The sequence below is a fragment of the Sphingobacterium sp. ML3W genome, assembly GCF_000747525.1.
Lineage (GTDB): Bacteria > Bacteroidota > Bacteroidia > Sphingobacteriales > Sphingobacteriaceae > Sphingobacterium.
In genome coordinates, this window is record NZ_CP009278.1 from 4,034,029 (window position 1) to 4,091,699 (window position 57,671).

The window sequence follows — 57,671 nt, forward strand, 5'->3', positions numbered from 1 at the left end:
GCTTACACTTGTTTCTTGTTTCCTTTTGGAACCGACCACCAACTTTGCGGTTTATTTTGTCCAGAATTCTAGAAGACAATATCTATAATTTTAAATTCCTAGTTTGCCAGTTTGGAACTACCCTCTAGGAAGGTACTCTTCCTTCCTAACCACAAATCCTCCACTATTCTCCGACCCTAACTTTCTAATATTAGAAAGTACCCTTTTAAAGAAAAAGTCCAGGTTTTAATTATATGGGTATGCTTTGGTTTGATATCTACAAGTTTTCGTTTGATACCGGCTATAATCCAGCATAATCCATTAGCTATCTTTGTATTATAAATTTAAAACAATTAAAAAATGATAACATTATTAGTCAATCTAAAAGCTAAAAATCACGAGGATGCAGATTATCTAAGGGACATTTTAAAAGATCTAGCTATTTCAACACCTAAGGAAAAAGGTTGTATCGAGTATAGTATTTACCAAGAATCTGATAACGCACTATCCTTTCAGATACTGGAATCCTGGAATAGCCAAGAAGACATGGAGGGACATGAAAAGGTTTTGAATGATTCTGGACTTTTGAAAAAAGCCTCTGCACTTTTGGTTGGTGGGCTAAACCAAAAGAAAATAGAAAAAATATAAATTGAGACAATTATAAATGATCACTAATAATAAAAAGATGAAAACAATATTGATAACAGGAACGTCAAGCGGGATTGGAAAAGCAACGGCAAAGAAATTTTTAAACGCAGGCTGGAACGTAATTGCGACCATGCGATCTCCTGAAAAAGAAGAGGAACTTAAAAACTCCAATGCTATGTTAGTAATGAAGTTGGAAGTTACCGATATGAATAGCATCCAAAAAGCCATCGATGCCGGAATAGAGAAATTTGGAAAAATAGATGCCTTGATGAACAATGCAGGGTTTGGTACATTCGGTGCTTTCGAGACAGCAACACAGAAACAGGTTGAAGAATTGTTCAACGTCAATGTGTATGGATACCTGAACGTGACCAGAGCAATTTTGCCGCATTTTCGTGAAAACGGAAAAGGCACCTTACTCAATGTAAGCTCTCAAGGAGGTAGGATAACCTTTCCAACCTGTTCGCTATATCACGCTACAAAATTTGCAATAGAAGGTTTTACGGAGTCCCTATCCTATGAATTGATATCAGAGAATATCGAGGTCAAAATAATAGAGCCAGGAGCAACAGACACCAGCTTTGTAGGCTCTGCCAATATGGGGGAAAATGATTCCATTATCAACTATCAAAAGTTCGATAAGATCGCCCTTGAAACCTATGGTAAGCTTAATGAAAAATCCCAATCTACCTCTGATGAAATTGCTGAGGTCATCTTAGAAGCAGCCAATGACAAAAGTGGCCAATTGCGATATATAATTGGGGAAGACACCAAGCGCTTGTTGAACGCACGCAATACAATGACAGATCAAGAGTATGTGGACTATATGCGCGGAACTTATATTCCGGAGTTTTGGGATAAGAAAATCAATACTTCCATATAACCGAACAAAAGTTTACTGAGCAAGACTATACAGAAATAAGAACGAATTCATTTGAACTTCTTATAAAAAAGAGGTTCGAACGAGTTCACTAAAATAAAAAGAAATGAAAACTACAGGAAATACAATTCTAATTACTGGGGGAGGAACCGGCATGGGGCTCGAAGCCGCAAAACAATTAGATGCTATGGGCAACACTGTAATTTTGGTTGCACGAAATGGGGATCGATTGAAAGAGGAAGCAGCTAAATTGAAAAATGCTTCTATCATAGTATGTGATCTATCCATCGAGAACGACCTGGATAGACTGGTCAATACAGTTAAGGAAAAGCACCCTAATTTAAATATGGTGTTCTTGAATGCTGGCATCGCAACCAATTACAAATTATTTAGTCGTAATGATTCTTACAAGGTTAGTATTGCTGAAATGGTCACGAATTACCATTCAGTAGTAAGGCTCACCCAAGCTTTGGTGCCTATACTGGCCGATAGGGAAAATGCGGCCATTATAATTACCACTTCTGGAGTGGCTTTTGTTCCCGATTTGCAGCACCCCACCTACAGTGCTACCAAGGCCGCTTTGCATTCTTATACCCTCTCTCTGAGATTGGCTTTGGAACAACAAAAATCAAATGTCAAGATATTCGAGTTAATGGCTCCATTGGTGGACACCCCTTTTGCAAAGGGTATAGTTTCAGACCAAAAAATGCAGGCAGACAGAGTTATTGAAGAAATGATGGCGAAGCTTGAAGTCAACGAATATGAAATGCATGTTGGTTTGACGAAAGACATCTTTGAAAAGGTCAAAGTGTCCACTCAAGAGGCCTTACATTTTGTTAATGGGATTACTGGATAAGCTTTACTTTTAATTATTCATAAAATAGTTATTACATTGTAAATATTTAATGTAATAACTATTTTATGATAGTATTTCGCTCACCGTAAATTTCTTATTTTGGAAAAAACAGAAACATTCAAATCATTTTATGAAGATAAGTTTGGGGAGCGTTTAGATATACTCTCCAACGACAATGCAGATTTCTTAATGATTCCTCATGACGGGTGTATTGATGGGAAGCCCATTCTATACCGACGACGTAATTTTTATAAAATTTCCTTTTTAGACGGTCGTTTTGTAGTGCATTATGGTGATAAAAGTATGGAAACAAAAGGAACAGGACTTGTTTTTTTCGATCCTAAGACTCCTTATACCATAGAATCTTTGGAGGATAGTACAATGGGAGGACACTTAATCTTTAAGGAGTACTATCTAGACACCTACTTTAGGAATCACATAAATAAATTACCAATATTTTCAAGGGACCATAAACCCATTTTTAGTCTTGAGCAAGTGGAAATAGAAAAAATTATTACACTTTTTGATAAGATAAAGAGAGAACACAACTCGGATTATGAGTTCAAAAATGATTTGATTAGAAATTATATATCCGAGCTATTCCACTTTGCGGTAAAAAAGAAACCTTTAATTAAGACGCATACCCCAACAGATACAAAGACACGTCTGGCCAAAGTCTTTATCGAACTCTTGGATCGACAGTTCCCAATTGAAAATCCGGGTGATCCTTTTGTATTCCGGTCTCCCAGAAAATTTGCAGAAACCTTGGGCGTGCATGTAAACTCCTTGAATAGAGCAGTTCGCGGTTATACAGGAAAAACAACAAGTGACTACATATCAGACAGACTGATGGAGGAAGCGATAATACTACTAAAACATACTGATTGGAACATCGCAGATATTAGCTATGGATTAGGGTTTGAGGACCCTTCGCATTTTAACCACTTTTTTAAGGATAGGACGCAGCAGATTCCATCAAACTTGAGAATTTGAAAAGGAAACTATACTAATTTTTAGAATTCTACCTTATAGATAATCAAATCATAATTGAGGATAAATGCCTGACTTCTACTCAAAAATCATTGATTATGAAATACTCTTTACAAAACATCATTTTAGAGATTCACAACAAGGAGGAAAAGATTCTATCTCAGAGCAAGAGATTGATTGATGAGGCTTATGAAATGACTCTGTACCTCCAGGATTTGCTGTTTTCGGTCAAAAAACTCATAATCGAAGAAGGATTTAAGGACGATGTTGAAGAGATGCACTTCTTCCGTACCATAAAGCCCCAAATACTTGGCAAGTTGATTTATTACAACAAGATCTACCGGATTGAAACATCCTGTCCAGTCAGTAACGGTAAGATGTATTACAGTTATTTCTCAACCCAATTGGCAAATCTGAAACGAGATTATAGTGAACAAGTATTTAATTCAGATTTTTACCGTTATTATCGTTCTGGGCGTACTGATCGAGATGAAATCTATTTTAAGAGAGGGAATATCAATTATCATGATGGATTGAACAGCATTGTTTTTGAAATTGATTCTAGCTTCTCAACTTTCTATGACTACAAGGTGGCACGTATTATTTCTAATGAACTACTCTATACTTATCTACTGACAAAAATAAATCCCGATGAAAACCCCGATGTGATTTTACAAAATTCTGAATCTACAAAAGATATCTTTTGGACAGATAGTAAAAACGCACTTATCGAATTGGTGTATGCTCTTTATGCTTCGGGAGCTATTTCTCATGGTAAAATCGGTATCCGAAAAATCAGCCTGATATTTCAGATACTCTTCCGTATTCCTCTTGGAGATTTACATCACGCTTTCCACCGCATGAAAACCCGTACAGGCTCTAGAACTGCTTTTCTAGATCAACTCAAAATATCTCTAGAAGAATATATGGATAAAGATCTTTAATAAAGTGTTAATTCAAAGACATTCCATCCTAAGCAGTACAATCTATGTGCTGCTTTTTCTTTACCCATATCTACCAATTGGCAAAACCTCTCTTTTGAATTATAAAATCTCGTCCAAAACCTTCAAATCCATTATCACATAAGGGTTTAATAAAACTGAAAAAGTCTTCAAAAAACCACCAAACCAATTGGCAAGACTTGGCCAACAAACTCTACGATGCTCACCAATTTTGCATAGTGAACATTTAAAGACTTGTACTATGAATATTGACAGAACAGAATTTATTGCATGGATGGAGCGCATCATGGATCGATTTGATATTCTTGGTGAACATATAGACGATGTCCAGAAGCAACGGAACAGCATTGACGGTGAAGAATTGTTGGACAATCAGGATTTGCTGCAAATGCTAAAAATAAGCAATCGATCGCTACAGCGCTATCGTTCCATTGGCAAGTTGCCCTATTATACCATAAGCGGAAAATTGTATTACAAACTCTCCGATGTACATCAGTTCATTAGGGAAAGCTTTACTGCCCCTGTACCGAAAATAAAAGCCAACAAGTGACAAATACGACCAATGGAAGCCAACTAATACAAAAGAGTGGGCACTTCTTTTACATTCGGAGTTTAATTAAAGAAAGATTATGAGCGAGCAAATTATAGATAAACAAGAGTCTCCTGACCAATTGTCGGAGATATTATTGGTATTGGATAAAGAAAAAAAGAAAATCCAAGCTGTAAAAGGAATTGACGAAAACGGTAACCTGGAGACCGTGGATGCCAATAAAAAGAACCAGAATCAGTTCATGCGTGTGGACAAGAATGGTGATTTGTTTTCCAACTTCTTTTCCAATTTTTTCAGTCAGTTAAAGAATCCCACCAACTTCTCTTTTTTCAAAATTCCTGCACCATTGGTGATTGACACGGCAAAGGAAATGCAGAAACAGGTAAATCATCCAACACCTGAAGGAGAAAAACTGATGAAGCAACATCAAGTAAAAGCAGAACCGCAACAAGAGCAAAAACAAGAAAATAAAAATGAAATGGAAACAACACAAAAAACACCAGAGACAAGCGAATACCGCTACAAACCAGAACAGATTGATTGGGAAACTATGAACAATCTGGGTTTGAGCAAAGAGAAACTTGAAAAAATGAACCTACTCGACCCTTTATTGAGAGGCTACAAGACCAATGAATTGGTACCCGTCAGTCTGAATCTTGGCACTGCCGTTACCCGTATGGATGCGAGGTTATCTTTACAACAAAACAACGAGGGACAGGTAGTGGTAGCCATTCACGGCATCCGCAAAGAACCTAACCTGAACTTTGAGTTTTTCGGACATAAGTTTACAAAAGTAGACAAAGACAACCTTCTCCAATTAGGAAATATGGGACGTATGGTCGATTTGACCAATCCCAAAACGGGTGAAACCATTCCTTCCATTATCAGTGTGGACCGATTGACCAATGAGCTGGTTGCCCTTCGTACGGACAAAATAAAAATCCCCGATGAGATCAAAGGGATAAAGCTGAATGTTGAGCAGAAACAAACCTTAATGGACGGTAAACCACTTTATATCGAAGGTATGACTTCTAAAAAAGGAACTCCTTTTGATGCGAATGTTCAGTTCAATGCCGACAAACGTTTTGTAGAATTCCTATTTGATAGAGGTAATACGAATAAGCAATCCCAAAACAATCAACAGAATCAATCGCAGGAAGCTCCAAAAACCTTTCGAGGTAAAGAATTGGATAACGAACAACATCAAAAATTCAAAGACGGTCAAACGGTTTATGTAAGCGGATTGGTGGATAAAAAAGGTAAGGAATATAATGGCTATATCACCTTTAATAAGGAAACCAATAAAACAGACTTCACGTTCCAAAATCCGAATAAGATCAAAGAACAAGTGAAACCTACTGAAGCCCATAAAACGCAAACAGCAGTCAACTCCGACGGAAAAACCAATGAAGCAACCAAGAATATCAAAGAGCCTTTGAAATCGGGACAAAAAAATCCAGATAGCAAGAAACAGCAGGAAGAACAGGAAAAACCTAAAACACCCGCTAAATCCAAAGGCAGAAAAATGTAATTATTAAAAAAACACACATGAAAGCAATTATCGCAGAAAAACCAAGTGTAGCCCGTGAAATAGCCACCCTATTGGGAGCCTCCGAAAAAAAGGACGGTTACCTGACAGGTAATGGCTATTTTGTAACGTGGGCTTTTGGACATTTGGTAGGATTAGCTATGCCAGGAGATTATGGAATTTCAGGATTTGAAAAGGCAGCACTACCGATCCTTCCAAATCCCTTTTTATTAACCGTTCGCAAAGTTAAAAAAGACAAAGGCTATACCGCTGATTCAGGCGCATTAAAACAACTGAAAGTAATTGAACAGATCTTTAATCAGTGCAATAGCATTATCGTAGCTACTGATGCGGGACGTGAAGGTGAACTGATATTCCGTTACATCTATGCACACCTCAAATGCAATAAACCTTTTGAACGCCTTTGGATCAGTTCACTTACCGAAAAAGCTATTAAACAGGGTTTTGACAATTTAAAATCGGGTAGTGATTTTGATGGTTTATACCAAGCAGCACAAGGGAGAAGCCGGGCAGATTGGTTGGTAGGAATCAATGCATCACAGGCATTGAGCATTGCCGCAGGAAATGGTGTTTATTCACTTGGAAGAGTGCAGACACCTACACTGGCATTGATATGCAAACGCTATCTGGAAAACAAAAACTTTTCGGTACAGAAATACTGGCAAATACAGTTATCACATAGTAAGGAATTCATTGATTTTAAAAGCCTCTCCATAAAAAAATGGGAAGATAGAAAACAGGCAGAAGATACGTTGAAGTCTATTCAAAGGAATGGGAAAAGTGCTACGGTTACCTCTGTAGAAAGTAAAAACGTTACAGAACCAGCACCTTTGCTTTTTGACCTTACAGGTCTGCAAAAAGAAGCTAATAAAAAGCTGAACCTTTCAGCCGAGGAAACCCTGAACATAGCTCAAAGTTTATACGAAAAGAAGTTTATTACCTATCCTCGCACCGGGAGCAAATATATCCCCGAAGATGTATGGGCCGAAATCCCCAACCTCGTAAGAGCTTTGCAAGATAGGGAAACCTGCAAACAGGCCGTAACCAAGGTAAAATGGGGACGTTTCAACAAACGTATCGTGAATGACCTTCGAGTTACGGATCATCATGGACTACTGGTTACAGAGAAAATTCCTTCGGCATTATCCGCAAAGGAAAATGCTGTTTACGATATGATTGCGCTCCGTCTGCTGGAAGCCATTTCTGGAGCCTGTACTAAAGAGATAACCGATATCGCTTTAGAAGCACTGCATTATGATTTCGTATTAAAAGGTTGTAAAATATTGGAACCTGGCTGGCGCAGTATTAAGGGATATTTTTCAGAAGAGAATACCGAACCTGTACAGGATCTACCTGAACTTAAAAAAGGTGACGAAATTAAAATAAAAGAATCCACCGTTCTTGAAAAAACAACCAAAGCACCCGTACTTTATACGGAAGCAGGCCTATTGTCGGCAATGGAAAGTGCAGGGAAACAGATTGAAAATAACGAGGAACGAAAAGCATTGCAAAATATAGGCATCGGTACTCCTGCTACACGATCAGCTATTATTGAGACATTATTTAACCGTAATTACATTCAAAGAGAAAAAAAGTCACTGATTCCCACTGAAAAAGGTTTACAAGTGTATGAGCTAGTCAAAAATAAAAAGATTGCAGATGTCGCCATGACTGCCGAATGGGAATTGACCTTGCAGAAAATCGAAAACAATGAAAGTGATGTCACAGTTTTTCAAAAAGAAATGGAAACCTACGCGACAACCATTACCAATGAGTTATTGGAATCCGCTATTGCCAAAGAAAACTTGCCACAACTTACTTGTCCAAAATGTAAAAGCCAAAAACTGATTCTTAGAGATAAAATTGTTAAATGTCCAGATGAGGTTTGCAACTGGATACAGTTTCGCAATGTTTGCGGTGTACAGGTCAGCATAGCCGATGTTGAACGTTTAGTTAACAAAGGTAAAACGTCCCTCATCAAAGGAATGAAAAGCAAAGCTGGTAAGAAATTCAATGCTTATATCGTATTGAACGAGGACTACAGAACCTCTTTTGGGTTTGAAAAAAACAAAGGAGGAAAACATCCATAACAAAATTAACACTAGAGTAGAAATGCTCTAGTGTTAATTTTACAATCTCTAAATTTCTTTTAAACCTAATTCCCTTAAAAAAGAATTATGCTTATCAGTAGCAGTTTTAATCTTTTTATTTATCTCATCCAGATTTTCATTCACCTCTTTCAGATCTATTTGAATTTCGTCTTCGGCAGTACTTACGTATCTGGAAATATTAAGATTGAAATTATTTTTTTCAATCTCTTCTAAAGAAACTTTACGAGAATAACGATCTTCATCTTCACGGTATTTATAGGTTTCTACAATCTTCTCAATATGCTCTGGCAATAAGTTGTTTTGACGTTTTCCTTTCTCAAAATGCTCGCTTGCATTGATCACTAATACGTCATCGTACTTTTTACATTTTTTCAAAACTATGATAGATACCGGAATACCTGTAGAGTAAAACAAATTGCTAGGCAATCCTATAATAGCATCAATATTATTGTCTTTTAAAAGTTTGGTTCTAATACGTTCTTCTGCACCTCCTCTAAATAGAACGCCATGTGGCAAGATAATTGCCATTGCACCTTCTTTTCCTAAATAATGAAAACCGTGTAATAAGAAAGCAAAATCAGCAGCAGATTTAGGTGCTAGACCATAGTTCTTAAAACGAAAATCATCTGCCATCGTTTCTGATGCATCCCATCTTAAACTAAATGGAGGATTTGCAACAATCGCATCAAATTGCATTTTTTTGGCTGGGTTCATTTCATTTAAAATATCCCAATCATTTACTAAGGTATCACCGTGGTGAATTTCAAATTCGGTATCCTTTAGCCCATGCAAAAGCATATTCATTCGGGCAAGATTGTAGGTGGTGATGTTCTTTTCTTGCCCATAGATTTGTCCGATATGTCCACCTTCATCCTTTAGTTTCCGATGCACATTTAACAGTAATGAACCTGATCCACATGCAAAATCCAATACTTTATCTAATTTCTTCTTTTTGCCTAAAGTTGGATCTTGTGCATCCAAGGTTACAATTTCAGAAAGAATATCAGATAAACGCTGTGGGGTATAAAATTCCCCTGCTTTTTTACCAGAACCTGCGGCAAACTCTCCTATTAAATACTCATAAGCATCGCCTAAAACATCGGAATCTGTGGAGAACTGAGCAATTCCTTCGGCAATTTTAGTAATGATGGCTGCTAGCTTCTTATTACGATCTGTATAATTTTTACCAAGTTTTTCAGAATTCAGATTGATCTCTGAGAATAAACCTGAAAAATTCCCTTCAAAAGATTCATTTTCAATATAATCAAAACCATTATGTAAAGTTTCCAGAAGGTCTTTATCCTGCGTTCTTGCTAGTTCATAGATGCTTTCCCATAAAAATTTAGGTTCTATTACATAATGGACTTTGCGCCGCATTTGTTTTTCAAAAGCCTCAACATCCTCAGTATTTTCATTATACCATATCTCTAAAGAAGTAGAAGCTCCTATTTTCTTCAAAATGTCGCTTGGTGTTTCAGGATAGTCAGAACCTAATTCTTTCTTAGCTGCCTTTTCGTAATTATCTGACAAATAACGTAAAAACAGAAACGAGAGCATATAATCACGGAAATCATCTGCATTCATCGCTCCTCTTAAATCATCTGCTATATTCCAAAGGATCTTCCCTAATTGTTGTTGTTCTTTTTGTGTCATAACCTTTTCAGAAATTAAATATGTAAAACAAAATTATATTTTGTTTGTATGCCGTTAAAAATTCTAATTATATCTTGCTTATTGTCTTCCACAGGCTCCTTAAACTCGTACCTGAATACCGTTTTATGCGACATTATATTGATAATTTGAGCCAATTTATCAGGGTCGATAATTCCAATTTCTTTCAATACGTGAGAAAAATTTCGTACCCCCAAAAAAGATGCAATATTTTCTAATATTTGGCGTAAAATCGCAAAATGATATACCATAATATTATCTGAATCAATTGCTTCTTTTATCGTTTTTAAAAGTTCTAAGTGATATAAGAAAACTTCACGACGTGGACCTACCAATTCTATAATCCCTTTATTTTTCTTTAGTTTAAAGAAGTCTACTTGGCTATGGTATTTATTTGCCTTTTCCCCTCTAGTTAGCCAATCTGCAAAAATGGAAAAGAAACCTATGTGATGAGTAGTAATAATTATTTTTCTAGTTTTATAAAATTTATCCACTAAATCCATTAGACTAGAAATGGTCACAAAAATATTGTGATCGTCTAAACTAGAAACCGGATCATCTATAAAAAAATGACCTTCCTGCTTACCATCTCCCGTTAAGTCTTCAACATCAAAAAGTGCGAGGAAAAAACTCCAAATGAATGCTTGTTGTTCTCCTCTAGAAATTTTGATCGAATCCGCAAAGCCTAATTCTTTTTCTTCTTCCTTGTTATTATTTTCTTCTTCTTCAACAATCTCTTTCTCTTCAGCTTTGAGGTGAAATCGTATTATATTTATTCCTTCCTCTCGATTAGGGAAGTATTCAAATCTAAAATCGAATTGTGGTTTAAATAGGGCAAGCTTTTCATGTACTTTCAACTCATCAATTCCCGAATGAAACTCATTTAAGCTACACTTTTTTAAGATGAGTTTTATGTCAATCTCTCCATTCTCAATATCATTGTCCCAAACAAATAAATCTTCACTGTAAGCGTTATAATATACACCAGCATGATTATCATTATTACTAGCTTTTGTCACATTTTTGTGTGCAATAGATAGTCTCGTTTTTCCTGTACCGTTGAATGCGTAAACAAGATTTATATTTTTCGCATTATTAATAAGGGTATTAGCTATATTTTCCATGATACTATTATTCTATTTTAGGAAATAAGCCCTGCATTAATGCCTTTTTATGTAATTTCAGATGTGCTATTTTGTTTATTTGTTGAGTAATTAATTCATCAACTAACGATAAACATTCGGCAATTTTCTGCTGTTCTTCTCTTTTCTTTGGTAATAATAATGGTATTTTCTTCAAAACATCTAAACCTATTCTCTTCCTCGTAGAACCCGTAGATTTATTTTCTATTCTGGTTCTCACTATATCGGAATTAATTAAAGAGAAAATAAAATATTTCGAATATTTTTTCTCATTAATCGCTAATCGAATTCCATCCGATGCCATGACAAATCTCTGACTCTCTCCAGGCATTATACACGCTCTCCCCACAGGATCTCCCATTTTCGATAAGATAATATCACCTGAATAGATATTGCAACTTAGTAATTCATCTGCCTTTTCTACGGATGTATAAATTTTATACAAATCATTAAATTTTCCATCTCCAATATTTTGCAATTGAATAATTCTAATCCCCTCACTTGTATAATCACTAGCTTTTAAATTTGACCCAAAGGGACCTCCTGTAAAGCTCCATTTAATATTTTTGTCAGCAGTATCAATTAAAGAAATTTCCAACCAATCCCCATCATTTTCGAATTCAGGAAAACGATAGTTAGGTACAGTCTTGCCTTCTTGTGGGAAAAGGTTTTGCATCAAGCCTTTTTTATGGCTTTGGATTGCTTTTAGCTTTTCTTCATAACCTGTAATTACCTCATCTAAAGAAATCAAGCAATCTGCTACTTTTTGTTGTTCATCAGGTAATGGAGATAGAAACTCCACATCTTTCATCTGCTCCTTAGATAAATTATTATTTTGTCCGGTCCCAAGTTTATTTATTGTTGTATGTGTAAGAGGCTCTAATAACTTAACTAAAAATGAGTCTTCAGCTTTTTTAGCAGAAACTTTCATTGTTCTCTGATTGATATACGCATCATCAGAATTCCATAAAAAATAATTAAATCCTGCTGCACCTGTTAAACTGAGAACCAGCTCTCCTTTTTTTACTAAATAACTATTGAGATTACTTTTTTCTATATATTCTTTTGAAATAAAAATTTTATTGCCATTTTCATTTTTGTTATTAATATCAGTAATCCTAATAACTTGCATTGTATCTTCACCGTTTTCAGTAAAATCATAGGATGAAAATGGAAATCCATCTTGCAAATTGAATTTGGTACCAATAGTGTGTTTTTCCCATTCCCTATCTTTTTCAAACTCGGGGAAACGTATTTCAGGTATATTATTCATAATGTAATCCAGATATTTCACGCCCTTGGGCCAATTTGTTTAAATAAGGCACTAAATCTTCCATTAAGGCCAATTCCTTTTGGGCACGCACTTTCCAATTCAAGCCCAGTGGAGCAAGGAAATCAGTTAGTTTTTCTCCATCAAAAACCATTCGGTCCATAATTTCGGCTACAAACACTTGTAACGATTCAAAAGTTACCCCGTGTTTTTCCGCTATTATTGCCAAGTCCTTATTATTCTTTTCTTTTTTAAAATGTTCGTAGCCTTCCCGTATATTATTTTCTTCAAGAGGTTTATCCATATCCAAGCTATTGATATAGGCTATAATATCCTCCCGCTCATCCATCAGGTTGGCATTAGATATCAAAAGATTTATTAGTTGTTGTTTGGTTACTTTTTGCTTAGATGGTTTCTTTTGCGTCATCTCAGCAATTAATCCCATAATATAATCGTAATCAATAATCGTAGAAGCAAACAACACCAATTCAAAATCCAATTGCTCTACACTTGGATCAACATCTTCATCACCTTTTTTAGCTGCTTTATCTTGCTTAGTTTTTAATCGTTGAGCAGTTTCTATATACATGCTACGGAAAGAGCGCAAATCATCTTCAGGCAGCAATAGATTGATTTTACTAGCCTGTTCTTCCGTTAAATCGGTGTACTGGTCTAATTGTGTTTTTAGTCGTTGTATTTCTTTAAACTTAGTAATGAATTCCGCTCTTGCTGCATCGCCTTTGAGGTTATTTACTTCCTCTGGCGCACACTCCAAACCAAAAGAATGCATCATTTGATTTAGACTCTCTAATGCATCTTCATATTTCTCTATTACTTTTGGTGCAGGATCTACCAACCATATTTCTCTAGATCGCCCTGTGTCCTCACCAGAAAACAGGGCGATAGCTTCATTTACAGCATCTCTTTGTTGCCTGAAATCCAAAATACTTCCGTGTGGTTTGGTGTCATTCAATACTCTATTGGTTCTAGAAAATGCTTGTATTAGACCGTGGTGTTTCAGGTTTTTATCGACATATAAAGTATTCAGGTACTTAGAGTCAAACCCCGTTAAAAGCATATCTACCACAATCACAATGTCTATTTTATTTTTATGTGGATAATCTGTATTACTATATTTCTGATCTTTTATTCTCGATTGTATGTCTTGATAATATAAATCAAATTCGCCTATGCTATGGTTGGTTCCATATTGCTTATTAAAGTTGGAAATGATTTCAATTAAAGCTTTCTTTTTACCTTCAGGATCTACTTTGTTGTCTTCTCGCTCTTGTAGTAGATCATTTTGTAATTGCTTAATGTCGGCTACATTTTTAGTGTTATTACTTTCACCATCTTTAGCAACTGCTTGGGCAGGAGGTGAAAATACACAGGCAATATTTAGTGCTCTATAATCCTCGTCTGCTTCCAATCTCTGTTTTTGTACTTCATTAAACAAACGGTAATAAGCAATAGCGTTATTGATAGACCCAGTTGCAAAAATCGCATTGAAACGTTTCTGGTCGGTTACTGCATCGTGTTTTTTTAATATAGCTTCTACAACCGCCTTTTGTTTTTGACTTTCTGATAAATTAGCCGCATCTACACCATCTGTCTTAAAATAGTCCACATGAAATTTTAAAACATTTTTATCTTCGATGGCGTGAGTAATGGTGTAAGCGTGTAATTCTTTTTCAAAAATATCTTTAGTAGTCTTATAGCTGCCAGATTCGTTTTCTCTAATGGTATAGGATGCATTTTCATCAAAAATAGGTGTACCTGTAAAGCCAAAAAGTTGTGCATTTGGAAAAAAGTCTTTAATCGCTTGGTGGTTATCCCCGAATTGCGAACGGTGGCACTCGTCAAAAATAAATACCATCCGTTTATCTTTTAAAGGCAGCAGACGCTCCTTATAATTATTCTTACTTTCTGCATCTAATGCTAATCCTAATTTTTGAATGGTGGTTACAATAACTTTGTCCGAGTAATCGGTAGATAATAAACGTCTTACTAATGATTCGGTATTGGTATTCTCTTCCACACTACCTTCTTGAAACTTGTTAAATTCCTCACGGGTTTGTCTATCCAAATCTTTTCTATCCACTACAAAAAGACATTTTTCAATATTTGGATTGTCTTTTAATAAAGTAGAAGCTTTGAAAGAGGTTAGTGTTTTCCCAGAACCTGTTGTATGCCAAATATAACCATTACCTCGGTTTTGTTCTATGCAATCTACTATCGCTTGTACGGCATATATTTGATAAGGACGCATCACCAGCATTTTCTGCTCGCTTTCTACCAATACCATGTAACGACTGATCATTTCACCTAAAGTGCATTTAGAAAGGAATTTCTCTGAGAAATCAAAAAGGTTATCGATTTTTTTATTATCTATATCAGCTAGTTTGTATATAGGTAAAAATTGTTCATCAGCATTGAAACTAAAGTGCTGGTTTCTATTATTCGCAAAGTAATAGGTGTTGCTACGATTACTTACAATAAACAACTGCATGAAGCAAAGCAATGAATTATTGTAGCCGCTACCAGCCTCATTTTTATAATCCACAATTTGCTGCATAGCACGCCTTGGACTAATTTGTAATGACTTTAGTTCCAGCTGTACAACGGGAATTCCATTGATCAATATAATTACATCATAACGTTGATTGCTATTTTCAGTGTTAATCTTCAACTGATTAATTACCTCAAAATCATTTCTACACCAGTCTTTAATGTTTACCAGTGTATATTGCAAAGGCGTTCCATCTTCACGGATAAAAGTGTTTTTTTCTCTTAGTAATTTGGAAGCGGCAAACACGTCAGGTGTAATAATTTCCTCACGTAAACGATTAAATTCCGTTTCAGATAAATGCACCCTATTAAGTTCGTTAAATTTCTGTCTGAAATTTTGTTCCAAACTTTTACGGTCGATAATATCCGGACGGTAAGTATATTTTAAATCTTGAAGTTTCGCTATTAAGCTGTCTTCTATGTTGCTTTCTTTAGTCATTAGTTTCTCCGTTTATTAGATCCTAAGTCTTCAAAGGTACTGTTAATAGGCTTGATGACTTATATATTGCTCAATGAGTTTAGTGGATGTTTATTTTTTAATAGTACTCGTCACACTTCAAATTTCTTTAAGTGCCTCATCACTTCTCTTTCAACTTTTTCAAAATCAGGCAAATCATGTATTTGATCAGACATCGATTTTTGCCAACGACCTTTATATTGTGGTAAGCGTTGCTTTAATTTTGTATGGAAGTCAGCTGGGGTTACTTTTTTACATTCACATTTCTCTCGAAATTCATGAATGTAAAATTCCGCATCCATGCCATGTATTTCTAATAAATACCAGACATCATAAAAATCTCTAGGTTGCATACGTTGCATAACTGAACGAAGTTTTTCAACCAATACTTCTTCTAAAGGATAACACAATAATTGATGCGCTTCTTGGTCTGTATAAGATATAATTGCATCCACCATTATAGGTTCAAAAGTTAGCTTTTCGCTACGTGAAATATCTATCTTAACCTTTTTGTTATTTCCCTGCCCACCTAAAGGACCTATATAACTGATATAGAAATTAATCCCTCCATCTTCATGCTCATTATTATCAATTATTTCAAGAGGAATATTGGCTTCCTCTTCAATATGTTCAAAAGCTTCCGAAAACCATTCAAAAACTTGTTCGTTTGAGATTGTGTCGTCCAACAAGGTAAAATCCAAGTCTTCACTAAAACGATAATCTTCGAAATAAATCTTTTTAAGTACCGTTCCGCCTTTGAAAACAATAGCTTTAGATAGTGCGTCATGTTGTGAAATTCCTTGCAGAATCCATGAAAGCACATAGTCCTTTTCAATCTGTTGATCTCGAACACCAACTTCTCGGGCTGTATTTTGTATTTCTCCTGGCTTTATCATGTGTATATAGCAGATGTGATGGTTTCTATTTCTATATTTTGTTGAATACTCCAACGATTTAACAACTTGCCTTCTTTTGGTAATTCTGTATCTAAAATTACGTAAGAAGCCGTTTTGAGACCCTGAAGTTTCTCAATAATAGTTGTGTCAATACTTAATGTTTCTAACAAAAATCCAAGCCTTTTAATGACAGCCTGAGAATTAAACTTTTCGGCGTATTCTAAAAGCTTATTGAATTTTATTTTGTCTTTTGAAATATAGATTGCCCTTGCAATTTCAACGATTCCACCGGCATAATCAGGCTTAAAAAGACAGTCAATAATTGTTTTTTCTAAATCTGAGCAGACAACCTTATGAAAACTATCAATCCATATTTTTTTCATTCCAAAAAAATGTTCTTGGTTATGATAAATGAATTGGAAAGGGATTCCTTTTATTTCGATTTGAGAGGGACGCATTTGCTTTGCAACCACAATTTGCTCTTTTAATGAGGGTTGTATAATCAAATTATGCACTTGTAATGCTGAGTAATATCCAATATAATGATTATTTCCTCTCGTAAGAGGTTCGGCTAACAAGTGCCAATCAGGCATAAATGTTTTTGAATCTTGTTCATAAGGAATCAAATAATAAACACCTCTTTTTATTCTCATTAACAATCCACGTTTAACCATATCGCTAAGAAGCTCCTTTAATGCACTTTCACTTGAAAGAGGAAGTGCATATTTAGCTTCAGAATAGTCAAAGCACTGCTGACCTATTTTATTAAAATAGTTCAACAATTCGCCTGATTGTGTTGATATATTCTTGATTTGCATAGTTAATAAGTCAGCTAAAACCTGACTACAATGATACAAAAAATAATCAATCAAAACATTTAAAACAAAATAAACTATTAATCACAACGATACTGTCAGTTGAAAGCTGACTTGTAAACTACAAAAGATAGTTTATAAGATTAGGTGATATTTGAAGAGCTTGCGAAGAATTGTACCATAAACTACCTATTGCCTAACTCATTAGGCAAGTATTCTGCGTATTTAGACTTTAAATACTCAAGGTTTTTATCATTGTTCATAAGATTGAGATTGAGTTTTTCTTTAATAAACTCATATCTAGTCTTAGCTTCATTTAAAATATGCCCCCACGTCAGAACATATACATCATATAGATCGGTAGAAATAACGTGTCCATATTTTCTATCACTTTGCTCCAACTCGGACTCAATGTCGGATTTAATATCTTTGGTCACTAACAGAAATTTCCATTTGGTTTTTTCCTTCGGAAATCTTCTGTCTTGGCAAATTCGAGAGGCATATAGTTTAATTTGCATCAATTCTTCTACTCCAGCATCCACCGTAGGTTTCTTTAATTCAATAATTAGATTTGTTTTATGACCAGGTAGTCCCTGAGGAAACTGTCTCCATAAGCACACATCGGGTATAATCTGTAAATCAGAATTATCTTGGCTTTCAGTAATTTCTTCAAAATCAGATCTCCCTAAATGTTTTAAATACTCCTTCAAGACATTTTTTAAAGTGACATCATCTACACCATAAGTGAACTCATCCCCAAATAGCCAAGTTTCATTAACAAGAATTTTATGTAAATGCTTTCTTTCAAGTACGTTTTTGTTCAATTCTCTGTTATAAATTAACTCTTCAAGTCCGTTAATAAACTTTAATCTGTTTTTTATTTCCGTCATTGTATCAATGACTGTGGAAAGAGAAGATTCTTCCAAAATCTCCACTAACTCTTCTCTTTTATCTTTAGGTAAATCAATGACTTCTGCTAAGATTTTCTGCAAAGAATTTGAATCATTTTCTAAAGCTTCTTTGATTAAAGAAAGAGTAAGCTTTTTACTTTTAATATCTTGATTCTCAAAATCAGGTAAGAATTCATTAACCTGAAGTGCAACAATGTCAAATACTTGCCTCTTACTTTCTTCAACTAAATTATCTGGTTTTTCTTTATATGGATATATTCCTTTTTGCTTCAAGTCCGAAATAAACTCTGTCGAATAATAATGAAGTCGTTTCCTCGTATATGCCCTAGCAAACTTTTTGGATTCTTCAATTGCTAAAGTCATAAGGTCATCTAATTCCTGTAAATCAATTTTATTTTCTCTATGAAGACTTTCAATATAAATAGATTGGATAAAAATTGAAATTGGAATATTGGATCTAATCCCTAAGTTAAGCTCTCTAAACGGGATTCCTTTGGTATTACATAAATATGTTTTCTTTTTTATATCGAAGTTCCATTCAAGAATTTTAAATTTGAACCTATAGGTTATTCCTTCTTTTTCTGTTAAAAATTCTGTTTCATCAGAATTTTTAATCAACGAATCGAATTCTAAAATTTTTCCATTAATGGTAATTGAAAAATTCGGATAATTTATCCAATAAGATGCGAATTTTTGAGCCAAATCCTTTCTGTTCTTTTCATCAAAAGCTTGCTGTGCTATGTCAGGATTAATATTCTGAATAAAAACATTAAATCCAGATTCAGAAGTTTCATCTCCAAGAGGTCTTAATGAACTGAATTTAGAATGAGATAAATTATTTCGGTCAAAAGTGATTGTAAATTCCTTAAATGAACTGGAGTTTTTGTATCTACTTGTAAACACGACCATGTCTCCTAAAGCAAGTGCTTTATACCTTCCTTTTCCTTCTTTCCCATGGTATTGCCTACCACTTGGACTAGTGCTGTTAGTTTTCTTTTCCGAACCACCTAATCTACCAAACACTTCTTGTGCTTTAGTATATTCTATCCCTAATCCATTATCATTAATTTCAATCGATTCGAACCCTCCAATACTATTAGATATATATTCAATGCTTATATCTGTTGCATCAGCATCTAAGGAATTCCATATTAACTCTGATAATGCAGTTATTCCATTAGCTCTCGTCAAAGATTCTATATGATCTTTCTCTACTCCTAAATCAATGATTCTTTCCATAGCTTTTAAGATATAATTTGTTGTATTTAGCAAAACTCCTAAAACAATAAACACTTTTTGTTGAAAATTATCTAAGGCTAGCTCTTGACTACAATATTACAAAATAAAATCCTTTGAACGATTCCTCTTACGCCAAATCCTGCCTCTCAAAGCCAAACTCTACCACATCTGCAAGGCCTTTTAATACTTGCTCTAAATTTATCCATCAAGCAAAATCATAAATATTTTATGGATACACAACAAAAAGACCTGTCGTATTTCAGATTACGACTGCAAGAATTATTAAACACCAGTTTTCCTGAAAAGGCTCATGACGAAAAGTTTATCAATCAGCGTTTAAGCTGGGCTGCCAATGCTTATGAAGGTGCTTTTAGCTCGGGGAATCTCGTTGAACAATGTAATGAAATAGCCGATTACATACTTTTCGAAGGATTACATTTTTCGAAGTTTGATACCATTTTTCAAATAGTCTGCAACGAATTCGATACCAGAATGGCAGACGAAGAGTTACGGCCGTTCGCCCTGAAAATGTTCCCTGTTTGTGAGCCTATTTTCGCCAACTATGAACTAACTGATGACTTCGCATACGGTTACGAGTTTGATGAACTCTATACCGAATTAACGGGAACCATCGCAATATGGATTGAGGAGAATGGGCTTCAGTAAAAAGCAACATCTCCAAACGAACATTGATGCCCTACGAATTGTTTTTAAACTAGAAAAGGAGAACCGACATGCCACCGTAGGTGAAAGACTGTTAATGATGCAATACAGCGGATTTGGTGGTCTTAAATTCGTATTGAACCCCGTAGAGAACGAGATAGACATCAATCATTGGAGAAAAACGGAACACGATCTTTTCCCACTTACACAGAAACTCCACCAGCTTTTAAAAGAGAACGCTACCGACGAAAAACAATACCGTAGGTATGTGGACAGTATGCGGAGTTCTGTGCTCACTGCATTTTACACACCTCCACAAGTGATCGATGCCGTTTCGGCAACATTGAGAGAAAACGGTCTGGACCTGGGTAAATTCCTCGAACCTTCGGCTGGCATTGGCTCTTTTATACAATCCTTTTCAGAAAAAAGACAAGCAAGTGTCACTGCTTACGAAAAGGATTTGCTCACAGGAAAGATTTTAAAACAGCTTTATCCCGAAAGCACGATCCATATTAGCGGTTTTGAGGACATCTCCGAAAAGGAACAAAACAGCTATGATGTAGTAGCCAGTAATATTCCTTTTGGTGATACAGCTATATTCGACCTCTCTTATTCTCGAAGTAAAAACCCAGCAAAAGAACAGGCTACCCGAAGTGTCCATAATTATTTTTTTTTGAAAGGAACCGATATGCTCCGTGAAGGTGGTTTAATGGTTTTTATTACCTCGCAGGGTGTTTTGAATAGTCAGAAAAACGAGCCTATACGTCGAGCATTGATGCATGAAAATAACTTAGTTTCAGCCATCCGTTTACCTAACAATCTCTTTACTGATTATGCAGGAACGGAAGTCGGTAGCGATCTGATTATTCTGCAAAAACATACTGGAAAGCAAAACCTGAGCGAAACAGAAGAACTATTTTGTCAAAGCCAAATAACGCAATACAATACGCCAAGCAATGCCTTGTTTCAAGACAACATAAGAATTGTGCATACCGATGTAAAGCTGGATACCGATCCGTACGGAAAACCTGCATTAATCTACACGCATAAAGGTGCTGTGGAAGGAATTGCTAGAGATTTGAAACAAATGCTGCATGAAGATTTTAGAAAGCACCTGAATTTCGAGTTGTATAAAAGCGCACAAAATAAAGACCAAGTAGTACAAAACTCCATATCACAAAAGGTTAGCCCTCCTATTGCTGATCCTGTGATTCACAAATCGGAAACAAAGCCTTTATCGGCTTCAATAACAAATAAAAGTATTGCAAAAGAAAAAAGACAACTAAGCATTTTTGATCTGTTTGAAAATCCGGAAGAACAAATCGCAGTAGTCATTCCTAAAACTATCAAGACAAAAAAGCAAACCGTTCAAAGAAAAAGAGTCGTAAATAAACATCCACCCAATCTATTCAGCGGTTTGATGCAGCAACCTTATAGTCCTCCTGTTTCAAATACTCCTGCTAATGGGAATATCTCAACTCACAGTCGTAAACAAGAAGCTATCGGTGATTTGTTTTCAGTATTGAACGGAAACAACCAAGTCGAAAAGCCTGCTTTAATTAATACCATTCCCGGACCTGATCTTTACAGCAAAGAAATACAAACTTTTCACCGCAACGATTGCCTAGCAGCTGATAACGGATGGGTTGGTTATCTTAAAGATTTAGATAACGATAGACAGCAGGCAATGTTTCACCCTTTGCAATTAGCACCTTTACAAAAAGAAAGAGCGGAAGGTTATATTGGTATTCGCGATAGTTATCTCGATTTATATCAGAAAGAAGCCGAAAAACAAGCCGAACACAAAGAAGAACGGGAAAACCTTAATCATCTATACGAGGCCTTTGTTAAGAGGTACGGCAACCTCAACAGTTCTGATAACATCAAAATTATAAAAACAGATAGTGCAGGTAAGGAAGTTCCTTATCTGGAGCGCATGGTGGGCGGCGTGGTACACAAAGCGGATATATTCCATCGTCCTGTAACTTTCTCTATCGCAACATTAGTTACCGACAATCCTGATGAGGCTTTAGCATCCTCATTGAATAAGTACGGGAAAGTTGATCTGGACTATATGTCCGAAATCAGCGGACTGTCTTTCGATACCTTGAAGGAGTCTTTAAAAGAACGAATCTTTTTCAATCCACTTCAAAACGAATACGAGATAGTGGAGCGTTGGATCGCTGGTAATGTCGTTGAGAAAGGCATTGAGGTAAAAAACTATCTCGAAAGCAATCCAAACGATATCGAAGCGAAAGAAAGTCTTACGGCTTTGGAAGAAGCTAGACCAAGAAGCATCGAATTTGAGGAGCTGGACTTTAACCTCGGAGAACGCTGGATACCCACAGGGATCTATGCTCGATTTGCTTCACATCTTTTCGATACCGACGTGCGTATTCATTATGCTGAAAGCAGTGACGATTTCAACATAAAATGTGATCAGAAGAATGTCCATATTTGGGACAAATATGCTGTTAAAGCTGAAAGTCGAACCTTTGATGGAATTGCTCTGCTCAAACACGCACTGGTCAATACCACGCCTGATATTACCAAGAAAATATTCATTGAGGACAAGGAAGTCAAGGTACGGGATATGGAAGCCATACAAATGGCAAATACGAAAATTGACGAAATTCGTACTGCTTTTTCCGAATGGCTACACGCTCAAAACGATGAGTTTAAAAACCGACTAACCGATCAATACAATGATACCTTTAACTGTTTTGTACGTCCGCAATACGATGGAAGTCATCAAGAATTTCCTGGATTAGACCGTAAAGCACTAGGTATTGAAGACTTATATTCCAGTCAGAAAGATGCTGTTTGGATGATAAAGCTCAATGGAGGTGCCATCTGTGACCACGAAGTAGGTGCTGGAAAAACATTAATTATGTGTACCGCAGCACAGGAAATGAAACGTTTGGGAATGGTGCATAAACCCATGATTATGGGGTTAAAAGCTAATGTTCATGAAATTGCAGAAACCTATCGCAAAGCCTATCCATACGCTAAAATATTATATCCAGGTAAAGAAGACTTTACGCCACAAAAACGCCAACGAATTTTCGGAGATATAAAAAACAATGATTGGGATTGTGTCATATTGACCCATGACCAATTCGGAATGATTCCACAATCCCCTGAAATACAAAAGGAAATTTTGCAAGCGGAACTGAACAGTGTGGAAGATAATCTTGCCGCTCTGGAAGCACAGGGCAAGGAAATTTCAAGAGGAATGCTCAAGGGAGTAATTATCAGGAAACAAAACCTTGAAGTGAAGCTCAAAACATTAGAACATGATATTGAAAACCGTAAAGATGATGTGGTCGATTTTAAAATGATGGGGATTGATCACTTGCTTGTGGATGAAAGCCATCGTTTCAAAAATTTGATGTTCAATACCCGTCACGATCGAGTTGCCGGATTGGGCAATATGCAGGGAAGCCAAAAGGCAATGAACCTGCTTTTTGCCATCCGTACTATTCAAGAACGTACCGGAAAGGATTTGGGTGCCACCTTTCTTTCGGGTACAACCATCAGCAACTCGCTGACGGAACTGTATCTTTTATTCAAATACCTGCGTCCACAAGCATTGGAAAAACAGGGGATCAATTGTTTTGATGCCTGGTCTGCCATCTATGCAAGAAAAACCACCGATTATGAGTTTTCAGTAGCTAACAATATTGTACAAAAAGAACGTTTCCGCTACTTTATCAAAGTTCCTGAACTGGCACAGTTCTATTCAGAAATCACAGATTACCGAACAGCAAAGGATATCGGCATTGACCGTCCTGAAAAGAATGAGATATTATACAATATCCAACCGACACCACAGCAGGAAGTCTTTATCAAAAACTTAATGGATTTTGCTAAATCTGGTAATGCTACTTTACTCGGAAGGGCTCCGCTTTCTCCAAATGAAGAAAAAGCAAAGATGTTGATTGCAACAGATTATGCCCGTAAAATGTCACTGGATATGCGGATGATTAGTGCTAAATATGAAGACCATCCCGATAGCAAAGCTTCTCATTGTGCTGCAAAACTTGCGGAATATCACACACGTTTCAATGCGCAAAAAGGGACACAATTCGTTTTTTCCGATTTAGGTACTTACAAGCTTAACGAATGGAATGTCTATTCAGAAATCAAAAGGAAACTCGTTGAAGACCACGGAATCCCCGCAAACGAAATTCGTTTTATACAGGAAGCCAAGACTGATAAAATGCGAAAAGAATTCATCAACGCGATGAACGAGGGGAAGATCCGGGTATTGTTTGGCTCTACCGATATGTTGGGTACAGGCGTAAATGCTCAAAAAAGAGCTGTTGCTGTTCATCATTTAGATACACCGTGGCGACCAAGTGATCTTGCCCAGCGAGACGGACGAGCAGTTCGTAAAGGCAATGAAATCGCAAAACATTTTGCAGGCAATAACGTAGATGTCATCATTTATGCCGTAGAAAAATCATTGGATAGTTATAAGTTCAATCTACTCTACAACAAACAACTTTTTATTGACCAATTAAAATCCAACCACCTTGGAAAACGAACGATTGATGAGGGTAGTATGGATGAAAAATCGGGAATGAACTTTTCGGAGTATGTAGCCATCCTGTCAGGTAATACCGATCTATTGGATAAAGCAAAATTGGAAAAGCAGATTGCAGGACTAGAAAGTGAAAAGCAGGCTTTCAATCGTTCCAAGTTTAATTCGAAGCATAAATTCGAAGATAATACCGCAATGCTTGAAGCTGCGCAATCCCGTTTGGAACGCATGAATCTTGATTGGCAAAATTTACAGCAACGCGTACAAAAACATTCAGACGGTACGATTGTAAATCCAGTACAATTGGATGGCTTATCGCCCAATGCGGATGTAAAACAAATTGGAGCTAAACTCAATCAACTTGCGGATAAAGCTCGCACTGTAGGACAGTATGAAGAAATTGGAAGTTTATATGGATTTACATTATTGGTTAAAACTGAAATGTCGGAAAAAGAAGGTGTTGACATCCGATTGAATCGCTTTTTGATCCTAGGTGAGGGTAACATCAAGTACACGTACAATAATGGTATTATAGCTAAAGATTCTCAAACCGCAACGATGAATTTCCTAAATGCTTTGGAGAAACTTCCTGGTTATATTGAACAGGAGCAAAAGAAAATTGTTGAATTGAAAAAGGATCTACCCGTTCTTCAGGAAATAGTCAACGGTACATGGACTAAGGAAAGTAGACTAGGTGAATTGAAAACGGAATTAGCTGGAGTTGAACGAAAGATACTATTGTCTATAACTCCAGAATCTAAAGCAGAACGGGTTGAAACTGTTAAAACCGATATTCCAGAAAAAAAACTTATTCGAAGAAAGAACAGGTTTTAAATAATCCGTTCGTCTATTTTGTTTTAGCAAATTTTCAAGCAAAAGTTTTTGGTCAACAGCCAACCATTCTACAAGGTTGGCTGTTTCAATTTCACCACGGTTTAGCTGTGCAAAAATGTCTATCGGAATATCTTTTGCACTTCTTGCTCCCTTCCTTTTTACTTCGTTCATAATTGTTCAATAAGTTCTTGAATATCTATCCTGTTTGTGTAGTTTGTATCAACAAACTTGAATGTAATACAACCATTTGTATCTATTGCAAAAACGGCAGGAACAGGTAGTTCATTAGTATCGTTCTCATTGTATTCTGACAGCTCAATTCCCAAACTGCTGTAAGTAGGAATTACGTAGTCCTGAAGCCCAAACGAAATGCCTAGTTGTTTAGCCAAAGCATTGTCTTTGTCCATCAATAACTCAAAATCCCATAGGTGATTATTCTTTAATTCGTCACTATAATAGGCTGTTTGTGGTGAGATTGCCACAAGCGTTGCTTTTCCGTTTTTTAGAAGTTTTTTTATTCAATTTCATTTAGTATTCGTTTTCAATCATACCTAACCATCGTACGATATGCCGTAAGTGCTGTTCGCCGTAAAGTAGGGCAAAATTCCGTGTTTCAGGATTTTCTTTATCTTGGTAAACCTCCGTCGTTGCTTTGCAAAATCTTTTGTGAGATTAATTTTACATGCATTGATAATGCCGCTTTTCCAATGCTCGAATGTTTGTGGTATCATTTTTCAGTTTCAGTTTTAAAAGCCTCCACATATTCAAGAAATTTTTCCCTATCAATAGTTTCTTTATTCCAACTGTCATTTAGAATGAATTTTACTTTTTTATCAATCATTTTCTGAATTTCAACTCTAAATTTTTGATAAGCATAGTAGTCCGTTTCGCTTAAACGATTCATTGTATTTTGAAACCAATTTACAGGGTTGATCCAAGAAGTATTTCGGATGAATTGGTTTTTGCTCTCGTTGCTATCTTCAATTTGTTTTGCGGCATCTTTCATTAACTTATTGATAAGTCCGCTGCTTGAATTACCAATGATGCCTTCGTCCATAACAGTGTCTTTGGCTAATTTGGTTGCTTGAAGTTCTGGATAGTGAACCAACAGTTTTTTCATAACCGTATCTGCAGGTAAATCATATATTTTATAGGTTTCATCTCGGCTTGCATCCAAATAATCCGTCATATAACTTGCTGGATATTTTAAGGATAAAATTTGATGTGTAGCACCTGGAACAATGACAGCAAACATTAACCAAATAGAAGCCATTTTTATTGCCTGATTAGCACTTCCTTTTCCTTTAAGATTAATGTAATAGAAGACAGCAAACCAAAGGAATGTATAAAACAGCACCAATAAATACATATTTAAAAATGTACCAGATAAATCAAATAATGCGTTAGTGAGTGCGGCATAAACTAGCATTAGTACAAGTAGCAATGCTATTATTAAAAAAAAGTAAAAAATAAATCTTGCCAATAGCCATGTACTGAATGAAGGATTATTAACCTGTACCAAACGATCAAAGTTTAAATCCTTTTCAAGGCCTCCAATATTGAATAGCAAGATGATGAGCAAAACGGGCAACAGATAAATGATGATAAAGCTAAAATCTAACGTCCCAATAGCTAGCCTTTCTGGATTTGCCATTTCTTCCGAAAGGTCAGCATCAAAGGTCGAACTCCAATTGGTTACCTGCTTATAATATCCAAATTGTTCTGCCTGTCCGATGCTGAAAGGCATCATTTTTGAAGGCTCCTTAATTGCCGAAGCTGGGGCGTACCATATAGCCCGCATTGGTGTGGTTACATCAATCCAAGGTTTATCATCAGGTCCTTTTTTACCAGCATCATACCAACTGATTACTTCTGCGATGGTTTCCTCGTTTTTACTTTTTATATTTTCTGTTTCCGCCAGCTGTTTTTTAAAAAGTTCGTATCCGTTTTGTAAACCATAAATGGCAGCTCCTAAAAACAATAGCAAAGCCGTTATTTTAAAAGGACTTCGAGCAAAATGCCTGAACTCATATCTTGTAATTGTTATCAAATGCTTCATGTCAATTTTATTTTTTTCGAGAGTAGAAAGACTATGCAAGTAGTAATTAACACCCATATTGCCATAAACAACATATCTAAACCATAGTAGGCCATTACTTGTCCTATTGTAGGTGTTCTGTATTCAAAATCTTTTACAGATTTATAGAATTCATTATTTTCTTTCCAGCCCCAGTCACCGGTTTTAGAACCGCCATAGGTCTGTTTTTCGTTCAAGGTTCTGATTAAGTCTCTTCGATAATTTTCTGCTTGTTTCAAAAAATCCAGATGGTGCAACATATCACTTCCGCTAAAACCCATACCAGCATTTTGCAAAGAACTGAAGGGATTAAAAACCCCAGATAATTGATAGAATCTTTTCTGTTGTTGCAGCAGTTCATAATTTTTACCAAAATGTTTATCCCATACCTGATTACCATATTCTTCATCTGCCTGCATCCGCAATCCATCGTAATTGATAGTTAGCTGTTGAATGCTATCTACATTATATTTAGCTAAAATTTCTTTTTTAAATGCTTCAGATCTTTTATCGGAAGGATTATGTCCGTCCATTCCTTTGGAACGATCATCCTTCATAGCGGTTTTAAATTCCTGTCTGCTAGGTAAAGGATATAGCTTATCGGCCGTATTTCCCCATATTTTTGGAAAAAATATAGTCCATAATATCCAAACAGCAAGCATTGATGATAAGGAAGCTGCATTGCTCTTAAGTCTTGCTGAAAACCAGGTTGCTAATAAGGTTATAATGTAATAGTAAGCCGAGTATGCGAATAAAATCAGTACCATTCTAGTTAAACTATCTCCATTCATATCACTAATACTTAACAATAATTGAATGCCAATCGTGACCAGAAGCAATAACAATCCATACACCCAAACGCTAATCGTTTTTGCCAAAATAAGTTTTGAGAGCGAAGCGCCTTGGAAGACCAAAAGTTTTAATCTTCCTGTTTCTTTTTCTCTACTAATCGATGCAAATGCTAGAAAAATGAGAAAAAGAGGAATGACATACTGCAATAACAAGGACGGTTTTAGTTTACCAAATTTGGATACCGATAGCGATTGAGAAACCTCAGAATAACTCATTTCGTTCTGAACATGTCCTTCAAGTCTTAATACATTACCTGTTATCGTATTGATACCTTCATCAATGCTACTCAAAACAGTAACAGGTTTAAAGACATAGGAACCATAGTGGGCAGCACCATGCGGATTCATCTCATCGATTGATTCCCATTGTTCACGGATATGATTTTGAGATGCTTGTTGTTGTCGCTGCTGTTTGTTGTTTTGCACAATACCCAGCCAAGTGACTGCGGCAAGTGCTACGATAAAAAATAGGGTGAGGTAAACCAATATGCGTACCCGCAGCAACATTTTCCATTCGTTGAGTATAATTTGTTTCATCTATTCTTTTTTATTTTGTTAATGGTCAGATGGAATTCGCCTAAACTATTTTCAGTTTCATCAACTGATGTTTATAGCTCATTTCATAAAATAAATGTTTTAGCTCTGCATATAGTCCAGATATATTTTTTCCAGTTGGTTAGCGGTTACTTCGGATGTTTGCATTTCTTTTACCAATACACCATTTTTAAGTATGCCTATTTTATTACAGGTTTCTCGAACTCTGAAAATATCGTGTGAAGCCATCAATATGGCAGCTCCTTCGGTAGCCAATTTTTTGAGTAGAACAGAAAGTTCATTACTTGCCAGTGGGTCTAAACCACTTGCGGGTTCGTCCAAAAGGTAAACCTTAGCTTTTTTGGCATAAGCAATGGCGATGCCTACTTTCTGGCGCATTCCTTTGGAGTACGTTTCAGTTTTTTTACCGTGGGCATCTTGTTGTAATCCGCAAGCTGTTAGGAAATCTGCAAGTTCCGATTTTTTGTAGTTGATTCCGGCCAATTTGCAGAAGTAATCCAGATTTTCTATTCCAGTGAGATAAGGATAAAGACTCACGTTTTCTGGAATATAACCAATCTGTTTTCTTGCTTTAAGGGTATCGGTGCTGGTATCATTTCCATTAACCAAAGCTCTGCCATTGTCTGGTTTTAGAAAACCCAACAAGATGTTCAATGTGGTCGATTTTCCAGCTCCGTTAGGTCCCAGCAACCCATATATTTCACCTTCCGATACAGATAAGGAAAGCCCACTTAGCGCCTCTTTATCTTTGTATAATTTGCTTGTATTTTCTAATACTATCATTATTTAAAATTTAAATTATTTTATATTGATTTTTGTAATTTATTATAAACGGAATTGTGCAGTAAGGAAAATCTCCCGGGTACGACCTATTTCTGCACCTCCGCTGTAATAAACTCCAGAATAGTAATATTTGTCGGTTAAATTTCTACCATGCAATCGGAACATGGTTGCTGATTTACCAATTTTCGTATTGTAACTAATACCCGCATCCAATAAGGTGTAGCTAGGAATAAATCCACTGTTTTGAGCATCTACAGGGCGATCTCCCATATAGTTCAGGTTGCAATCTATAGCTAGATTAGGTAAGAATGATAAAGCATACCTTGCTCCAATGGTACCTTTCCAACGTGGTGCACCTTCGGTACGTTTTCCTAAAGCCGTTAGGTCTGTTACCTCTTTAAGCTCTGTATCCATATAGGCAATATTGCCCAATAAAGTTAGGCTCTGTAATAATTTAGTTGTGGTATTTAACTCAATACCGCGATGATGGAACTTCCCATTGCTGACAAAATCATTTGCTATATTCAGGTAACTGGCATCGCGTTTTACATCGTAAAATGCCATACCCAGGTTAAAGCGTTTATTAAAGTCCATTTTTAAGCCAACTTCATATTGAGTGGATGCAATGGCATCTGTTGGTTGGTTGGCATTATTTGCATTGAAGGGTGCGTAATCTCCTTTTTCAAAACCTCTGGAATAACTGATGTAACTCATCAGATTTTTGAATGGTCGATAGATTAATGCACCTGTAGGTACAAATACATTTTTATCTTGCGGAGCGGCAACAGCCGATAGGTTACGAGCCTTGTACCAAATGTAACGCCCTCCAAGCAATACCTGAAATTTGGGGTTTAGTGTAATGAGATCACTTGCAAAGACAGAACTTTCCTGTATGCTAGATTTAAAATCTATCTCCTTTTCTGCACCAAAGTCCCAACGAGACGGCTGTATTGGATTCAGTATGTTACCTACGGAAATATCACTTACACTGATGCCGTTAACGCTTTCTACAAAATCCCAGTAAGGGCTTTTATCCCTGAATTGTTTGTGAGATACTCCTGTAAACAAATCGTGTTTTAGGGTTCCGGTAGAGAATTTTCCCGCTAGATAGCTTTGCAAGGACCATGTGCTAAATACCTCCCCTCGGGATTGGTAAAGGTCGGCATGACCAATATCACCATTAGGCTGGATATTGAACAAATCTACATAACCACCGTGACGGTTCACTTGAGAATAGTTTGCTTGAGTAATAGATGTCCAGTGTTCATTCAAAGTATAATCAAATTTGGCTTCTATATTGTAAGCCTCGGTTTTGTGTCGGTACCACGAAGGCGAAAGCGCATCCCGACGATCTATTTTAGGTGGAAGAATAAAAGTAGTTGGATCTAAAGGGTCTATACGACTACTTTGATCAGCTCGTAACAAAGGATCAGACATTGCACTTTTCCAAGCCCAGTCTGCATTTACTTGTAAAAGGGCCTTTTTACTTATTTTGAAATCTGTTGCAAGTCCTATATACCTGCGTTCCAGATCACCAAAGTGATTAAAATTTCCAACTTTTTCCATCCCTGCGTTTAAACGATAGCCAATCTTGCCATTCAACAAAGACATACTATGGTCAATAGCCGCATAGTAATCCTGTAAAGTTGACGTTTGCAGAGTAAGACTGTTATAAGGTTTTATAGTTGGTCGTTTTGGTATATAATTAATGGTTCCTCCGGGAGAATTGAATCCATATAAAAATCCTGAAGGTCCTTTAAGCACATCCACACGTTCTATCAACTCTAACGGAACATCGTAATGAGGAGCTAATGTAAGTCCATCCCGACGTATGGTATTAAAATTATCCATTGCAAAACCACGTAAACGAAAATTGTCAAACCCTCCACCATAAGAAGAACTTTGTACAGAAGGATCTGAAATCAAAACATCGCGAACCGTTCGCGCAGACATTTCTCGTATATTTTTTGTTCCATAAGTTTGTATTGTCAGTGGTACGTCCATAACATCTTTGCTTCCAAATCCTCCCACGTTCACTTCAAAAGATTTGTTTAAGGGAGCGGTAATGATTACTTCCTGCAATATGGTTGTTGAATCTTTTTTGACTTCCTGAGCGAAGAGAGAAGCGGAAAACGTAACGCTCAAAAAAAGGTGAGATGATAGCGTTACTGCATTTTTTTTCACTGATCTTCGAGGTAAGTTACGCTGTAGTACACCGAAATACTTATTAATAGATTTATTCATATATTTTATGGGCTAATTATTTTATATTTGCAATTAATGCAACAGTGTTGCAAAAATAGCAATTATTCCTACAAACGCAACTATGTTGCAGTAATAATTTATTAGAAAGATGAAGCAACCAAGAAATACTGTGGCCAAGGCAGAAATATTAAGATTGATCAGCCTGTCTGAAATTGCACTATCTCATTCTGAATTACAACATATTCTGGATGGTTTATGTGATAGAGTAACTACTTACAGAATATTGGATAGATTGGTATCAGAAGGACTTATCCATAAGATTGCCAATATTGACGGGATAGTAAAATATGCCGCATGTCACGATTGTTCTGCTACGAAGCATCATCACGATCATCTGCACTTTAGTTGTGAACAATGTCATACAATAACCTGTCTTGAAGATATTGAACCTACTTACAAAGTACCTGAAAAATATAAAGTAAAGGAAGTGAATTTTACGGTGTCAGGAATTTGCCCACAGTGTTCATGATTACGATTAAATGCGTTTTCTATAAAATAATTTAAGCCTATATTGTTTTCAGCACCATTGCGTACCACATTCTAATAGCCACTATTTATAGCCTTTACTTTGATGCCCGAACATTAAATATAAAAAATGCAGGGAGAAAATGATTTAAGAGGTTTAGCCAAGATTATGGCTTTTATGAGAGCGATCCAAATTCTATTGGGATAGATGATTCTTTATTGGTTTTGCTACGATTTGGTTGAGCACCGGATATTATCAATAAAATGAAGAAAAGCGAAAGGGAGAAGAGGTTAGAAGTAAATATGTCAATTTCTTTAATCGTACTGAAGAGCTTTACACCAATTTGTTGTATTGTCAAATTCAAGTTGGATATTTTCAATGGAAAAACAAAGCTCTCATCTCGATATTCCTTTCCCTTCTTGCAGACCTGGTGCTAATCAGAGTCTTCATAAAAATTGATTATCTTCAACATCGTTGAAAGCCAGAAAGGATTCAATTGTCTAGTTTTTCTAAAAATATCACTTAAAAAAAAGAAAAATTCAAATAAGTTCATTATGTTCTATAGAACAAATAGTGTATGCCTTTGATGAATTTTCTATTTCTTATCAATAGTCCGCAATGCTTTTTTGATAATGTATCTTGTTTCTTTTGTTCCGCTTTCTTTATCCCAACGTTCACAAAGCTCTTTTACAAAATCGGGTTGGGTTTTACTGGCATCATTTAGCCAGTTGGCTACACTGTTCTGTACATATTTTGCAGGGTCGGATTTCAACGGCTCTAAGATGGGCAACGCCAATACAGGATTATGTTTAAATGCTCCAATATGTTCGCACCAAACACCACGAGGTCTTGTTGCTTCTGTTGCAAACCGTCTTATATTTTCATCTTCATTGGTTGTCCATTCGGCAAGAATCACAATACTCTTTTCTAAATCCACGGTTATTTTATTCCTAACAGCCATCCAACTGATTTCTCGTACTCCAAAATGTTTGTCTGCCGAAAATTTTTGGATTTTTTTAAGGGCTTGTGTTATGTTCAGGCATTCGTTTTTCCCGATGGTGTAGGTGGTCCAACAACGAACAAGGTCGGCAGTATGATTTGCCATAATTGCCAAAAAATATTTGTCGTTATTTTGTGTTGCCTTTTCAAAAAGGCTTGTGCCAATAGCTTCATTTATCGTGTTTACCGTTTGCTTTTTCAGTTGGTCAATATTAGACAGAATGGGTTTTAAATAATCTGTTCGTCTATGCTGTTTCAGCAAATTTTCAAGCAAAAGTTTTTGGTCAACTGCCAACCATTCTACAAGGTTGGCTGTTTCAATTTCACCACGGTTCAGCTGTGCTAAAATATCTGCTGGAATATCTTTTGTGCTTCTTGCGCCCTTTCTTTTTACTTCAGTCATAATTGTTCAATAAGTTCTTGAATAGCTATCCTGTTTGTATAGTCTGTATCAACAAACTTGAATGTAATACAACCATTTGTATCTATTACAAAAACGGCAGGAACAGGAAGTTCGTTAGTATCGTTCCCGTTGTATTCTGACAGCTCAATTCCCAAACTGCGGTAAGTAGGAATTACATATTCCTGAAGCCCAAACGAAATGCCCAGTTGTTTAGCCAAAGCATTGTCTTTGTCCATCAATAGCTCAAAATCCAATAGGTGATTATTCTTTAATTCTTCACTATAATCGGCTGTTTGCGGAGAGATAGTTACAAGCGTTGCTTTTCTGTCAGTAATCTTTCTTGGGTTTTCTTGTAATGCATTCAATTCAAGATTGCAATAAGGACACCAACTGCCACGAAAAAAGGCTACAATCACTTTTCCGTTTTTTAGAAGCTCTTTTAATTCTACAATTTCATTATTTGTATTGGACAGGCCGAAATCAGGAAATCTTTCACCTATGCTAATACTGTTTTCTTCCATATTTATGGATTTCAAATCCTGAATAGATTTGCCAAATACTTCTAAAACTTCTGTTGGAAGTTGTTTTGCTAAACTTTCATTTAGCTGCTCAATCTGTTGCCTTAAATTTTTCATATCTCGTTTCATATCTTTACAAAGGTTTAAAAGTAAATCCAGATCTACAATACCGCATATAATTGTCCCTATGGGATATAAAAGTCAATTTTATGAAAACAAAGGAACGAACCATAAAAGAAAAAGATTGCCCATTGGAATTTGCCGTAAATGCCATAAGTGGGAAATGGAAGATACCGATTGTATGGCGAATTAACAAGGGTGAAAAACGTCCCAGTGAAATGTTAAGAGGCATTGCCAAAGTGGACAGACGTGTTTTAAACCAACAGTTAACTGAACTAGTGCAAGACGGAATCTTAAATAAGAAAACCTTTAACGAACTCCCACCACGTGTCGAATATTCGCTTACGCCACTTGGCGAAAACTTAGTAGATGTGCTTTGGAAATTAAACGATTGGGGGAAAGTCTTATTGGAATATTCTAACGAAGAATAATTGTGCTTAGTTTCTTTCATTCTAAATCTATTGTTGATTTAATTTTCTTCTGTCATACCATCTTATATCGTGTTCATTTAGAACAGCCTGTGGAAATGAAAAAAGCGCTTCAGCCAATCCTTTCAAAAATCCGTTAAACTAAAACAAAATCAAACTATTTACCAAACAAAGCGGTGTAGCTATAAAAACCGCAATGTTGTTTTTAAATCTTTACTCATTTATAAATTCTTGGGTTGATAGGTGTTCACCGAAATGATGAACGATATCACTCAGAAAATAATCCTGTTGCGTCTGATTGAAAGCTGAGGTAGCATCCGAAATAACATAGGTATTGTAGCTTCTTTCGTGCCCATCTCTCAACGTACTTTCGACGCAAACATGGGTAGCATAACCAGCCAAATAGATGTTTTCTATTTTATTGTTTCGTAGGTAAGCATCTAAATTTGAACCCGTGAATCCACTTGCCCCAACACGCCCGGTAACGATAAATTCACCTTCAATCGGTTTTACCGTATCATAGAACTGTGAACCAAATTCATTGATCGGAAATGTTCCGGCAGTGGGGATGGCTTTGCGCAATCCACTCTTTCCGTTTGCCAGTTCAGGATAACCTTTTTCAAAACGCAAACCAACGTGAATAACTTCCATGTTGTTCTTGCGTGCATAGGTTAACGCTTTCTCAATATTCGCAATGGATTTTGACATCATTCCTTTGTCCGTTACCAATGCTTTGTTCAATTTACCTTCGGTGTGCATCCATTCGTTTTGAGTTTCAATCAGGACAAGGGCAGATTTTCCCATAGAAATAGAAGAATGATCTATCAACCAATTATCATGAAGCCATTTTTCCGTAATCCTTCTTTGTTCGTCCATGTTCCACTTGATGTTCCTTTCAAAGGTCACTATAGTGCCATCAAACCCGACAATGACCCAAGCATAGTCATCCGTCGATTGCCGATAACATTTGTATTTCATACCGGCAATGGTTACCCGCTTGTCGCTATCTACGAAAATTTGTTCATCGTGTCTGTCAATCCAAAGATTTTCCAGATCAACCGATAAAGACCCGTCCAGTTTTTTTAAGAAAGCTTTTGCAATTCTTTCAGTTTCGCTCTTGGAGGGCATATTCAGATTAGCATATCTTTTGTCCATATTGGTAAAACCTAAAACCTGTTTGTCCCTTTCAGAAATAATGAATGAAAAATGTTCTCCATTCATTCCCTTGTTTTCGTCTTTCTGATAACGGAAAAAAAAAGCTGGAGCGTGATCAGCCTCTATTTTTTGGACAGAATGGAAATGATAGCTTTCAGGGATGGTAAATTGTTTTTGGAATGCCTCCAGATAAGGCTTTGCCTGTTCAATGGAAATGTTCTGTGCGTTCATCTTGTGTTGTGTTAATAGCAGGATTGCTAGAATTAAAAATACTTTGTTCATTGTTAATGATCTTCATTTATTGTAAGTAATCTACAATTGCAAACTAAAGGATATTATTTTATATTTGCAACATTAATTGTAAGTTATTTACAAAATGGGCAAATTAGAAGCAAACAAAGAACTGTCATTTGATTTTGACTTTTTAGATAAACTTGTTGTAGGTATTGGTGAAGTTTCTCAAATTACCGGTATCCCAACACGGCAGATCCGCTATTGGGAAGAAAAAGGTATTGTCGGAAGTTTAACCGAAGAAGAAGGGAAAAACAGGCGATATGATTATGAGAACATCAAAAAGATGCTTCTTATCAAAGAACTGATGGATGAAGGTTATACGCTAGATGCTTCAGCTGAAAAAGTGAAGAAACGCATGGAAATGATAGAGGAAACGCTGAACAAATTAAAGAACGGAAACAAGTAACGATTAATGGCCGATAACAAAAAGACTAATTAATCTTTTTGTGCCAAATGCTGTAAGTCTGGATCATTTTTAATACGCTCCAATTCAGTTTCAATAATCTGAACAATATCCTTTTTTATCTGCTTGTAATTCGCTTCAATTTCCTGTTTCATTTGGTCATTGCCTTGATCATCTACAAATGACAAGATTTCGGGTATTTTTTTATAGGCTTTTGTCTCGGCAGCTACAGTATCATTATCTACTATAATTTCAGCATGAAAGATTTTCTGTTCGATACGTTCTTCAAAATTATCGGAAACAGCACCTACAAATATACCTTGGGTCAAAGTTGATATTTTAGAAGCGGGAATCAGACTATCTAATTGCGTTGATATTGAAGTGGATTTATCATTACGATTAATTGTCAAACTCTGGCGTTTTTGCAATACTTTTCCGAAACGTTCTGAAAGACTTTTTGCAGTTTCACCTACCACTTGACCAGAAAAAATATTACCGACTGTATTCTGGATAACCTTGGCTTCTTTGTCACCGTAATCCCGTATCAATTGAGAGTAATCTTGAAAACCCAAACAAACCGCAACCTTATTGCTTCGAGCAGTGGCTATCAGATTATCTAATCCTCTAAAATAGATCGTAGGTAACTCATCGATAATAACCGAACTCTTTAATTGTCCTTTTTTGTTAATGAGCTTTACAATTCGTGAATTGTATAAGCCTAATGCTGCGGAGTAAATATTTTGACGATCGGGATTGTTTCCAACACACAATATCTTTGGTTCTTTGGGATTGTTGATGTCCAATGAAAAGTCATCTCCAGTCATTACCCAGTACAATTGTGGTGATATCATTCTTGATAAAGGAATTTTAGCGGAAGCAATTTGTCCCTGTAGTTGGTCTTGTGCGCCACCTTGCCAGGCATCCATAAACGGAGAAAGATAGTTTTCAAGTTCTGAATAAGAAGTAAGAATTGTAAATACGTCCGAGTACTTTTTATTTAACAACTCAATAGCGTGCGGAAACGTACAATACTTACCGTTATCATAGATTTTCAAATACCAGATAATGGCAGCCAACAGAATAATTGGAGATTCTACAAAGAAATCCCCTTGCTTCTGTATCCACGAACGGTTCAGATTCAACATAATGGTATACGCTGCTTCGTAAGCATCGGATATATCCGTCAGGAAATCAGGATTGAGTGGATTGCAACGGTGGCTCTTTCTAGGGTCATCAAAGTTGATGACGTAGAATTTGGGCTGTATTTCGTATTTATCCTTATGCTTCAGTAAATGGTTATAGGCAATGGTAGAAAGGTCGTCAAACTTAAAATCGTAGATATACATCGAAAAACCTTTTTCAATTTGTTGTTTGATATAGTTGTTGACTATCGCATACGATTTACCTGATCCAGGAGTACCTAACACGATCGTTGCCCTGAAAGGATTAACGATATTAATCCAACCATTGTGCTGTTTTTTATTGTACCAAAATTTGGTCGGAAGATTGACAGAATATTCGTTTTCCATTAGTTTGGTTTCCTGCATAAAGCTTTCATTCTCCATATTGAAAACGTCATCCATGAGGTTGTTTTTCAATAGCCTACTAATCCAAACACCAGCCATCATCAAAGCAATATAACCTAACCCCATAGTGAGGATATAAAAGAATGCACCTATAATCGGCGACAACTTTAACAGTGGAGTGTTCAAAAAGAATAGCACAAAACCAATTCCCAATGCTACATAAATTTTAGACCAGGTTATCTTCTCGTTCTTCACGCCCTTAGTTCCTAAACAACTTAAAGCCAGCAATACGATTGCAAACACTTTGGTATATAAAGTATGTGAAAACAGTCCTGCTGTTCGTTGGAAATTGCCTAATATTTTATTGATAATTTCTAGTGTCCAACCACGCTCTATAAAGAAACCGTAGCAAAACCAATAAAGGTGCATTAGCACCAAAAGGATACTTACCGCTCTCATAAATGCCATAACCTTGGCTAAACCTCTTAAATCGTCTTCTCCCTGCATTTTTTTATATTTAATGTTCGGCCGTGAAATTAAAGGGTGTAAAGATTAGCTTTGAAAAGTAGGCGGTGTTTGGCGGTAGGTGGCGGTATTTGGCTTATTTTTACTTTTGACCTCTTGTGCGTTTTTTCTTTTTCTTCATCTTATTTGCAAAATCCTGTTCCTCATAATCCTCACCCTGTGCTTCAGGAAGCAATCCTCCAAAAGCTTCAATCAAACCATCTCCGTGCTTTTCAGGGAAATTTAGAAAGTCAAATAATTGATGAGGTTTTTCCACAGCTAAATCTTCCATATCATTTGATTGTGATAATTTAGGTTGAGATTCGTTAACCTCTTTTATTCCTGGTTTGATATTATGGTTCCAATAATCATTAAAGGTATTTGCAGAAAACTCTTTTCCCAAACGAGAGCCGTTCCAGATCGTTTTTGAATTGTGGTCAATAAAAGTCATTCCGTAAATCCGACATGTATCATTCCGACGAACGACTACATTAATTCCCAATTCTCCTAATTGCTTTTTAAAACTCAACTCATCAGTTGTTGATTGCAGAGCAATGGTAACGGCTGATTTTAAGGTCTGCTTGGTCGGGTGGACTTTCAAAGTCGTTTTACATTTTTCAAAATGCAATTCCAAAGCAAGAAGCCCTGCATCCTTACCGAAAAGAGAAGCTTTAAATGGATTCCCGACTTTTTCATCTTTCTCATTTAAAGGTATATATAATAAGCCTTGTCTCATTTTCCCGTGTAGTTCGCCTTCCACTTTTTCGGTGGTAATATTAAAAAGGGAAAGCAAGGCATTATATTCTCCCAAAGTTTGGAACTGGTAATACTTAGGCAGATGACGGACAACCGAAGCTATTTGACTTTTTACGTCTCCTTCTTGATAATTTACTGGTTGAAAGATCTTGTCATTCTGTTTATGTTCTTTTTCCGTAGCGGGTATCAACCTGTATTTTCTTTCCAATTCACGGCATACGTTCATTGATCGTCTTTTCTCAAATTTATCCGAAATCTTTTTACCTTCTTCATCCACACAAACCGATACAATATGGATATGGGTTCGGTCTATATCGGTATGTTTGAAAACTACAAAAGGTTGTTCGCCATAACCCATCTCCTGCATATATTCTTGCGCCATTTGTTTGAACTTTTCATCACTTACCTCATCTTTCGGGTCGGGATTGAGAGAAATATGTAACGTATGCTTTTCAGTATTGCGGTTGGCTATCAGATAAGGTTCAAAAGATTGCACCAATTGACTAACAGAATATTGTCCGTGGGGTGTTTCTATTATTCTATTGGTAAACAGAATTTGCCCATTTTCTTTCTCCACTTTGAGCTGATTGTATGCCAATGCTCCATACAAACTACTTCCTCTTCCAATTTTGGCTATCATCTTTAATACTACTTTTTTAGATGTTTTTCTTCAAATTCTGCTGTTAACTGAACAATTTTTTGACATAATGCCGCCATTTCAGCCGTCTGTTTTTCTAATTTATAAAGATATGCAGCTGCCTTTTTATCGGTAAAGTTCTTATACAGCAGCTTTACAATCTGATTATAATTCACCCCAACGGAGCGGAACTGGCTATGAAAAGAGGTCAGTCGCATATAATAATCCAGCACAGCTTTGTCTATTCTGACCATTTTTATCTCTCTACCAAACAGTACAGAAATGATGAATCTTGCCTTATTGGTCATTCCTGATGCTTCAAAAAGAAATAATAATTTAGCGTTTTCTTCGTCCGTCAGGCGAAAAACGTGTCGGTGGATGCTCGGATCACTTTTCGGTGTCCGTCCACCTTTATTCTGTTTTCTATTACCGTTTTCATTCATTATTTATTCATTTTTAACCGAGTTTCAGCGAGCTCATCGTTAGATAATTCCTGCAAAAACCCTGACTTCGGAAGGTGTTTTCCAGCCCCTGCAGGGGCAAGTGGTTTTGAGGCACGAACTCAGTTTCGAGTGCCTCAAAACACAACTTGCCGTGTTCTGATGAACACAAAAATCCGCCCTCCGGGACGGATTAAATAAAACAGGGAAAAACAGCTTCGGGCTGTCCCCATTCTTACCTAATATCTCATATTGCTTTTGCACAAATCCATTACTAAAAACCATTACACAAAGTAAATGACTGTTCGTGAGAGTATTGCAATTCAATACTCAGACAAACTCTGCCTTTGAGTGCCGAACACTTCCATATAGCAATCAACGGATAAATCAATCGCTTTATTTGCCGTATAATTTTAGTGTAGGTAGCAAAAAATGTATTCCAATTGGAAAGAAAATCAGGTTTGCAAACAACCGGTTTGGAATAAAAGCATAAGGTTTTAAAAGTGTAAAAGCATAAAAGCGGTAAAGCAATTTACCTTTTGCCAGGTTTGTTACTTGCCAAAGAATGTGCCTGATAAGGCAAAAATGAAAGCAGATACCTGTGCAGTAAAATATCCAAAAAACAATGCTGGAATATTGGAAGGAGGGAATATTCAAATACACAAATATCCAAGCCTGAAAAAAAAATAAAGCGTGTAACAATAAATTTTTAAATAATGGAAACAAGAAAAGAAACTTTGAAAATCAGTTTCTCCACCCAGAAAGGCGGTGTGGGAAAATCTACGATGACCACCTTGCTCGCAAGTGTGCTTCACTACCGATTAGGTTTTAACGTATTGGTAATGGATTGTGACTTTCCGCAGCACAGCTTAACTAATATGCGAGAGCGGGATAAGAAGACAATTATGCAGAATGATTACCATAAAAGGGCAGCAATGAAACAGTTCCAAACTATCGACAAAAAAGCATACCCGATTATCAAATGCAAGGCTGAAAATACTTTGGAAAAAGCATCCGAATATGTAAGCCAGTCAGCGGTTCAACCAGACGTTATCTTTTTCGACCTACCGGGGACAGCCAACACCAAAGGTGTATTGACTACATTAAAGACAATGGATTTTATCTTTTCGCCCATTACAGCAGACCGCTTGGTCGTGGAAAGCACATTAGGCTTTACCAAAGCCTTTCTCCAACTTCCAAAAACTATTGAAGGCAACGAGAAACAAGAACTTTGGTTATTCTGGAACCAAGTGGACGGCAGGGAAAAAACAGGTGTATACGATGCCTATCAAAGTGTCATCAAAGAACTCAACCTGCCAATAATGGAAACAAGGATCACGGACAGTAAGCGTTTCCGAAAGGAAACAGACGACACTGCCGGTTATGTATTCAGATCAAGTTTACTTCCTGCCGAAACACAGCTAATGAAAGTAACCAAAATGGATTTGTTTGTCGAAGAATTTTTAAAAATCGCACAACTATAAAAGCACTAGGCTATGGCTAAGGATAACAAAAACAACGCTTTTGAAAAGCCCGATGTTGATGAGGATTATTTGATGAATATCATAAGTGGTGATGAACCTATTTCTCCACCCATAAATAATCCCCAACAGGAAGAACCAAAGGAAATCAAAACCAAACCGAAAGAAAAAGCCAGAAGCAGTTCATCAAAGAAAGTGGACTACGAGGAAACTTTTTTAGTCAATCGGTTTCCCTCAGGTCGTAACGGTAAGGTCGTTTACATTCGCCCCGAATATCACGAAAGATTGCTCCGCATCGTTCAACTGACTAGAGAAGAAAGAACAACGCTCTACTCTTATATTGATAACATTCTTGAACACCACTTTAGGGAGTACGGGGACGATATCACAGATTATTTCAATGAGCATTTTAAACCCATTTTGTAATGAAGAAAGATAAAAAGAAAAGGAATGTAGTTGTAACTGGCAGCAGGTGCAGTGTAACAACTAATACCACAAAAGTAACCTATGAAAAAGCATTTATGCAAATGAATAAAATGCAGAAAAGAGGCAATAAAAGTATATACCTAAGCCCTGAACATCATGAACGTTTAACCCGCATCGTTCAGATTATAGGCGATGATAAAATACCCTTGTTCGCCTATCTCAATAATATTCTGGAATATCATTTTAAAGTATTTGAAGATATGATTACAAAGGAGTTCAACGAAAAATACAAGGGCTTATTTTAAAAACTAACGTTATGGAAATAGTAATCATGATTTGCCTGCTGATAATCATTGCTCTGCTTTTACAGGATAAGATTGTCATTAAGAAAAGGGCGAAACCAGAACCAAAGCAAGAAAAGGTTAACCTCGATTTACCTGATATTATGGGGCGACCCAAACCTTTAAGAAGTCATTCGGAGCCAAAGAGTGCCAGTAAAAGCCAAATTGAGAACCCAGAGATAAACCCTGATAACTTAGACATTGAATACGACGAAAATGAAAACGTAGGTGTTCAAATTCCGCAGGAAGAGCTGGATGAAGTTTTCAGTAATCAACCCGATTTCGAAGAAGAGGAAGAAGAGTGGAACGGGTACGGAATATCCGGTGGCGATAACGGTTTTGCCCAAGGGGTTACTTTTGAAGAACTAGGTGCCGTGGGGATGCTGCTACAAAAAGAAAAACTGGAGCCATCTCAAAAGGGAACAGCGATAGCCATAGTTCAGAAAATACAAGGAACTGAATTATTCAGTCTACTGGAAAATTCCATAGAGGGTGCTTCTAGAAAGATAGCTGAGCTACTGGATAGTTCGCTCTCGTCTGAAACGGAAACCAGTTCTTCCATTTTGCGGAAAAATGATTTGGAAAATTTTGACATTGGGGAGTTTATATAGACTTCCCTTTGTTTTTTAAAACAACGAAGCATGGAAAGAGAATTGCCCAGTATAAATATCGAGGGAACAGATTTCTTGGTCGATATAAATAAGGTCGAATTAAGGGAAAAAGACAATCCAGTCAATACTATTTCAATTTACGAAATGAGGGATGTAGAAGATGGCTACGCTTTTGACTATAGTTTACAGGATAAGAACATTCCAAGCCTTATTAGTAACGGAAGAGAAATTTTAGTAAAAATACCGGAACTCGTTGTGCTTGATCCAGCAGGAATGGCAGAGAAGTATAAGCTAAGTCTCGAAGAACTAAAAAACAAAACAGACTTCGACTTAATGGTCGATCAAACGGCATTCGATGACAGAATCCAAAAGGGTATGCTTCCTACAATCGAAATTCAAGGTCATATATTTTATGTTGATATACGCATGGATATGCTTCGCCCCAAAGATGATTTCATGTCAAGAGGAATTGTCTTTGATGAAATAGATCATTATTTCTCCGAGGAAGCGAATGCTTACATCATTCCCTACAACCCTAAAACACGCGAATTTCAAGAGTTAGATTATGATAGTATTCTGGAATTTCCAAAAGACCTTATCGCCGTTCAGTTTCCCTTCCAAAGAGAACTTGATCCAATTGGCTGGAACCGAAACGGTGGTTGGAATATCAAAGAAGATTTAAAACGTATAGGTTTAAAATCTCATTTTGAAGCAAAGACAATTCCCTGGAAAGAAACATACCTACCACAAATGATAACAGAAAACCTGAAGGTGCTGAAAGAAAAATCTATTAAGGAAGGACTCGAAAACAAACCTGTTTCATCTTCAAAAAAAGAACAAGGAAACAAAGGGCGAAAAATGTAACCTCTTTAAAAGAGGATTATAAAGAAGCACGTCGGACATCATTTTGTTTCGACGTTTTTTTATGCCCAATTACTAATTAAAACGCCACTCACTGCCAAGTAACCCCTCTCACTACCAATTTGTTATAGCGCTTCCATTTTCACAACACCTTTGTTCCGAAAGCCCGCAAGAAGCGGGAATACAATAACAAATTAATGTGTTCAATCATGAAAAAACAAAGAAAAAAAGTTTTGCTGACAGCTACCGTAATGCTCTCAGGAATCGGTGCATTCGCACAGGGGAATGGTACAGCAGGTATCACGGAAGCTACCCAAATGGTAACCTCTTATTTCGATCCCGCCACACAGCTTATCTACGCTATTGGTGCCGTAGTCGGACTCATCGGAGGTGTTAAAGTGTACAACAAGTTTAGTAGCGGAGATCCCGATACCAGTAAAACGGCGGCATCGTGGTTCGGTGCCTGTATCTTCCTTATTGTAGCTGCTACCATTCTTCGTTCATTCTTCCTTTAATCCTTTGCCCTATGAGTAATTACAACATCAACAAAGGCATTGGAAGAACGGTAGAATTTAAGGGGTTGAAAGCACAATACCTATTCATCTTCGCTGGCGGATTACTTGGGACATTGATCCTAGTCATGATACTTTACATGGCTGGGGTTAATTCTTACATCTGTCTGTTTTTAGGAATTGGTGGTGCTTCGCTAATTGTATGGCAGACCTTTTCACTCAATCAAAAGTACGGGGAACACGGATTGATGAAAATCGGTGCGATAAAACGCCACCCCCGTTACATCATCTGTCGCAAGCCTGTACACCGCTATTTAAAATTCACCGCTAAATCAACCGCCGTATGAGAAATGTAGCAAAAGCCACTACGTTGGAAAATAAGTTTCCTTTGTTGGCAGTAGAAAATAATTGTATTCTGTCCAAGGATGCAGACATTACCGCTTGTTTTGAAGTACGTTTACCAGAACTGTTCACGGTAGCCTCAGCGGAATATGAAGCGATTCATTCCGCTTGGCATAAAGCGATCAAAACTTTACCTGATTATACAGTCATCCATAAACAAGACTGGTATATCAAGGAAAACTATGCGCCAGATATTGCTGGTGATAGTTTGAGCTTTTTAGGTAAATCCTACCAGCAACATTTCAACGAACGCCCTTTTCTGAACCATTATTGCTATTTGTTCTTGACCAAAACCACCAAAGATCGGATGCGGATGCAAAGCAATTTCTCTTCGCTTTGCAAAGGTACGCTGATACCAAAGGAAATCAGAGATAAGGAAGCGATCCACCATTTTATGGAAGCCGTTGCGCAGTTTGAACGTATCGTGAATGATAGTGGTTTCATAAGACTACGACGTCTAAGCGAAGACGACATCATCGGTACGGATGAAAAACAGGGATTACTCGAACAGTACCTCACCTTGTCAAGAGATGGAGGAACACCCATGCAGGACATCGCACTCGGAGCTGAAGAAGTTCGTATCGGAAACAAAAGATTGTGCTTGCACACCTTGTCCGATACGGACGACCTGCCTGGAACAGTATCAGCGGATACCCGTTACGAAAAATTATCTACTGATCGAAGTGATTGTCGTTTGTCGTTCGCTGCTCCTGTGGGATTGCTGTTAAGTTGTAATCACATTTATAACCAATATTTATTCTTGGATAACAGCGAAGCCAATCTACAAAAGTTTGAAAAATCCGCAAGGAATATGCACTCTTTAGCTCGATACAGTCGAGCAAACCAAATCAACAAAGAGTGGGTAGAAAAGTATCTGAACGAAGCCCATTCGTTTGGTCTTTCTTCCATTCGAGCACATTTCAATATCATGGCTTGGTCGGAAGATCCGAACGAACTCAAACAGCTAAAAAACGATTGCGGTAGTGCTTTAGCATTGATGGAATGCAAACCCAGACACAACACTACTGACGTAGCCACTTTATATTGGGCAGGAATGCCAGGCAATGCCGGTGATTTTCCGAGTGAAGAGAGTTTCTATACGTTCATTGAACCAGCTTTGTGCTTCTTTACCGAAGAAACGAATTACCACAACTCGCCCTCTCCTTTCGGTATCAAGATGGCTGATCGATTAACTGGGAAACCCATCCATTTGGATATATCGGATTTACCAATGAAGCGTGGAATTATTACGAACCGCAACAAGTTTATATTGGGGCCGTCAGGTTCAGGAAAATCATTTTTCACGAATCACATGGTGCGTCAGTATTATGAACAAGGTGCGCACGTCTTGTTAGTAGATACAGGAAATTCGTATCAAGGATTATGTGAACTCATCAAAGGTAAAACCAAAGGCGAAGACGGGGTTTACTTCACCTATACCGAAGATAATCCAATTGCATTCAACCCCTTTTATACGGATGATGGAGTGTTCGACATTGAGAAACGGGAAAGTGTTAAAACACTCATCTTAACCTTATGGAAAAGAGATGATGAACCACCGACTCGCTCTGAAGAAGTTGCCCTTTCCAATGCCGTAAGTGGTTACATTGAACGCATTAGACAGGAGTCTATTTTTCCGTCATTCAATGGTTTCTATGAGTATGTACAAGGCGACTATCGTAAGGTACTTGAAGAAAAACAGGTTCGTGAGAAAGACTTTGACATTGCAAATTTCCTTAATGTATTAGAGCCTTATTACAAAGGTGGTGAGTACGATTATCTGCTCAATTCTGATAAACAGTTAGACCTGCTTTCCAAACGCTTCATCGTTTTTGAGATTGATGCAATCAAGGATCATAAAATTCTATTCCCCATCGTGACCATCATCATTATGGAGGTCTTCATCAATAAGATGCGTCGCTTAAAAGGTATCCGTAAACTCATCCTAATCGAAGAAGCTTGGAAGGCCATTGCAAAAGAAGGAATGGCAGAATACATAAAGTACCTTTTTAAAACCGTTAGAAAGTTTTTTGGCGAAGCCATCGTGGTAACTCAGGAAGTGGATGACATCATCCAGTCTCCCATTGTAAAAGAAAGTATCATCAACAACTCCGATTGTAAAATCCTGCTCGATCAGCGCAAATACATGAACAAGTTTGATGATATACAAGCAATGCTCGGCTTAACTGAAAAAGAAAAGGCACAGGTACTTTCCATCAATATGAATAACGATCCCTCACGACTTTACAAGGAAGTATGGATTGGATTGGGTGGAACGCATTCTGCGGTGTATGCGACAGAGGTTAGTACGGAAGAATATCTCGCCTATACCACCGAAGAAACTGAGAAAATGGAAGTGATGCAGTTAGCATCAGAACTAGACGGCAATGTAGAACTCGCCATTAAACGGATCGCCATCGAGCGACGTGATAAAGCAAATCAATAGTCATTAACAATTTAAAATTCAGAAACAATGAAAAAAATCATGTATTTGGTGTGTGCGGTATTCCTATTTGCCGTAGCACCATCAGCAAAAGCACAGTTTGTAGTTACCGATCCTGCAAATTTAGCATCAGGTATTCTCAACTCTGCGAATGAAATCATCCAGACCTCTTCCACGGTAAGTAACGTAGTGAAGAATTTTAAGGAGGTCGAAAAGGTATATAAACAAGGGAAAGAATATTACGACAAGTTGCAAGCCGTGAACAACCTTGTTAAAGATGCACGTAAAGTACAACAAACCGTACTCTTAGTAGGTGACGTGTCCGAAATGTATGTACAGAATTTCGGAAAGATGATGAACGATCCGAATTTCTCTCCGCAAGAATTGGCGGCAATTGCCAATGGCTACTCTGCGTTGCTTAATGAATGTACGGAACTACTGAAAGAACTCAAACAGATTGTAAGCTCGTCGAGCCTTTCGTTAAACGACAAAGAGCGAATGGATATTATTGACCGTGTGTACAAGGAAGTAAAGGAATACCACAGCCTGGTACACTACTACACCAGTAAAAACATTTCAGTAAGTATCCTTAGAGCAAAGAAACAGAACAACACCCAAAGAGTACTTGAACTCTATGGAACTTCCAATCAAAAATACTGGTAGTTATGGAATTCAATAACCTTCACGAAGTCCTACGCTCATTGTATGATGAGATGATCCCTCTGTCCGCCGATATGGCGGCAGTGGCTAAAGGTATAGCGGGCTTAGGGGCTTTGTTCTACGTCGCCATTAAAGTATGGCAGGCATTAAGTCGGGCAGAGCCTATTGATATGTACCCATTGCTTCGTCCTTTTGCTTTGGGCATCTGTATTATGTTCTTTCCTACTATTGTGCTCGGAACTATCAATGCCGTATTAAGTCCGGTAGTACAAGGTACTCATTCCATCCTCGAAAATCAGGTACTTGATCTGAACGATTTACAAGCAAAAAAAGATATTCTCGAACGAGAAGCTATGTTGCGAGACCCCGAAACTGCCTATCTGATATCAAACGAAGAGTTCGATAGGAAATTAGAAGAACTGGGCTGGTCGCCCTCTGATTTGGTCACCATGTCAGGAATGTATTTGGATAGATTTTCTTATCAAACAGAACAAACTGTCAAGAATTGGTTTCGTAATCTATTGGAGATCCTTTTTCAAGCAGCAGCTCTAGTCATTGATACCATACGGACGTTTTTTCTAATAGTCCTGTCCATTTTGGGACCAATCGCCTTTGCCATATCGGTATGGGATGGTTTTCAATCGACACTTACACAGTGGCTCACTCGATACGTCAGTGTTTATTTATGGCTGCCTGTAGCAGATTTATTCAGTGCTATGCTTGCCAAGATACAAACCCTGATTATCGAAAGGGATATTGGGATGCTTGCCGATCCGACTTTCATTCCCGATACCTCAAATACTGTTTACGTCATCTTTATGATTATCGGCATTGTGGGATACTTTACCATTCCGACCGTAACAGGCTGGATTATTCAAGCTGGAGGTGCTGGAAACTTTACCCGCAATGTGAACCAAACTGCAATGAAATCAGGAAATATTGCTGGTGCTGGAGCAGGTTCGGCAGCAGGAAATATCGGAGGCAAATTAATGGGAAAATAAACAATTAAATCATTCAAGAAAATGGAATTTAAAACATTAAGAAATATCGAAAACAGTTTTCGCCAAATCAGGCTGTATGCCCTTGTATTTGCCGTACTCTGCATAAGCGTGGTAGGATATACCGTATGGAATTCCTACCGCTTTGCAGAAGAACAACGCCAAAAAGTCTATGTACTTGACAATGGTAAATCGTTGATGTTAGCACTTTCACAGGATGCGTCCATCAACCGTCCCGTAGAAGCAAGGGAACACGTCAGACGTTTTCATGAACTATTCTTTACGCTTGCACCCGATAAGAATGCTATCGAAAGCAACATGAAACGAGCATTCAATCTTGCTGATAAAAGTGCCTTTGATTACTACAAAGACCTTTCAGAAAAGGGCTATTACGGTCGTATCATATCAGGGAACGTGCAACAGCGCATTGAGGTAGATAGCGTGGTATGCAATTTCGACACTTATCCTTATGCCGTACGAACCTATGCCAAACAATTCATTATCCGTTCTAGCAATGTAACCAAACGCAATCTGATCACTACCTGCTATCTGGTCAACTCCGTCCGTTCCGACAACAATCCACAGGGCTTCAATATCGAAAGATTTGCAGTGATAGAGAATAAGGATATAGAAGTTATTGAACGCTAAAAATTAAGGATATGGAACAGAAATTTGATTTAGACAAATTTGCCAAAACCCTTACTGATAAGGGATATGACGGTTATTTCCATACGGAGAGCTGTTGTGCAGGTAAGTTAAAGGACAGCATCAGCGAATTTTTGGAAGCTTGGAACAACGGAAAAGAAGCTCCATTAATAAAAAATCATCTGTATTTATCTACTTACCTCGAATGGAATGGCGAAGACAAGCCAAGCGTTCAGTGTAATATGTGGGTAAAATATGAAAACAGAAAATTCGATTTACAGGATACAGAAATGCATATAAAAAGAACAGACCGATATGGACAATTGCTAAAGCAATCTAAACTGACAAATTTTACTGCAAATTCGTTTCCGACAGTAAAAGAGGCCATTGCCCAAGTAACCGAAAAGCCTAAAGCACAGTCTTCTCCTCGAAAAAGAGGATTTAGAATGTAATGCCCCTTAATAATTAAACTATGAGAAAATTGCGAACAAATATGGACAAGTGGTTTGCCAAAATGGACGGACGTTGGAGAGCGTTATCCGTGGGAAAACAACACAAGTACACGCTATACTTTTTTACTGGGTACCTACTGCTTACCGCAGGGGTCATTTTCAAAGTATGGTACGATACGGCTAAGTCTGATAACAGCATAGTTATCGAGCATATTGAAAACCCTGTCCTCAAAATGAAAGAAAGTCCTACACTCTTGCAGGACACATTACAGACAATCCTAAAAAATAAGATTTATGAAAGAAAATGAGAACAAAAAAACGGTTGTACGGGTAACGGAAGGTAACCAAAACGAAACCGCTGATGTACTGCAAGGCAGTACACAGAACAAAATTGAAAAGCTTAAAAAACCACTGATCTTTGGTTTGATGAGTGTCGTTTTTCTTGGTTGCATGTACCTGATTTTTAAACCGTCGTCCGATAAAAAGGAAATCGAAAACGTTGGTTTAAACGATGTTGTACCACAAGCAACCGGTGCAGGAATGCCTGCCGATAAAAGCAAAGCGTACGAGCAGGAAATGTTAGAACGTAAGGACCAGGAAAAGCGGGATGCGCTATTATCCCTTTCAGATTATTGGACTACCGATGAAAAAGAGGAAACACCCAATCAGTTTGCCGAAGAGGAAGAAAATTATAACTATGGAGGGAACAGCCGTGGAAACAGCAATCCCGCTTTGAATAGTTATCGCAATGTACAAAGTACCTTAGGTTCTTTTTATCAGGATGAAAATTCCGAAACGCAAGAACTCCGTAAGCAATTGGACGAATTAAAAGAGCAATTAGCGGAAAAGGATGTACCTACGGGTGTAACGGTAGATGACCAATTGGTATTAATGGAAAAATCCTACCAGATGGCAGCAAAATACCTTCCTTCGGGTACCAACACAACAGAAACTGCACCATCCAGCATTGCAACTACTCCGAAAACTTCGCCTCCTACACAAAAGGAACAATTTGTGGCATTTACCTCTGCAAGAAAGAACAGCGTATCAGCCTTGTACCGTGAACCTACCGACAGTGTCTTTTTAGCGAATTGGAGTGACAACAGAAACCGAGGTTTCTATACCGCTGGCTCAACACAACAAGTGATGCAACCTAAAAACAGTATCAAAGCTTGTGTACATGAAACGCAAACCATTATTGGTGAAAGTGGCGTTCGTTTACGTTTATTGGAAACTGCCCAAACTCCTAATCATACGATCCCCAAAGGAACCATTTTAACAGCTAACGCTAAGGTTCAGTCGGGGCGCTTGCAACTTAAAGTTACTTCCATAGAATTGGACGGCAATATCATCCCTATTGATATAACCATTTACGATTTGGACGGTCAGCAGGGATTGAATGTACCATACTCGCCTGAAATGAACGCCCTTACTGAAATGGCAGGCAATATGAGCCAAACTTCGGGAACCAGTTTAATGATGACCAATTCAGCTGGACAGCAGATTGCGGCTGATTTAAGCCGTGGGGTAGTGCAGGGAATTTCAGGATACTTTTCCAAAAAAGTGAGAACACCGAAAGTAACTCTAAAGGCTGGACATCAGGTCATCCTTGTATCTAAAAAATAATGTTGAACTCAAATAATAAAACAATGAAAAATCATTTAAAAACCTTTTGGGCAATTGCCCTGATACTCGGCTTTGCCGTACAATCTTATGCGCAAAACAGCATGAGAACACCACTTGCAATGGGCAAGATTGAACCCTATCGTTTAGAAGTTTCCTATGATAAAACTTCGCACCTAATTTTCCCGACCGCTATAAGATACGTGGACTTGGGAAGTGACTACCTGATTGCAGGGAAAGCGGAAGATGCAGAAAATGTATTGCGTGTAAAAGCTTCGGTAAGGGATTTTGAGACTGAAACTAATTTTTCGGTCATTACAAATGATGGGCGCTTTTACGGCTTTAATGTACATTACAGTTCCTATCCGGAGGCATTGAGCTACAATCTACTGACAATGCAGAAGGAAGTAGACAAAGCCAATGGAAACGATGTTCTTTTCGAAGAGTTAGGTAGCAGTTCACCGTCATTAGCAGGCTTGCTTTTGGAAACAATATTCAAGGAAGACAAACGTATTGTAAAGCATATCGGGGCTAAAAGTTTCGGCATTCAGTTTCTCTTAAAAGGAATTTACATTCATAACGGAAAATACTACTTCCATACGGAATTAGGAAATCGCACCAATGTTCCTTTCCAAATTGACTTTATTAATTTCAAGATAGTGGATAAAAAGGTTGCCAAACGTACGGTAGTACAAGAAAGACCAATAATTCCACTACGTACTTACAAGCCATTGAATGAAATTGGTGGAAAAACAATCGATCAAAACGTATTTCTATTGGATCAGTTTACGATTGCCGATGACAAGGTGCTCCTGATTGAGATTTTCGAAAAGAATGGAGGTAGACATCAATCGCTTGAGATAGAGAATTCAGATCTGATTAAGGCTCGTTTGATTAACGATATGCACTTGAAATTTTAATAACCCTTTAAAGTAATTATATGAAAAAGTATATCTATACAATGATGCTTATTTTAATGGGCATCACATTGGCACAGGCACAACGGATGCTACCTAAACAGAAAGGATTGGAAGTAAATACGGGTATATTATCCGCTGATAGAATTGGTGACGATTATTACATCAATATCGGAATGACGGTAAATGGTAAGAATGGCAATTACCAACTTTGGGCTTTGGAATACACACAGCAATTCCACAACTATAAAGAATTAAGCATACCAGTTGAAACTTACACCGCAGAGGGTGGCTACAGCTTCTTTCTTTTGGGCGATGCCCGTAAGAACATTACACTGAATGCTGCAATAACTGGCGTATTCGGTTACGAAAGCATTAACCGTGGAGAAGCAATGTTATATGATGGAGCTAAAATATTGAATGAAGATCACTTCATCTATGGAGCAGGCGGACGGCTCTCTTTTGAAATGTACCTATCTGATCGTTTTGTGCTACTCCTACAAGGGCGTACAAAAGTATTTTGGGGTACAGATTTACAACAGTTCCGACCATCAGCAGGAGTCGGATTAAGATTTAACTTTTAAAACATAAAACAATGATAGCAATATTTAATAAATTCAAGATTGGGCTATTAGCAATCCTGATAAGTTTGGTTACATTGATATCCTGTAATAAAGACGAACTAGAAATACAGAACGATTTTCCATTTGAGGTAAAAGTAATGCCCGTACCCAAAGAAATTGCTAATGGTAGCACAGTGGAGATCAGGATAACTATACTGCGAACAGGTAACTACAGTAACACACAATACTATCTTCGGTACTTTCAGTTTGACGGACAAGGAACCTTGGCATATCATGACGAACCACCGTATTTACCAAACGATTTATATGGACTGCCAACGGAACAATTCAGGATATATTACACTTCTACGTCCACGGTATCACAATCCTTAGAGGTATGGATTTCTGACAATTTCGGAAACGAAAAACAAGTGAGCTTTCAATTTAATAGTAGTGATTAAATGTAAATAAAATAAAGACAAAACCGACTTTTTAGGTCGGTTTTTTGCTTTTCAGATTCCTTTTTCAGCTGTTTTTGTTTAAATTTACTTTGATTAAAAACTTAAAGGATATGGATACAGTTACAGCTCAATTAGTATTTGGTATTGTTGTTACCGTTATTGGGATAGGACTTATTTATTGGATAAACCGTAGAAAATTTTACAGGCGAAACGCCGTAGGTGCCGAGGGATTTTCAAGCTTTGAAGCATCTGTATTTACCCGTTTTATAGAGCGCGTCGGCAAATGGTTCGCTTACGCGTTGATTATTGTGGGTGTTATTTGTTTCTGGACTTATTCCCAAATTAAGAAAGAGAAGGAGCATCAGGAAATAAAAACAGAGCAACCTACTTAACGATGGTATTATCTTACTATTCAAAATAACGTTTAAAAGTAAATTGAAATAGATTAAAAAAACTAAAAGCCGACTTGTAAGCAAGATTAGGCTTTTAGTCTTTATAGTACGTTTTTACAAGTATCTTTCGGTTTCATTTATTTCAAGATCATTAATACTAGCGAATCTTTTCACCATTAACCCATCTGCGTCAAATTCCCAGTTTTCATTTCCGTAAGCTCTAAACCATTTTCCTTTCTTATCTCTGTATTCATATTCGAATCTAACAGCAATTCTATTTTCAGAATGAGACCAATATTCTTTTTTAAGTTTGTAATCTGATTCCTTCTGCCATTTTTCGGTTAGGAATTTCACAATTTCTTCACGACCATTAATAAATAAGTTTCGATTTCTCCATTCACTATCAATAGAATAAGCTAAAGATATCTTTTGGGGATTTTGAGAATTCCAGGCATCTTCTGCAATTTGAATTTTTTGCTTTGCTGTTTCCAGAGTAAAAGGAGGAAGTGGGTGTTTTTGTTCCATATTATTGAATTTTAGATTATGTTATTTATTATCAATTTTGATTTATTGACTAGTTCATCTGATTTAAATAATTGACTTTCTATGATAGAGCTTTCAAAAAGAAGATAGGTATGAGTTGCTAGTAATTCATCTTTAATCAATTCCTGAAAGAAGTTTCTTAAATCACTTTTATGTGCTTGAATAACTGTTAGTATCTTTTCTTGTTCTTTTGATATTTCAGATAGAATATTTAGAAAACTACACCCTCTATAGTTCTCCTTGTTATTCATGTAGGTTATAAAATCGAACGCTAAGAGTGTTTTTTCTTTAGTATTTTTAGATTTTGAAATAAAATTGGATAGCTCAGCAAACCAATAATTATGTCTTACGTTTAGAAACTCAATACATAAGTCGTCTTTCGACTTAAAATGCTGATAGAAACTTGCTTTTGCAACTTTAGCTTCACTTATTACTTGATTAATTCCTGTACTATTATAACCTTGTTGATGGAATAAAATGGAAGCAGTTTCTACTATTCTTGCTCTTGGAAAACTCATACTTTCTTTAATTTATTTTACAAAAATAGAAAATTAAATACAAACAGACAAGTCTGTCTGTATTTTGATTTTATTTTGGGGAAGTAAACTAACTTTTGTTCTGGTAACCCTTAAGTATTGGAGCGACTTTAGTATATTTGTGGGTAACATATAGAAAAAAATCTTAAAGTGTTTTTACTTTAAGTCCCACATTGAAAACTGGTAATTTTTAAGACAACGGGACAATAAGAAAGAACGCTCATGCCATAGGCGTGGGCGCTCGCTTATTCGTTGTCGGGTATACCAGTGCCTCAATGTCGGTAAGTGTAGTGGCCTGCGCCTTAATTTTTCGCAGTGCTCCACCATTTTAAAAAAAGACACTATGGACACTGAAAGAATAACCAAGCACATTAGCATTGCATTTATCAACGATAAAAGTCCGATTATAGATGCGATTAGCAAAGACCTCTTAACTTCTGGGTTTGACATATTTTTTTTATCAGAGAATATTGAAGACGGAATAGTTCAATTATCTGAATTAAAAGCACTCCCCCAGGTTTGCATTATCGATCTTGATTTCTACGATAAGAATGTATTAGCTCAACTTCATGGTTTAAAAACTCAATATCCTTCAATAAAACTTATTGCTCATTGTGATACGGACGACGAAAAGATTGTAAAAGCTCTTTTAGAAATTGGTTGTGTTGGTTATCTTCTTGTTGGAAGCGATGTAGACGATTTTAGAAAAGCTATTGGGAGTGTCTCCAATGGCTAAATATATTTTGGTTTGGGAGTGGTGAAAATCGCTGAAGAATATTTTGTCAATACGTAACGCCCCAATTATAATAACGTAAAATATCTGTTCTAATCAAGCGACGTTCTTTTGCTTCTTTTCTTGGTCTCAGATATGAAAAGAAAAGATGTCATTTAACCCGTCATTTTTCCAATGCGATACTACCTGCCGGCTTTTATTTGTTAATTATGTTTTCATAATCTGATAAATATTTCCATATTTCCTCTATTTCGGGCCATACATTATCCGTAAAATCAGTATCTGTATTGACTAAAACTATTTTGCCTATTTTGTTTGTAGGGTTAAAATACATTGCAGTGAAAACCCCAGGATCAGAACCATTATGACCAATCATTTCATTTTCAATTTTAAAAAAAGCATCACGAAATTCGATGAAAACCCCATAATTTTCCGTTTTTCCATTATTCACAAATTGCTGCTTTTCAAAAAGTTTTTTATAACTTTCTTTACTTAACAATTTTCCTTTTCCTTCATATCCCTTTATTAGCTCGGATAAAAATAATCCCAAATCATTGCTCGATGTGATAAATCCTCCATCTGCATACGTTATAAGGGAATATTCGGCTATCATTTTTCCTTTATATGCAAATAATCTTGAGCGTTTTGTTGGGTCAATATCTATCGATGTCCAACCAGAATTACTCATTTTCAAGGGCTTCAGAATATAGTCTTGAGTAAACGTGTGATAATCTTGCCCAATTGCAGATTCTATGACCAAAGCACAAAGAGCCGCCGCAATATTTGAATATTCACGTTTTTCCCCAGGTCTTGAGTTTAAAAACGTACTTTTTTGGTACCACTTTCCATCTTCCGTTAGACTATTTTGTATGAATTCACGTAATTCAATATTTGTTTCTGGTTTGTTGAAATAATTGTAAACTCCTTCATTTTCATCGTGTTTGTCTTTTATTAAAACATACGATTTTGCATAAACTTCATCAAGGTCAGTAATTGAAGAGGTGTGATATGCTAAATGCTTAATTAGGATAGGAACTTCTGGATGGTTTGGATTGATAATCTTGAAAGGTAAGTATTTATTAATTGGGTCGTTAAGATTTAACTTTCCAAATTCTTGTGCTTTGAGTAACGAAATTCCTATCAAAGTTTTAGATATTGAAGCAATGTTTTGAGTTGTATTAGATGTATATGTTTTATTTTGCTCAATATCTGCAAATCCGAATCCTTTATCGTAAATCAATCCTTTATCGTTTACTATAGAAACGGAAAAACCTTTAATTGCATCTATTTGATAAGCTAATTCTAAGTTTTTGGTTAGGGTATCATTTATTGTACTATGATTTTTTCGACTTTT

General features: G+C 36.8%; 53 protein-coding genes (1 of these 53 running past the window's edge). 32 read left to right on the forward strand and 21 right to left on the reverse strand.

What is annotated here, in order from left to right; genetic code table 11:
• Positions 1–339 precede the first annotated feature (339 nt).
• The 8 genes from KO02_RS17255 (at position 340) to KO02_RS17290 (ending at position 8,504) form a co-directional block, all read left to right on the forward strand.
• Positions 340–627: a putative quinol monooxygenase gene (locus KO02_RS17255; protein ID WP_038698954.1), complete on the forward strand. Its 288-nt coding sequence runs from the start codon at positions 340–342 to the stop codon at positions 625–627.
• 37 nt (positions 628–664) lie between these two features.
• The gene (locus KO02_RS17260) at positions 665–1,510 is read left to right on the forward strand and encodes an SDR family oxidoreductase (protein ID WP_038702913.1); all 846 of its coding nucleotides are present in this window, start codon (positions 665–667) and stop codon (positions 1,508–1,510) included.
• Between the two features lie 103 nt (positions 1,511–1,613).
• Entirely contained in the window at positions 1,614–2,363 is a 750-nt protein-coding gene (locus KO02_RS17265) for an SDR family oxidoreductase (RefSeq protein ID WP_038700286.1), read from the forward strand.
• 99 nt (positions 2,364–2,462) lie between these two features.
• Positions 2,463–3,356, forward strand: coding sequence for a helix-turn-helix domain-containing protein (locus tag KO02_RS17270; protein WP_038700288.1), 894 nt, complete (start codon positions 2,463–2,465; stop codon positions 3,354–3,356).
• 95 nt (positions 3,357–3,451) lie between these two features.
• On the forward strand, positions 3,452–4,297 hold the full coding sequence (locus KO02_RS17275; RefSeq protein WP_038700290.1) for an RteC domain-containing protein: 846 nt from the start codon (positions 3,452–3,454) through the stop codon (positions 4,295–4,297).
• A 259-nt stretch (positions 4,298–4,556) separates the two neighbouring features.
• On the forward strand, positions 4,557–4,865 hold the full coding sequence (locus KO02_RS17280) for a helix-turn-helix domain-containing protein (RefSeq protein WP_038700292.1): 309 nt from the start codon (positions 4,557–4,559) through the stop codon (positions 4,863–4,865).
• A gap of 79 nt (positions 4,866–4,944) precedes the next feature.
• Complete coding sequence (locus KO02_RS17285) at positions 4,945–6,396, forward strand: DUF3945 domain-containing protein (RefSeq protein ID WP_038700294.1); 1,452 nt, start codon at positions 4,945–4,947, stop codon at positions 6,394–6,396.
• 17 nt (positions 6,397–6,413) lie between these two features.
• A complete protein-coding gene (locus KO02_RS17290) occupies positions 6,414–8,504 on the forward strand; it encodes a type IA DNA topoisomerase (RefSeq protein WP_038700296.1) in 2,091 nt (696 codons plus the stop codon).
• A 48-nt stretch (positions 8,505–8,552) separates the two neighbouring features.
• Here the strand turns inward: KO02_RS17290 and KO02_RS17295 are convergent, their stop codons facing one another.
• From KO02_RS17295 to KO02_RS17325, 7 genes are all read right to left on the reverse strand, one after another.
• A complete protein-coding gene (locus KO02_RS17295) occupies positions 8,553–10,178 on the reverse strand; it encodes a type I restriction-modification system subunit M (RefSeq protein WP_038700298.1) in 1,626 nt (541 codons plus the stop codon).
• Between the two features lie 14 nt (positions 10,179–10,192).
• Positions 10,193–11,320 carry an AAA family ATPase gene (locus KO02_RS17300; RefSeq protein ID WP_038700300.1) on the reverse strand — a complete coding sequence of 376 codons (1,128 nt, stop codon included), beginning with the start codon at positions 11,318–11,320 and terminating at the stop codon, positions 10,193–10,195.
• A 7-nt stretch (positions 11,321–11,327) separates the two neighbouring features.
• Complete coding sequence (locus KO02_RS22955; RefSeq protein WP_051960016.1) at positions 11,328–12,611, reverse strand: restriction endonuclease subunit S; 1,284 nt, start codon at positions 12,609–12,611, stop codon at positions 11,328–11,330.
• Positions 12,604–15,615: a type I restriction endonuclease subunit R gene (locus KO02_RS17310; protein WP_038700301.1), complete on the reverse strand. Its 3,012-nt coding sequence runs from the start codon at positions 15,613–15,615 to the stop codon at positions 12,604–12,606. The genes KO02_RS22955 and KO02_RS17310 overlap by 8 nt, the downstream gene beginning before the upstream one ends.
• 110 nt (positions 15,616–15,725) lie before the next feature.
• On the reverse strand, positions 15,726–16,529 hold the full coding sequence (locus KO02_RS17315) for a nucleotidyl transferase AbiEii/AbiGii toxin family protein (RefSeq protein ID WP_038700304.1): 804 nt from the start codon (positions 16,527–16,529) through the stop codon (positions 15,726–15,728).
• A complete protein-coding gene (locus KO02_RS17320; protein ID WP_038700305.1) occupies positions 16,526–17,347 on the reverse strand; it encodes a transcriptional regulator in 822 nt (273 codons plus the stop codon). Before KO02_RS17320 ends, KO02_RS17315 begins: the two co-directional genes overlap by 4 nt.
• A 182-nt stretch (positions 17,348–17,529) precedes the next feature.
• A complete protein-coding gene (locus KO02_RS17325; protein ID WP_038700308.1) occupies positions 17,530–19,494 on the reverse strand; it encodes an ATP-binding protein in 1,965 nt (654 codons plus the stop codon).
• A 228-nt stretch (positions 19,495–19,722) separates the two neighbouring features.
• On the opposite strand from KO02_RS17325, the gene KO02_RS17330 reads away from it, so the two are divergent.
• Together KO02_RS17330 and KO02_RS17335 are read left to right on the forward strand one after the other, a co-directional pair.
• Positions 19,723–20,160, forward strand: coding sequence for a DUF1896 domain-containing protein (locus KO02_RS17330; protein WP_038700310.1), 438 nt, complete (start codon positions 19,723–19,725; stop codon positions 20,158–20,160).
• Entirely contained in the window at positions 20,147–25,537 is a 5,391-nt protein-coding gene (locus KO02_RS17335; protein ID WP_038700312.1) for an N-6 DNA methylase, read from the forward strand. The genes KO02_RS17330 and KO02_RS17335 overlap by 14 nt, the downstream gene beginning before the upstream one ends.
• 167 nt (positions 25,538–25,704) lie before the next feature.
• Here the strand turns inward: KO02_RS17335 and KO02_RS17340 are convergent, their stop codons facing one another.
• From KO02_RS17340 to KO02_RS17365, 5 genes are all read right to left on the reverse strand, one after another.
• On the reverse strand, positions 25,705–26,019 hold the full coding sequence (locus KO02_RS17340; protein WP_158500310.1) for a redoxin domain-containing protein: 315 nt from the start codon (positions 26,017–26,019) through the stop codon (positions 25,705–25,707).
• Positions 26,020–26,264: 245 nt separating this feature from the next.
• A complete protein-coding gene (locus KO02_RS17350) occupies positions 26,265–27,596 on the reverse strand; it encodes a DUF3526 domain-containing protein (protein ID WP_158500311.1) in 1,332 nt (443 codons plus the stop codon).
• The gene (locus tag KO02_RS17355; protein WP_081918418.1) at positions 27,593–29,002 is read right to left on the reverse strand and encodes an ABC transporter permease; all 1,410 of its coding nucleotides are present in this window, start codon (positions 29,000–29,002) and stop codon (positions 27,593–27,595) included. Before KO02_RS17355 ends, KO02_RS17350 begins: the two co-directional genes overlap by 4 nt.
• Positions 29,003–29,101: 99 nt before the next feature.
• Complete coding sequence (locus KO02_RS17360; protein WP_038700319.1) at positions 29,102–29,803, reverse strand: ABC transporter ATP-binding protein; 702 nt, start codon at positions 29,801–29,803, stop codon at positions 29,102–29,104.
• A gap of 42 nt (positions 29,804–29,845) precedes the next feature.
• Positions 29,846–32,047, reverse strand: coding sequence for a TonB-dependent receptor (locus tag KO02_RS17365; RefSeq protein ID WP_038700321.1), 2,202 nt, complete (start codon positions 32,045–32,047; stop codon positions 29,846–29,848).
• Positions 32,048–32,156: 109 nt separating this feature from the next.
• Between KO02_RS17365 and KO02_RS17370 the strand changes: the two genes are divergently transcribed.
• Positions 32,157–32,537 (forward strand): Fur family transcriptional regulator, encoded by a 381-nt coding sequence (locus KO02_RS17370; protein WP_038700323.1) that lies wholly within the window; start codon positions 32,157–32,159, stop codon positions 32,535–32,537.
• 592 nt (positions 32,538–33,129) lie between these two features.
• On the opposite strand, the gene KO02_RS17375 is transcribed toward KO02_RS17370, so the two are convergent.
• Together KO02_RS17375 and KO02_RS17380 are read right to left on the reverse strand one after the other, a co-directional pair.
• Positions 33,130–33,936: a DNA alkylation repair protein gene (locus KO02_RS17375; protein WP_038700326.1), complete on the reverse strand. Its 807-nt coding sequence runs from the start codon at positions 33,934–33,936 to the stop codon at positions 33,130–33,132.
• Positions 33,933–34,583 carry a peroxiredoxin-like family protein gene (locus KO02_RS17380; protein WP_235212283.1) on the reverse strand — a complete coding sequence of 217 codons (651 nt, stop codon included), beginning with the start codon at positions 34,581–34,583 and terminating at the stop codon, positions 33,933–33,935. Before KO02_RS17380 ends, KO02_RS17375 begins: the two co-directional genes overlap by 4 nt.
• Before the next feature lie 80 nt (positions 34,584–34,663).
• On the opposite strand from KO02_RS17380, the gene KO02_RS17385 reads away from it, so the two are divergent.
• Positions 34,664–35,005 (forward strand): winged helix-turn-helix transcriptional regulator, encoded by a 342-nt coding sequence (locus KO02_RS17385; protein WP_038700328.1) that lies wholly within the window; start codon positions 34,664–34,666, stop codon positions 35,003–35,005.
• Positions 35,006–35,215: 210 nt separating this feature from the next.
• Here the strand turns inward: KO02_RS17385 and KO02_RS24010 are convergent, their stop codons facing one another.
• Positions 35,216–36,439 carry a cysteine hydrolase gene (locus KO02_RS24010; protein WP_200878564.1) on the reverse strand — a complete coding sequence of 408 codons (1,224 nt, stop codon included), beginning with the start codon at positions 36,437–36,439 and terminating at the stop codon, positions 35,216–35,218.
• Between the two features lie 94 nt (positions 36,440–36,533).
• Between KO02_RS24010 and KO02_RS17400 the strand changes: the two genes are divergently transcribed.
• Positions 36,534–36,857, forward strand: a complete 324-nt coding sequence (locus KO02_RS17400) for a MerR family transcriptional regulator (protein WP_038700330.1) — start codon at positions 36,534–36,536, stop codon at positions 36,855–36,857.
• Between the two features lie 29 nt (positions 36,858–36,886).
• Here the strand turns inward: KO02_RS17400 and mobC are convergent, their stop codons facing one another.
• The 3 genes from mobC to mobA form a co-directional block, all read right to left on the reverse strand.
• Positions 36,887–38,887 carry a conjugal transfer protein MobC gene (gene mobC / locus KO02_RS17405; protein WP_038700332.1) on the reverse strand — a complete coding sequence of 667 codons (2,001 nt, stop codon included), beginning with the start codon at positions 38,885–38,887 and terminating at the stop codon, positions 36,887–36,889.
• Between the two features lie 100 nt (positions 38,888–38,987).
• Positions 38,988–40,280 carry a conjugal transfer protein MobB gene (gene mobB / locus KO02_RS17410; protein ID WP_038700334.1) on the reverse strand — a complete coding sequence of 431 codons (1,293 nt, stop codon included), beginning with the start codon at positions 40,278–40,280 and terminating at the stop codon, positions 38,988–38,990.
• Positions 40,281–40,288: 8 nt separating this feature from the next.
• Positions 40,289–40,720 (reverse strand): conjugal transfer protein MobA, encoded by a 432-nt coding sequence (gene mobA / locus KO02_RS17415; protein ID WP_038700335.1) that lies wholly within the window; start codon positions 40,718–40,720, stop codon positions 40,289–40,291.
• A gap of 713 nt (positions 40,721–41,433) precedes the next feature.
• On the opposite strand from mobA, the gene KO02_RS17420 reads away from it, so the two are divergent.
• The 18 genes from KO02_RS17420 (at position 41,434) to KO02_RS17505 (ending at position 54,505) form a co-directional block, all read left to right on the forward strand.
• Positions 41,434–42,201, forward strand: a complete 768-nt coding sequence (locus KO02_RS17420) for a ParA family protein (RefSeq protein WP_038700337.1) — start codon at positions 41,434–41,436, stop codon at positions 42,199–42,201.
• Positions 42,202–42,213: 12 nt separating this feature from the next.
• Positions 42,214–42,624, forward strand: coding sequence for a DUF3408 domain-containing protein (locus KO02_RS17425; protein WP_038700340.1), 411 nt, complete (start codon positions 42,214–42,216; stop codon positions 42,622–42,624).
• The gene (locus tag KO02_RS17430) at positions 42,624–42,929 is read left to right on the forward strand and encodes a DUF3408 domain-containing protein (protein WP_038700342.1); all 306 of its coding nucleotides are present in this window, start codon (positions 42,624–42,626) and stop codon (positions 42,927–42,929) included. The genes KO02_RS17425 and KO02_RS17430 overlap by 1 nt, the downstream gene beginning before the upstream one ends.
• An 11-nt stretch (positions 42,930–42,940) precedes the next feature.
• On the forward strand, positions 42,941–43,576 hold the full coding sequence (locus KO02_RS17435; protein WP_038700344.1) for a hypothetical protein: 636 nt from the start codon (positions 42,941–42,943) through the stop codon (positions 43,574–43,576).
• A 30-nt stretch (positions 43,577–43,606) separates the two neighbouring features.
• A complete protein-coding gene (locus tag KO02_RS17440; RefSeq protein ID WP_038700346.1) occupies positions 43,607–44,440 on the forward strand; it encodes a hypothetical protein in 834 nt (277 codons plus the stop codon).
• Between the two features lie 206 nt (positions 44,441–44,646).
• The gene (locus tag KO02_RS17445) at positions 44,647–44,952 is read left to right on the forward strand and encodes a DUF4134 domain-containing protein (protein WP_038700348.1); all 306 of its coding nucleotides are present in this window, start codon (positions 44,647–44,649) and stop codon (positions 44,950–44,952) included.
• 11 nt (positions 44,953–44,963) lie between these two features.
• A complete protein-coding gene (locus KO02_RS17450; RefSeq protein WP_038700351.1) occupies positions 44,964–45,296 on the forward strand; it encodes a DUF4133 domain-containing protein in 333 nt (110 codons plus the stop codon).
• The gene (locus KO02_RS17455; RefSeq protein WP_038700353.1) at positions 45,293–47,797 is read left to right on the forward strand and encodes a TraG family conjugative transposon ATPase; all 2,505 of its coding nucleotides are present in this window, start codon (positions 45,293–45,295) and stop codon (positions 47,795–47,797) included. Before KO02_RS17450 ends, KO02_RS17455 begins: the two co-directional genes overlap by 4 nt.
• A gap of 27 nt (positions 47,798–47,824) precedes the next feature.
• Positions 47,825–48,457 carry a DUF4141 domain-containing protein gene (locus tag KO02_RS17460; protein ID WP_038700355.1) on the forward strand — a complete coding sequence of 211 codons (633 nt, stop codon included), beginning with the start codon at positions 47,825–47,827 and terminating at the stop codon, positions 48,455–48,457.
• Between the two features lie 2 nt (positions 48,458–48,459).
• Positions 48,460–49,455: a conjugative transposon protein TraJ gene (gene traJ / locus KO02_RS17465; protein ID WP_038700357.1), complete on the forward strand. Its 996-nt coding sequence runs from the start codon at positions 48,460–48,462 to the stop codon at positions 49,453–49,455.
• Positions 49,456–49,476: 21 nt separating this feature from the next.
• Entirely contained in the window at positions 49,477–50,100 is a 624-nt protein-coding gene (traK, locus tag KO02_RS17470; RefSeq protein WP_038700359.1) for a conjugative transposon protein TraK, read from the forward strand.
• Positions 50,101–50,111: 11 nt separating this feature from the next.
• Entirely contained in the window at positions 50,112–50,549 is a 438-nt protein-coding gene (locus tag KO02_RS17475; protein ID WP_038700361.1) for a hypothetical protein, read from the forward strand.
• A 20-nt stretch (positions 50,550–50,569) separates the two neighbouring features.
• Positions 50,570–50,857: a hypothetical protein gene (locus KO02_RS17480; protein ID WP_038700363.1), complete on the forward strand. Its 288-nt coding sequence runs from the start codon at positions 50,570–50,572 to the stop codon at positions 50,855–50,857.
• Entirely contained in the window at positions 50,844–52,175 is a 1,332-nt protein-coding gene (gene traM, locus KO02_RS17485; RefSeq protein ID WP_038700365.1) for a conjugative transposon protein TraM, read from the forward strand. Before KO02_RS17480 ends, traM begins: the two co-directional genes overlap by 14 nt.
• A 23-nt stretch (positions 52,176–52,198) precedes the next feature.
• Positions 52,199–53,092 (forward strand): conjugative transposon protein TraN, encoded by an 894-nt coding sequence (gene traN / locus KO02_RS17490; protein WP_038702925.1) that lies wholly within the window; start codon positions 52,199–52,201, stop codon positions 53,090–53,092.
• A 20-nt stretch (positions 53,093–53,112) separates the two neighbouring features.
• Positions 53,113–53,673: a conjugal transfer protein TraO gene (locus tag KO02_RS17495; RefSeq protein WP_038700367.1), complete on the forward strand. Its 561-nt coding sequence runs from the start codon at positions 53,113–53,115 to the stop codon at positions 53,671–53,673.
• 11 nt (positions 53,674–53,684) lie between these two features.
• Complete coding sequence (locus KO02_RS17500) at positions 53,685–54,113, forward strand: DUF3872 domain-containing protein (RefSeq protein WP_038700368.1); 429 nt, start codon at positions 53,685–53,687, stop codon at positions 54,111–54,113.
• A gap of 110 nt (positions 54,114–54,223) precedes the next feature.
• Entirely contained in the window at positions 54,224–54,505 is a 282-nt protein-coding gene (locus KO02_RS17505; RefSeq protein ID WP_038700371.1) for a hypothetical protein, read from the forward strand.
• A gap of 114 nt (positions 54,506–54,619) precedes the next feature.
• Here KO02_RS17505 and KO02_RS17510 read toward each other — a convergent pair whose 3' ends face one another.
• Positions 54,620–55,030, reverse strand: coding sequence for a nuclear transport factor 2 family protein (locus KO02_RS17510; RefSeq protein WP_038700373.1), 411 nt, complete (start codon positions 55,028–55,030; stop codon positions 54,620–54,622).
• An 11-nt stretch (positions 55,031–55,041) separates the two neighbouring features.
• Entirely contained in the window at positions 55,042–55,566 is a 525-nt protein-coding gene (locus KO02_RS17515) for a TetR/AcrR family transcriptional regulator (RefSeq protein WP_038700375.1), read from the reverse strand.
• A 361-nt stretch (positions 55,567–55,927) separates the two neighbouring features.
• Between KO02_RS17515 and KO02_RS17520 the strand changes: the two genes are divergently transcribed.
• Positions 55,928–56,320 carry a response regulator transcription factor gene (locus KO02_RS17520; protein ID WP_038700377.1) on the forward strand — a complete coding sequence of 131 codons (393 nt, stop codon included), beginning with the start codon at positions 55,928–55,930 and terminating at the stop codon, positions 56,318–56,320.
• Between the two features lie 193 nt (positions 56,321–56,513).
• Here KO02_RS17520 and KO02_RS17525 read toward each other — a convergent pair whose 3' ends face one another.
• A protein-coding gene (locus tag KO02_RS17525) for a serine hydrolase domain-containing protein (protein WP_038700379.1) crosses the window boundary here: on the reverse strand, positions 56,514–57,671 show its 3' portion. Its footprint extends 63 nt past the window's final position; 1,158 of the gene's 1,221 nt are visible here — the last part of the coding sequence; its start codon lies off the right edge, out of view — the gene reads right to left on this strand; its stop codon occupies positions 56,514–56,516.

Coding starts and splice junctions, on each gene's coding strand:
- KO02_RS17255 (WP_038698954.1), top strand. CDS start 340: ATGATAACATTATTAGTCAATCTAAAAGCTAAAAATCACGAGGATGCA.
- KO02_RS17260 (WP_038702913.1), top strand. CDS start 665: ATGAAAACAATATTGATAACAGGAACGTCAAGCGGGATTGGAAAAGCA.
- KO02_RS17265 (WP_038700286.1), top strand. CDS start 1,614: ATGAAAACTACAGGAAATACAATTCTAATTACTGGGGGAGGAACCGGC.
- KO02_RS17275 (WP_038700290.1), top strand. CDS start 3,452: ATGAAATACTCTTTACAAAACATCATTTTAGAGATTCACAACAAGGAG.
- KO02_RS17280 (WP_038700292.1), top strand. CDS start 4,557: ATGAATATTGACAGAACAGAATTTATTGCATGGATGGAGCGCATCATG.
- KO02_RS17285 (WP_038700294.1), top strand. CDS start 4,945: ATGAGCGAGCAAATTATAGATAAACAAGAGTCTCCTGACCAATTGTCG.
- KO02_RS17290 (WP_038700296.1), top strand. CDS start 6,414: ATGAAAGCAATTATCGCAGAAAAACCAAGTGTAGCCCGTGAAATAGCC.
- KO02_RS17295 (WP_038700298.1), bottom strand. CDS start 10,178: ATGACACAAAAAGAACAACAACAATTAGGGAAGATCCTTTGGAATATA.
- KO02_RS17300 (WP_038700300.1), bottom strand. CDS start 11,320: ATGGAAAATATAGCTAATACCCTTATTAATAATGCGAAAAATATAAAT.
- KO02_RS22955 (WP_051960016.1), bottom strand. CDS start 12,611: ATGAATAATATACCTGAAATACGTTTCCCCGAGTTTGAAAAAGATAGG.
- KO02_RS17310 (WP_038700301.1), bottom strand. CDS start 15,615: ATGACTAAAGAAAGCAACATAGAAGACAGCTTAATAGCGAAACTTCAA.
- KO02_RS17315 (WP_038700304.1), bottom strand. CDS start 16,529: ATGATAAAGCCAGGAGAAATACAAAATACAGCCCGAGAAGTTGGTGTT.
- KO02_RS17320 (WP_038700305.1), bottom strand. CDS start 17,347: ATGCAAATCAAGAATATATCAACACAATCAGGCGAATTGTTGAACTAT.
- KO02_RS17325 (WP_038700308.1), bottom strand. CDS start 19,494: ATGGAAAGAATCATTGATTTAGGAGTAGAGAAAGATCATATAGAATCT.
- KO02_RS17330 (WP_038700310.1), top strand. CDS start 19,723: ATGGATACACAACAAAAAGACCTGTCGTATTTCAGATTACGACTGCAA.
- KO02_RS17335 (WP_038700312.1), top strand. CDS start 20,147: ATGGGCTTCAGTAAAAAGCAACATCTCCAAACGAACATTGATGCCCTA.
- KO02_RS17350 (WP_158500311.1), bottom strand. CDS start 27,596: ATGAAGCATTTGATAACAATTACAAGATATGAGTTCAGGCATTTTGCT.
- KO02_RS17355 (WP_081918418.1), bottom strand. CDS start 29,002: ATGAAACAAATTATACTCAACGAATGGAAAATGTTGCTGCGGGTACGC.
- KO02_RS17360 (WP_038700319.1), bottom strand. CDS start 29,803: ATGATAGTATTAGAAAATACAAGCAAATTATACAAAGATAAAGAGGCG.
- KO02_RS17365 (WP_038700321.1), bottom strand. CDS start 32,047: ATGAATAAATCTATTAATAAGTATTTCGGTGTACTACAGCGTAACTTA.
- KO02_RS17370 (WP_038700323.1), top strand. CDS start 32,157: ATGAAGCAACCAAGAAATACTGTGGCCAAGGCAGAAATATTAAGATTG.
- KO02_RS17375 (WP_038700326.1), bottom strand. CDS start 33,936: ATGACTGAAGTAAAAAGAAAGGGCGCAAGAAGCACAAAAGATATTCCA.
- KO02_RS17380 (WP_235212283.1), bottom strand. CDS start 34,583: ATGAAACGAGATATGAAAAATTTAAGGCAACAGATTGAGCAGCTAAAT.
- KO02_RS17385 (WP_038700328.1), top strand. CDS start 34,664: ATGAAAACAAAGGAACGAACCATAAAAGAAAAAGATTGCCCATTGGAA.
- KO02_RS24010 (WP_200878564.1), bottom strand. CDS start 36,439: ATGAACAAAGTATTTTTAATTCTAGCAATCCTGCTATTAACACAACAC.
- KO02_RS17400 (WP_038700330.1), top strand. CDS start 36,534: ATGGGCAAATTAGAAGCAAACAAAGAACTGTCATTTGATTTTGACTTT.
- mobC (WP_038700332.1), bottom strand. CDS start 38,887: ATGCAGGGAGAAGACGATTTAAGAGGTTTAGCCAAGGTTATGGCATTT.
- mobB (WP_038700334.1), bottom strand. CDS start 40,280: ATGATAGCCAAAATTGGAAGAGGAAGTAGTTTGTATGGAGCATTGGCA.
- mobA (WP_038700335.1), bottom strand. CDS start 40,720: ATGAATGAAAACGGTAATAGAAAACAGAATAAAGGTGGACGGACACCG.
- KO02_RS17420 (WP_038700337.1), top strand. CDS start 41,434: ATGGAAACAAGAAAAGAAACTTTGAAAATCAGTTTCTCCACCCAGAAA.
- KO02_RS17425 (WP_038700340.1), top strand. CDS start 42,214: ATGGCTAAGGATAACAAAAACAACGCTTTTGAAAAGCCCGATGTTGAT.
- KO02_RS17430 (WP_038700342.1), top strand. CDS start 42,624: ATGAAGAAAGATAAAAAGAAAAGGAATGTAGTTGTAACTGGCAGCAGG.
- KO02_RS17435 (WP_038700344.1), top strand. CDS start 42,941: ATGGAAATAGTAATCATGATTTGCCTGCTGATAATCATTGCTCTGCTT.
- KO02_RS17440 (WP_038700346.1), top strand. CDS start 43,607: ATGGAAAGAGAATTGCCCAGTATAAATATCGAGGGAACAGATTTCTTG.
- KO02_RS17445 (WP_038700348.1), top strand. CDS start 44,647: ATGAAAAAACAAAGAAAAAAAGTTTTGCTGACAGCTACCGTAATGCTC.
- KO02_RS17450 (WP_038700351.1), top strand. CDS start 44,964: ATGAGTAATTACAACATCAACAAAGGCATTGGAAGAACGGTAGAATTT.
- KO02_RS17455 (WP_038700353.1), top strand. CDS start 45,293: ATGAGAAATGTAGCAAAAGCCACTACGTTGGAAAATAAGTTTCCTTTG.
- KO02_RS17460 (WP_038700355.1), top strand. CDS start 47,825: ATGAAAAAAATCATGTATTTGGTGTGTGCGGTATTCCTATTTGCCGTA.
- traJ (WP_038700357.1), top strand. CDS start 48,460: ATGGAATTCAATAACCTTCACGAAGTCCTACGCTCATTGTATGATGAG.
- traK (WP_038700359.1), top strand. CDS start 49,477: ATGGAATTTAAAACATTAAGAAATATCGAAAACAGTTTTCGCCAAATC.
- KO02_RS17475 (WP_038700361.1), top strand. CDS start 50,112: ATGGAACAGAAATTTGATTTAGACAAATTTGCCAAAACCCTTACTGAT.
- KO02_RS17480 (WP_038700363.1), top strand. CDS start 50,570: ATGAGAAAATTGCGAACAAATATGGACAAGTGGTTTGCCAAAATGGAC.
- traM (WP_038700365.1), top strand. CDS start 50,844: ATGAAAGAAAATGAGAACAAAAAAACGGTTGTACGGGTAACGGAAGGT.
- traN (WP_038702925.1), top strand. CDS start 52,199: ATGAAAAATCATTTAAAAACCTTTTGGGCAATTGCCCTGATACTCGGC.
- KO02_RS17495 (WP_038700367.1), top strand. CDS start 53,113: ATGAAAAAGTATATCTATACAATGATGCTTATTTTAATGGGCATCACA.
- KO02_RS17500 (WP_038700368.1), top strand. CDS start 53,685: ATGATAGCAATATTTAATAAATTCAAGATTGGGCTATTAGCAATCCTG.
- KO02_RS17505 (WP_038700371.1), top strand. CDS start 54,224: ATGGATACAGTTACAGCTCAATTAGTATTTGGTATTGTTGTTACCGTT.
- KO02_RS17510 (WP_038700373.1), bottom strand. CDS start 55,030: ATGGAACAAAAACACCCACTTCCTCCTTTTACTCTGGAAACAGCAAAG.
- KO02_RS17515 (WP_038700375.1), bottom strand. CDS start 55,566: ATGAGTTTTCCAAGAGCAAGAATAGTAGAAACTGCTTCCATTTTATTC.
- KO02_RS17520 (WP_038700377.1), top strand. CDS start 55,928: ATGGACACTGAAAGAATAACCAAGCACATTAGCATTGCATTTATCAAC.